This window comes from Trichlorobacter sp. (assembly GCF_034008105.1).
Taxonomy (GTDB): domain Bacteria; phylum Desulfobacterota; class Desulfuromonadia; order Geobacterales; family Pseudopelobacteraceae; genus Trichlorobacter.
The window spans coordinates 1-57,671 of record NZ_JAVEPN010000008.1 but is presented as its reverse complement, the minus strand read 5'-3'; the positions used below and the strand labels follow the sequence as shown (position 1 = coordinate 57,671).

52 protein-coding genes and 1 pseudogene (1 of these 53 running past the window's edge) are annotated in these 57,671 nt (G+C 54.0%); 24 read left to right on the top strand and 29 right to left on the bottom strand.

Going from position 1 to position 57,671, the window contains the following annotated elements; all coding sequences use genetic code 11:
* Positions 1–1,322, bottom strand: partial view of a diguanylate cyclase domain-containing protein gene (locus RBQ93_RS06360; RefSeq protein WP_320371240.1) — the 5' portion only. 502 nt of this gene lie to the left of the window's left edge; only the first 1,322 of its 1,824 coding nucleotides appear in the window; the start codon lies at positions 1,320–1,322; its stop codon lies beyond the left edge, outside the window.
* A 289-nt stretch (positions 1,323–1,611) separates the two neighbouring features.
* Between RBQ93_RS06360 and eno the strand changes: the two genes are divergently transcribed.
* Together eno and RBQ93_RS06350 are read left to right on the top strand one after the other, a co-directional pair.
* A complete protein-coding gene (gene eno, locus RBQ93_RS06355; protein ID WP_320371238.1) occupies positions 1,612–2,904 on the top strand; it encodes a phosphopyruvate hydratase in 1,293 nt (430 codons plus the stop codon).
* A 145-nt stretch (positions 2,905–3,049) separates the two neighbouring features.
* Positions 3,050–4,570 carry a glucose-6-phosphate isomerase gene (locus RBQ93_RS06350; protein ID WP_320371237.1) on the top strand — a complete coding sequence of 507 codons (1,521 nt, stop codon included), beginning with the start codon at positions 3,050–3,052 and terminating at the stop codon, positions 4,568–4,570.
* 71 nt (positions 4,571–4,641) lie between these two features.
* Here the strand turns inward: RBQ93_RS06350 and RBQ93_RS06345 are convergent, their stop codons facing one another.
* From RBQ93_RS06345 to cimA, 9 genes are all read right to left on the bottom strand, one after another.
* Positions 4,642–5,481 carry an HDOD domain-containing protein gene (locus RBQ93_RS06345; protein ID WP_320371236.1) on the bottom strand — a complete coding sequence of 280 codons (840 nt, stop codon included), beginning with the start codon at positions 5,479–5,481 and terminating at the stop codon, positions 4,642–4,644.
* A gap of 74 nt (positions 5,482–5,555) precedes the next feature.
* Positions 5,556–6,188: a class I SAM-dependent methyltransferase gene (locus tag RBQ93_RS06340; protein WP_320371235.1), complete on the bottom strand. Its 633-nt coding sequence runs from the start codon at positions 6,186–6,188 to the stop codon at positions 5,556–5,558.
* On the bottom strand, positions 6,185–6,691 hold the full coding sequence (locus RBQ93_RS06335) for a hypothetical protein (RefSeq protein ID WP_320371234.1): 507 nt from the start codon (positions 6,689–6,691) through the stop codon (positions 6,185–6,187). The genes RBQ93_RS06340 and RBQ93_RS06335 overlap by 4 nt, the downstream gene beginning before the upstream one ends.
* Positions 6,692–6,706: 15 nt before the next feature.
* Complete coding sequence (gene opp4C / locus RBQ93_RS06330; RefSeq protein ID WP_320371233.1) at positions 6,707–7,558, bottom strand: oligopeptide ABC transporter permease; 852 nt, start codon at positions 7,556–7,558, stop codon at positions 6,707–6,709.
* An 11-nt stretch (positions 7,559–7,569) separates the two neighbouring features.
* Complete coding sequence (locus RBQ93_RS06325; RefSeq protein WP_320371232.1) at positions 7,570–8,544, bottom strand: ABC transporter permease; 975 nt, start codon at positions 8,542–8,544, stop codon at positions 7,570–7,572.
* The gene (locus tag RBQ93_RS06320; RefSeq protein WP_320371231.1) at positions 8,541–9,140 is read right to left on the bottom strand and encodes an XTP/dITP diphosphatase; all 600 of its coding nucleotides are present in this window, start codon (positions 9,138–9,140) and stop codon (positions 8,541–8,543) included. Before RBQ93_RS06320 ends, RBQ93_RS06325 begins: the two co-directional genes overlap by 4 nt.
* Positions 9,137–9,850, bottom strand: coding sequence for a ribonuclease PH (rph, locus tag RBQ93_RS06315; RefSeq protein ID WP_320371229.1), 714 nt, complete (start codon positions 9,848–9,850; stop codon positions 9,137–9,139). Before rph ends, RBQ93_RS06320 begins: the two co-directional genes overlap by 4 nt.
* A 414-nt stretch (positions 9,851–10,264) precedes the next feature.
* Positions 10,265–10,828 carry a helix-hairpin-helix domain-containing protein gene (locus RBQ93_RS06310; protein ID WP_320371228.1) on the bottom strand — a complete coding sequence of 188 codons (564 nt, stop codon included), beginning with the start codon at positions 10,826–10,828 and terminating at the stop codon, positions 10,265–10,267.
* 3 nt (positions 10,829–10,831) lie between these two features.
* Positions 10,832–12,412, bottom strand: a complete 1,581-nt coding sequence (gene cimA / locus RBQ93_RS06305; RefSeq protein ID WP_320371227.1) for a citramalate synthase — start codon at positions 12,410–12,412, stop codon at positions 10,832–10,834.
* A gap of 978 nt (positions 12,413–13,390) precedes the next feature.
* Between cimA and RBQ93_RS06300 the strand changes: the two genes are divergently transcribed.
* From RBQ93_RS06300 to RBQ93_RS06255, 10 genes are all read left to right on the top strand, one after another.
* Positions 13,391–13,792: a rhodanese-like domain-containing protein gene (locus RBQ93_RS06300; protein WP_320371226.1), complete on the top strand. Its 402-nt coding sequence runs from the start codon at positions 13,391–13,393 to the stop codon at positions 13,790–13,792.
* Between the two features lie 123 nt (positions 13,793–13,915).
* A complete protein-coding gene (locus RBQ93_RS06295) occupies positions 13,916–14,548 on the top strand; it encodes a rhodanese-like domain-containing protein (protein ID WP_320371225.1) in 633 nt (210 codons plus the stop codon).
* 338 nt (positions 14,549–14,886) lie between these two features.
* Positions 14,887–15,204: a hypothetical protein gene (locus RBQ93_RS06290; RefSeq protein ID WP_320371224.1), complete on the top strand. Its 318-nt coding sequence runs from the start codon at positions 14,887–14,889 to the stop codon at positions 15,202–15,204.
* Positions 15,205–15,267: 63 nt separating this feature from the next.
* Entirely contained in the window at positions 15,268–15,420 is a 153-nt protein-coding gene (locus tag RBQ93_RS06285) for a hypothetical protein (RefSeq protein ID WP_320371222.1), read from the top strand.
* A 34-nt stretch (positions 15,421–15,454) separates the two neighbouring features.
* Positions 15,455–15,601 carry a hypothetical protein gene (locus RBQ93_RS06280; protein ID WP_320371221.1) on the top strand — a complete coding sequence of 49 codons (147 nt, stop codon included), beginning with the start codon at positions 15,455–15,457 and terminating at the stop codon, positions 15,599–15,601.
* A 111-nt stretch (positions 15,602–15,712) separates the two neighbouring features.
* Positions 15,713–16,456, top strand: a complete 744-nt coding sequence (locus RBQ93_RS06275; RefSeq protein ID WP_320371220.1) for a hypothetical protein — start codon at positions 15,713–15,715, stop codon at positions 16,454–16,456.
* Between the two features lie 3 nt (positions 16,457–16,459).
* Entirely contained in the window at positions 16,460–18,310 is a 1,851-nt protein-coding gene (locus RBQ93_RS06270) for a cytochrome c3 family protein (RefSeq protein ID WP_320371219.1), read from the top strand.
* Positions 18,311–18,378: 68 nt separating this feature from the next.
* Positions 18,379–18,606, top strand: coding sequence for a hypothetical protein (locus RBQ93_RS06265; RefSeq protein WP_320371218.1), 228 nt, complete (start codon positions 18,379–18,381; stop codon positions 18,604–18,606).
* Between the two features lie 35 nt (positions 18,607–18,641).
* The gene (locus RBQ93_RS06260) at positions 18,642–20,318 is read left to right on the top strand and encodes a sigma 54-interacting transcriptional regulator (protein WP_320371217.1); all 1,677 of its coding nucleotides are present in this window, start codon (positions 18,642–18,644) and stop codon (positions 20,316–20,318) included.
* 19 nt (positions 20,319–20,337) lie between these two features.
* Positions 20,338–21,111 carry a tetratricopeptide repeat protein gene (locus RBQ93_RS06255; protein WP_320371215.1) on the top strand — a complete coding sequence of 258 codons (774 nt, stop codon included), beginning with the start codon at positions 20,338–20,340 and terminating at the stop codon, positions 21,109–21,111.
* On the opposite strand, the gene RBQ93_RS06250 is transcribed toward RBQ93_RS06255, so the two are convergent.
* A complete protein-coding gene (locus RBQ93_RS06250; protein ID WP_320371214.1) occupies positions 21,104–21,385 on the bottom strand; it encodes a hypothetical protein in 282 nt (93 codons plus the stop codon). The two genes, RBQ93_RS06255 and RBQ93_RS06250, sit on opposite strands and share 8 nt — an antisense overlap.
* Positions 21,386–21,738: 353 nt before the next feature.
* Positions 21,739–24,012: a polyphosphate kinase 1 gene (gene ppk1 / locus RBQ93_RS06245; RefSeq protein ID WP_320371213.1), complete on the bottom strand. Its 2,274-nt coding sequence runs from the start codon at positions 24,010–24,012 to the stop codon at positions 21,739–21,741.
* A gap of 155 nt (positions 24,013–24,167) precedes the next feature.
* On the opposite strand from ppk1, the gene RBQ93_RS06240 reads away from it, so the two are divergent.
* On the top strand, positions 24,168–26,174 hold the full coding sequence (locus RBQ93_RS06240; RefSeq protein WP_320371212.1) for an ATP-dependent helicase: 2,007 nt from the start codon (positions 24,168–24,170) through the stop codon (positions 26,172–26,174).
* 80 nt (positions 26,175–26,254) lie between these two features.
* Complete coding sequence (locus tag RBQ93_RS06235) at positions 26,255–27,574, top strand: HDOD domain-containing protein (protein ID WP_320371210.1); 1,320 nt, start codon at positions 26,255–26,257, stop codon at positions 27,572–27,574.
* 33 nt (positions 27,575–27,607) lie between these two features.
* Here RBQ93_RS06235 and RBQ93_RS06230 read toward each other — a convergent pair whose 3' ends face one another.
* Positions 27,608–28,528: an HDOD domain-containing protein gene (locus RBQ93_RS06230; protein WP_320371209.1), complete on the bottom strand. Its 921-nt coding sequence runs from the start codon at positions 28,526–28,528 to the stop codon at positions 27,608–27,610.
* Positions 28,529–28,718: 190 nt separating this feature from the next.
* On the opposite strand from RBQ93_RS06230, the gene rsmD reads away from it, so the two are divergent.
* The 5 genes from rsmD (at position 28,719) to RBQ93_RS06205 (ending at position 32,437) form a co-directional block, all read left to right on the top strand.
* Positions 28,719–29,285 (top strand): 16S rRNA (guanine(966)-N(2))-methyltransferase RsmD, encoded by a 567-nt coding sequence (gene rsmD, locus RBQ93_RS06225; RefSeq protein ID WP_320371208.1) that lies wholly within the window; start codon positions 28,719–28,721, stop codon positions 29,283–29,285.
* On the top strand, positions 29,275–29,772 hold the full coding sequence (gene coaD, locus RBQ93_RS06220; RefSeq protein WP_320371206.1) for a pantetheine-phosphate adenylyltransferase: 498 nt from the start codon (positions 29,275–29,277) through the stop codon (positions 29,770–29,772). The genes rsmD and coaD overlap by 11 nt, the downstream gene beginning before the upstream one ends.
* Before the next feature lie 51 nt (positions 29,773–29,823).
* A complete protein-coding gene (locus tag RBQ93_RS06215) occupies positions 29,824–31,023 on the top strand; it encodes a pyridoxal phosphate-dependent aminotransferase (protein WP_320371205.1) in 1,200 nt (399 codons plus the stop codon).
* A 62-nt stretch (positions 31,024–31,085) separates the two neighbouring features.
* On the top strand, positions 31,086–31,280 hold the full coding sequence (locus tag RBQ93_RS06210) for a DUF1858 domain-containing protein (protein WP_320371203.1): 195 nt from the start codon (positions 31,086–31,088) through the stop codon (positions 31,278–31,280).
* Positions 31,281–31,291: 11 nt separating this feature from the next.
* Positions 31,292–32,437 (top strand): PilZ-like domain-containing protein, encoded by a 1,146-nt coding sequence (locus RBQ93_RS06205; protein ID WP_320371202.1) that lies wholly within the window; start codon positions 31,292–31,294, stop codon positions 32,435–32,437.
* A gap of 21 nt (positions 32,438–32,458) precedes the next feature.
* On the opposite strand, the gene RBQ93_RS06200 is transcribed toward RBQ93_RS06205, so the two are convergent.
* The 7 genes from RBQ93_RS06200 to RBQ93_RS06170 form a co-directional block, all read right to left on the bottom strand.
* Positions 32,459–32,869 (bottom strand): hypothetical protein, encoded by a 411-nt coding sequence (locus RBQ93_RS06200; RefSeq protein WP_320371201.1) that lies wholly within the window; start codon positions 32,867–32,869, stop codon positions 32,459–32,461.
* Positions 32,870–33,007: 138 nt separating this feature from the next.
* The gene (locus tag RBQ93_RS06195) at positions 33,008–34,453 is read right to left on the bottom strand and encodes a tetrathionate reductase family octaheme c-type cytochrome (protein ID WP_413818363.1); all 1,446 of its coding nucleotides are present in this window, start codon (positions 34,451–34,453) and stop codon (positions 33,008–33,010) included.
* Between the two features lie 153 nt (positions 34,454–34,606).
* A complete protein-coding gene (locus RBQ93_RS06190) occupies positions 34,607–35,683 on the bottom strand; it encodes a hypothetical protein (protein WP_320371199.1) in 1,077 nt (358 codons plus the stop codon).
* Positions 35,680–37,437: a c-type cytochrome gene (locus RBQ93_RS06185; protein WP_320371198.1), complete on the bottom strand. Its 1,758-nt coding sequence runs from the start codon at positions 37,435–37,437 to the stop codon at positions 35,680–35,682. The genes RBQ93_RS06190 and RBQ93_RS06185 overlap by 4 nt, the downstream gene beginning before the upstream one ends.
* Before the next feature lie 51 nt (positions 37,438–37,488).
* A complete protein-coding gene (gene hisS, locus RBQ93_RS06180; RefSeq protein WP_320371197.1) occupies positions 37,489–38,733 on the bottom strand; it encodes a histidine--tRNA ligase in 1,245 nt (414 codons plus the stop codon).
* A 13-nt stretch (positions 38,734–38,746) separates the two neighbouring features.
* On the bottom strand, positions 38,747–40,141 hold the full coding sequence (locus RBQ93_RS06175; RefSeq protein WP_320371195.1) for a diguanylate cyclase: 1,395 nt from the start codon (positions 40,139–40,141) through the stop codon (positions 38,747–38,749).
* Between the two features lie 111 nt (positions 40,142–40,252).
* Positions 40,253–42,565, bottom strand: coding sequence for a DNA internalization-related competence protein ComEC/Rec2 (locus tag RBQ93_RS06170; RefSeq protein WP_320371193.1), 2,313 nt, complete (start codon positions 42,563–42,565; stop codon positions 40,253–40,255).
* A 280-nt stretch (positions 42,566–42,845) separates the two neighbouring features.
* Here RBQ93_RS06170 and RBQ93_RS06165 point away from each other — a divergent pair, with 280 nt between their 5' ends.
* The gene (locus RBQ93_RS06165) at positions 42,846–43,793 is read left to right on the top strand and encodes a GTPase-activating protein (protein ID WP_320371192.1); all 948 of its coding nucleotides are present in this window, start codon (positions 42,846–42,848) and stop codon (positions 43,791–43,793) included.
* A 27-nt stretch (positions 43,794–43,820) separates the two neighbouring features.
* Positions 43,821–44,615, top strand: a complete 795-nt coding sequence (locus RBQ93_RS06160; protein WP_320371191.1) for a hypothetical protein — start codon at positions 43,821–43,823, stop codon at positions 44,613–44,615.
* Positions 44,616–44,991: 376 nt separating this feature from the next.
* Here RBQ93_RS06160 and RBQ93_RS06155 read toward each other — a convergent pair whose 3' ends face one another.
* From RBQ93_RS06155 to RBQ93_RS06115, 9 genes are all read right to left on the bottom strand, one after another.
* Complete coding sequence (locus RBQ93_RS06155) at positions 44,992–46,614, bottom strand: methyl-accepting chemotaxis protein (protein ID WP_320371190.1); 1,623 nt, start codon at positions 46,612–46,614, stop codon at positions 44,992–44,994.
* Between the two features lie 49 nt (positions 46,615–46,663).
* The gene (locus RBQ93_RS06150) at positions 46,664–46,984 is read right to left on the bottom strand and encodes a hypothetical protein (protein WP_320371189.1); all 321 of its coding nucleotides are present in this window, start codon (positions 46,982–46,984) and stop codon (positions 46,664–46,666) included.
* Entirely contained in the window at positions 46,981–47,928 is a 948-nt protein-coding gene (locus RBQ93_RS06145; protein WP_320371188.1) for a class 1 fructose-bisphosphatase, read from the bottom strand. Before RBQ93_RS06145 ends, RBQ93_RS06150 begins: the two co-directional genes overlap by 4 nt.
* Positions 47,929–48,012: 84 nt before the next feature.
* Entirely contained in the window at positions 48,013–48,765 is a 753-nt protein-coding gene (locus tag RBQ93_RS06140) for an ABC transporter permease (RefSeq protein ID WP_320371187.1), read from the bottom strand.
* Positions 48,766–48,814: 49 nt separating this feature from the next.
* Positions 48,815–49,603 carry a 3',5'-cyclic-nucleotide phosphodiesterase gene (locus RBQ93_RS06135; RefSeq protein WP_320371185.1) on the bottom strand — a complete coding sequence of 263 codons (789 nt, stop codon included), beginning with the start codon at positions 49,601–49,603 and terminating at the stop codon, positions 48,815–48,817.
* 48 nt (positions 49,604–49,651) lie between these two features.
* Positions 49,652–50,359, bottom strand: a complete 708-nt coding sequence (locus RBQ93_RS06130) for a PilZ domain-containing protein (RefSeq protein WP_320371183.1) — start codon at positions 50,357–50,359, stop codon at positions 49,652–49,654.
* The gene (mutM, locus tag RBQ93_RS06125; protein WP_320371182.1) at positions 50,356–51,207 is read right to left on the bottom strand and encodes a DNA-formamidopyrimidine glycosylase; all 852 of its coding nucleotides are present in this window, start codon (positions 51,205–51,207) and stop codon (positions 50,356–50,358) included. The genes RBQ93_RS06130 and mutM overlap by 4 nt, the downstream gene beginning before the upstream one ends.
* A 3-nt stretch (positions 51,208–51,210) precedes the next feature.
* The gene (locus RBQ93_RS06120; RefSeq protein WP_320371181.1) at positions 51,211–53,301 is read right to left on the bottom strand and encodes an adenylate/guanylate cyclase domain-containing protein; all 2,091 of its coding nucleotides are present in this window, start codon (positions 53,299–53,301) and stop codon (positions 51,211–51,213) included.
* Positions 53,302–53,310: 9 nt separating this feature from the next.
* Entirely contained in the window at positions 53,311–54,357 is a 1,047-nt protein-coding gene (locus RBQ93_RS06115; RefSeq protein ID WP_320371180.1) for a FecR family protein, read from the bottom strand.
* Positions 54,358–54,545: 188 nt separating this feature from the next.
* Here RBQ93_RS06115 and RBQ93_RS06110 point away from each other — a divergent pair, with 188 nt between their 5' ends.
* The 3 genes and pseudogenes from RBQ93_RS06110 to RBQ93_RS06100 form a co-directional block, all read left to right on the top strand.
* Positions 54,546–56,864 carry a GspE/PulE family protein gene (locus RBQ93_RS06110; RefSeq protein WP_320371178.1) on the top strand — a complete coding sequence of 773 codons (2,319 nt, stop codon included), beginning with the start codon at positions 54,546–54,548 and terminating at the stop codon, positions 56,862–56,864.
* 20 nt (positions 56,865–56,884) lie between these two features.
* Positions 56,885–56,989 carry an RCKP-type rubredoxin-like domain-containing protein gene (locus tag RBQ93_RS06105; RefSeq protein ID WP_320371176.1) on the top strand — a complete coding sequence of 35 codons (105 nt, stop codon included), beginning with the start codon at positions 56,885–56,887 and terminating at the stop codon, positions 56,987–56,989.
* A gap of 184 nt (positions 56,990–57,173) precedes the next feature.
* Positions 57,174–57,545: pseudogene (locus RBQ93_RS06100) on the top strand (transposase); the annotation flags it as partial.
* Between the last annotated feature and the right edge of the window lie 126 nt (positions 57,546–57,671).

The following is a 57,671-nucleotide window of genomic DNA, read 5'->3' as shown; positions in this document are numbered from 1 at the left end:
ACGTCGCGGGCGACGTGCACCGCGCCCACCAGATTACCATCCGTATCAAAGGTCGGATTGACCGTAATATGAAAATAACTGTCCATGTGGGGAATGAACACTTCGGCTTCGTGGGGCTGACGGTCCTTGAGTAGTGCCACATGGGGGCAACTGTCCGGCGGGTGGCTGGCGCCATGGAACTGCAGGTAACAGGGGGCTCGACCTGATAGTCCGGTACCATCGTTCCCTAACCGCTCACGGGCAGCCTTGTTGATATGCACAATCTGATGGGCAGTGTCGATCACCGTGACCATATCAGGGATTGTGTCAAAGGTTTCCCGCCACTGTACATTGGCCAGTTCCAGTGCCCGCCGGGCACTTATCCGCTCTTCTTCCAGTTTTACGCGCCCCATGAAGCTTCCAAGGCCTCGAGTGGCGGTCATTACCATTGAGGTTTCAGCATCGGACCATGCCCGTTCGCGATGCATGTCATACAGACTCGCAAAGCCCCACAAACAACCATCCTCAAAGATAGGGGTCATCAGCAGCGAACGGATCTTGAGCGCATCGAGTATGGTGCGCTCCTCAGGGGGGAAAGACGCTCGCGGACCGGACAGAGATTTGCCCTGTTCCAGCATGCGGTGCCAGCGCTCGACATAGGGCAATTCAGGCGCATCGGGATCGATCCCGTCCAGTACCCGCCTGACCATATCACCACTTGCGAAACCGCTCACCAGACGCACTTCACGCTGATTAAAAAGTGAATCCTGATAGCTGAACAGACAAACCTTGTCGGCCTGGGCAGCCTTGGCCATCTCTTGCAGGGCAAAGTCAACGGCATCCTGATTGGCATCGGCAGATAGGAGATACTGGATTGCCATATTCACGCCTGACAAGAGCCGGGATTGCTGGCTGGCCAGACGCTGGCTGCGCAGGGCAGCAGCCTCTTTTTGTAGGAGGTGAAGTAGCTGTTCAATGTCGATCGGTTTCAACAGGTAGCCATCGATCTTCAGACTGATTGCCTTCAGCAGATGTTCGGTATCGCTGCAGGCCGAAACGACAATCACCGGTACTTGGGGGCGTTCTTGTTTGATGTGACGAACCAGCTCCAACCCGGACATGGCAGGCATGGTGAGATCAGTCAAAACCAGGTCTGGCATCTGCCTGCGAAAACGTTCCAGCGCCACACGGCCATTTTCAGCCAGATACAGTTCGCCGCAGATCGGTGTCAGAATACGGGCAACATGCTTGCGGACCAGTTCATCGTCTTCGGCAAACAAAATGGAAAGCTCGCGCAGATCAAGCGGCGTGATTGTTGGTGAGGTAGTTTTGTGGGGGACCATGGCAAGACCTTTGTCTGCTTGTATCAGGCTTTATTAGCCTGTTACACCACACCTGTCAAGCCAAGCTAAACATTAGTTTAAACTCAGACTACTGATTGTCCCATTATGAACCCAAAAAAGATCCGAGTGGTCGAATACAAAAAACAGAGTCCACAAAACCATCGAGTGACCACATTTTAAGCATTGCAGGCTTCCCTTTTGACGTGCCAGTTGCTATACAAGACAGACGTTATCTCAGTGCGACCGCCTTGCTGCGGCCGGATACATTTATTCCTGAAGGAGAGAGAGCATGAGTGAAATCGTCGACATCTACGCACGGGAAATACTCGACTCCCGCGGCAACCCCACCCTTGAATGTGAAGTATTCCTTGAGTCCGGCGCCTTTGGCCGGGCTGCTGTTCCTTCCGGGGCTTCCACCGGTGAGCGAGAGGCGCTGGAACTGCGGGATGGCGACAAGTCCCGCTATCTGGGAAAAGGTGTACTTAAGGCGGTTGAGAACATAAACAATCGGATCGCTGATGAGTTGATCGGCATGGAGGCCGGCGACCAGGTGGGGATTGACCAACGGATGCTGGAGATGGACGGCACCGAGTTCAAGAGCACCCTGGGGGCCAACGCCATCCTGGGAGTTTCGCTGGCAGTAGCCAAGGCCGCTGCCGAAGAGGCCGGCCAACCGCTCTACAAATACATTGGCGGCGCCAACGCCCGCGAGCTGCCGCTGCCGATGATGAATATCATCAACGGTGGCGCCCATGCCGACAACAATGTCGACATTCAGGAATTCATGATCATGCCGGCTGGCGCCTGCTGTTTTGCCGAGGCCCTGCGGATGGGTGCCGAGATATTCCACGCCCTGAAGGGTGTATTAAAGGCTAAGGGCTACAACACCGCAGTGGGTGACGAGGGTGGTTTCGCGCCCAACCTGAAATCGAACGAAGAGGCCCTGGAAGTGATCATGGAGGCGATCGTCAAGGCCGGTTACAAACCGGGTGACGATGTACTGCTGGCACTTGATGTCGCCTCTTCAGAACTGTTCGACAAGGAGAAAGGCACCTATACCCTGGAGAACGAGGCCCAGAAGGTCAAGACCAGAGAAGAGATGGTGCAGTTTTACGAGAACCTGGTCAACAAGTATCCGATCATCTCCATCGAAGACGGCATGGCCGAAAACGACTGGGATGGTTGGAAACTGCTGACCGACCGTCTGGGTAAGCGGGTCCAGATTGTGGGTGACGACCTGTTTGTGACCAACCCTGCCATCCTGAAAGAGGGTATCCAGAAAGGGATCGCCAACTCGATCCTGATCAAGCTGAACCAGATCGGCACCTTGACCGAGACCCTGGAGGCGATCGAGATGGCCAAGCGGGCTGGTTACACCACGGTCATCTCCCACCGCTCCGGTGAAACGGAAGACACCACCCTGGCCGACCTAGCAGTGGCGGTCAATGCTGGCCAGATCAAGACCGGTTCCCTGTGCCGCACCGACCGGGTTGCCAAATACAACCAGCTGCTGCGGATTGAGGATGAGCTTGATACCACTGCCCAGTTCAAAGGCAAGGACGTGTTCTACAACCTGAAATAAAGAGTAGCTCTGTATATTTGAATAGATGATATCAAACGGGCGGGAGCAAGTTCCCCGCCCGTTTGGCGTATCAGCCTGCGCTGGCAATTCATCCAGCTTGTGGTATAGCACTAGGCACTACCACAACTTAAAGGAGCTACAATCCATGGATTCGGCCTCACTCTGGAAGCGTTATCAACAGTACCTCTGCCACTGTCCTGAACTTGGCCTCTGGCTTGATGTCAGCCGGATGGGTGCTGATGATGGCTTTTTGCAACAACTGGAACCGGCCATGCAGCAGGCTTTTATTGAGATGCAGGCTTTGGAGACAGGCGCGATCGCCAATCAGGATGAAAAGCGGATGGTGGGTCACTACTGGCTGCGGGATACCGCACTGGCCCCTTCGCGGGAACTGCGACAGGAAATCGAACAAACCGTTCAAACCATCGAGCGTTTTGCGGCCGACATCCATAACGGCACCATCTGTTCCCCAGCAGGGAACCCTTTTCACAAACTGCTACTGATCGGTATTGGCGGCTCAGCCTTGGGACCTCAGTTTGTGGCTGACGCGCTGGGCGGGCCAGGCGACAAAATGGCCGCCTACTTCCTTGACAACACCGACCCGGACGGCATGGACCGTGTATTTCAACAGATTGGTGAACTCGCTGAGTGTCTGGTGCTGGTCATTTCCAAAAGCGGTTCGACCAAAGAAACCCGCAACGGCATGCTGGAGGCCCAGGCTGCGTGGCATAAAGCCGGCCTGGATTTCAACCGTCAGGCCGTGGCCGTTACAGGAACTGACAGCGAGCTGGATCGGCTGGCAGTAGCAGAGGGCTGGCTGGCACGTTTCCCGATGTGGGACTGGGTAGGTGGTCGCACTTCGATCATGTCGGCTGTGGGGTTGTTGCCTGCCGCCTTGCAAGGTCTTGATATCCAGGGCCTGATGGAGGGGGCACGTCTGTGTGATCAGGCAACCCGCAGCACCACTACCCGTAGCAACCCGGCGGCCCTGATGGCCCTGATGTGGCACCACGCAACCAACGGCTGCGGTGCTAAAGATCTCGTCATGTTACCGTACAAGGATCGTCTGCTGCTGTTTTCACGCTACCTGCAACAGCTGATCATGGAATCGATCGGCAAGCAGTTTGACCGCAACGGCAGACAGGTGCATCAGGGGTTGACGGTCTATGGCAACAAAGGGTCCACCGATCAGCACGCTTATGTACAACAGTTGCGTGAGGGGGTGCACAACTTCTTTGTGACCTTCATCGAGGTGCTGCAGGATCGCCAAGGCGAGTCGTTGGAGGTTGAGCCCGGTATCACCAGCGGTGACTTTCTGTTTGGATTTCTGTACGGCACTCGACAGGCGTTGACTGAGCAGGGACGTGCATCCATGACCATCACTGTTGAGCGGCTTGATGCGCGCACGGTCGGCACCCTGATCGCCCTGTTTGAGCGGACGGTTGGGTTATATGCCTCGCTGATCAATATCAACGCCTATCATCAGCCCGGTGTTGAGGCAGGCAAGAAGGCTGCTGGGGCGATCATTGAACTGCAGCGGCAGCTACATGACTTGCTGAAGACCAGGCCTGATATGTCGTCGCCCGATGAGCTGGCTACTGCCCTCGGGGTTCCTGAAAAAGCAGAAACGATCAATGCCTTGTTACGCCGCATCACCCATCGCTAGGCAAAAAAAGCCCCGCTCAAACATGGTTGAACGGGGCTTTTCTGTATCGAATATGCTAATTAATCGTAACGTTAGAATTCAGCCTCACGCGATTCTTCCAACAGCGCCTGTAGTTCTGCAATCTGCATCTCACCAATATCCAGCACCTCGGCCTCCAGTGTTTGTTGCAAAGCCAGGCTGGGATCATGTTTGAGCCCCAAACCGAAACGATGGCAAGATTGGTTCACAAAGCGTACTATGGCCAGCATCTTGTTGGTAGGGTCCCACTCCTCAAGGTGGTGATCACGCACTACATCACAGTACATGGCCGGGAAGTTCCAGTGCTGCATCAGACGATGCCCCTGCTCGACGTGCATCGCCTCAAATATCTCCAGCACCAGTTCGTCATCAAACATGGAGTTGATCACCCCGGCCTGCACCAGTCGCTCAATGGACTTAAGCAGGTACAACTTGCCCACGTCGTGTAACAGGGCTGCCAGATAAATCTCATCCGCGATGCCGCGCATGCCGCAATTTTGGGCCAACCAGCGGGCTCCCAGGGCGCTGCCGTGGCTGTGCAGCCACATCGCCTTCATGTAGCGATCCAGAGCAGCGTTTTCTGATGCATGGGCCGATGCCTGTGAAGCGGCAATGGCAATATTGATTACCTGCTGGGCCCCCAGACGTATCACTGCCTCTTTGATGGTGGCCACCTTGGTGCGCCCCATGTACATGGGCGAGTTGGACATCTTCAGCATCTGGCTGGCCAGCGATTGGTCCTCATTGGCTACCTGAGCCACCTCGTCAACGGTGAAATCGTAATCCGACAGCATCCGTTGCAGCTTAAGCGCCACCGGATGAAAAATTGGAAGCTCGATCGGTTGTGAGGCCAGCAGTTTTCTGACCGTTTCTGGTATCACCACCTGGGACATGCACTCCTCCTGAAAGACGAACATCTGCACAAAAACTGGTACGTACTTATTCTATATTCAAATAGTTGTCAATCTTAACGACGACCGGTGGTCAGGTTTACCCGGTACTTCTGAATATCAGTTCCACGCTGTTTTTCAACATCCATGACCCGGACCGTACGGACATTGCTGAACCCGGCCTCACAAAACAGGTGTTCCATCTCCTGGTTGCTAAAACCATGATGTTCAATGCCGGTCGGGTCATCGTGAAAGCTGCCGTCCTCAGTAGCCAGGTCAGCGATACAGAGTTGGCCGCCAGGACTGAGTGTGGCCTGAAACGTCTTGATCAGGCCACCAACATCGGCAATATGGTGCATAGTCATGCTGCTGACCACCAGATCAAAAGTCGGTGGCAACTCGCCTAAGCCATCATGGGGAAGCAGAAAGGGAGTGACATTTGTAATGCCGGAATCCTTTATCTTGCAAGTCAGCTGCTCCAACATCCCCCGAGAACTGTCAGCCGCCACAATTTCACGCACCAACGGTGCCAGTAACAAGGTCACCAGGCCGGTACCGCATCCAAAATCAAGCACGCGCATAGAGCTATCAGGATGGGCCTCGCGAATAATGGCATCACTTACAGCGTGCGCCAGCTTCACCCGCCGCTCCTTCTGATCCCAGTTGGCTGCGGCACTATCAAAGTCGCGACGAACCTGCTGACCGGTCATACTGCCTCCAGCCGGATAGGACAACGTGGGCACTCTGCATCCCATACCTCATAACCATCACCGGCAAGGTTTAAAAAACGCTCCATCCGGTCTCTAAAATAATCCAACGGTGCTGCTTCCTGTTCGACATCGGCCAACTCATCCGCCGAAATCAGGTGCTGCTGGTGCAAAAAACGGTACCAAGCCAGCACCCCCTCCAGGTGGCGTTCCAGGACGGCCATTTCCGGTTCCAGGGTACGGGTGATATACCAATTGGCGGCAAAATACCGTACCAAGCCTGGCTGTGGACGCAAGATGTTCTGTTGCAAAAAATCAATTACATAATCACGCACAAAATAGTCAGCCGAATAGGCCAAACCTGAAGCCTGTTCGGGTGTTAATCCATTGTTTTGCAAGTTATTGTAGAACTTTTCCAACAGCTGGCGACACAACCCATCCACCCTTAACTCGTCCTCAAGACTCTCAAAGTCAAAATCGGCATGTTCAAATGTTATCTGCGGCACAGTCGTGTAACTCCTTTAACGGATCGTACGTGGGTCAAGGGCATCTCGAATCCCCTCCCCCAAAAGGTTATAGGACAAAACGGTGATCAGGATCGCCAAACCGGGAAACAGCGAAAGCCACCAGGCAAACTCGATATAATCCTTGCCCGAGGTGAGGATATTGCCCCAACTCGGCGTGGGCGGCTGAACCCCGATGCCCAGAAAGGAAAGCGCCGATTCGGTCAATATCGCTCCGGCTACCCCCAAGGTAGCTGCCACCAGCACCGGTGACAAGGCATTAGGCAAAATATGCCGTGTAATAATTCTCAGGTCAGAACAGCCGATACAACGGGCTGCCAGGATATATTCCATCTCGCGAATTGTCAGAACCTCGGCCCGCACCAGTCGAGCGACACCCATCCAGCCGGTGAGGCCGATCACCGCCATGATGATCCAGATCGAAGGTTGTAAAAAGGCGATCACCGCCAAAATCAGAAAAAAACTGGGGAAGCAGAGCATAATATCCACCAGCCGCATCAGCAGAGTATCAAGCCAGCCACCATAGTAGCCGGCCAATAAACCAACCGTCATACCCAACAGCACTGCGATACCCACTGCCACAAAGCCGACCTTAAGCGATATCCGGGCACCAAACAGAACCCGCGCCAGCACGTCCCGACCTAGTTCATCGGTGCCAAACCAATGCTGACAGGTGGGCGGTTGCAACACTTCCCAGGCATTGATGGTTGAGGGGTGATATGGAGAAAGCCAGGGCGCCAACAGTGATATGACAAACAACATCAACACCACCGTCCCGCCAAGCATGGCGAGGCGGTTGCGGCGCAGGCGTGGCCAGAAAACCGTATAGGCAAAGCTCTTCTTAAACATCAGGCTCCCTATTACTGCTGACGGATGCGGGGATCAGCCAGTGCATAACTGATATCGGCCAGCAGATTGCCCAGCAACGTTAAAAAGGCTCCGATTACCAGGATACCCATCACCACCGGATAATCTCGAGCCATCACCCCTTGGTAAAAAAGTTGTCCCATGCCTGGAATGGAAAAAATAGTCTCAAAGATGACGCTGCCGCCGATCAGGCCTGGCAACGAGAAACCCACCAGGGTGATCAGCGGCAACAGGGCATTGCGCAGGGCATGCTTCCAGATCACCACCCGCTCGGAAAGTCCCTTTGCCCGTGCGGTGGTGATGTAATCCTGCTCAATCACCTGCAACATGGCCGAACGCATGTAGCGGGAGACACCGGCCAACGAGCCGAAAGAAGCCACCAGAATCGGCATGACCAGATGTTTGGCCAGATCCAGCAGTTGGCCAAACCAGCCGTAGGCCTCATAGCCCAGGGTGTGCATACCTGAAATCGGCAGCCAGTTAAGTTTGACGCCAAACAGGTACATCAACAGCAAGGCCAGCCAGAAAGTGGGCACGGCAAACCCGAGAAAGACAAACACCGTGATTCCCTTATCAAGGAGAGTGTTGCGGTGAACCGCCGCCAGCACGCCGATCGGGATCGCTAGACCGAATTCGATCACCAACGCCACGATGTTTAGTGAAAGGGTCACCGGCAACCGTTCCTTGATCTTATCCAGCACCGGTCGGTTGTCGCTGGAAAATGAGCGGCCAAAATCAAACTGCGCAAGCTGCTTGACCCAGGTGACATACTGAACATGCAGCGGTTTGTCGAGACCGTAGAACTTCTGCAGCCGTTCGCGGGCCTCTTTGCCAACCTTGGGGTTCATGGCCATCTGCATCTCAACCGGCTCACCAGGTGCCATGTGGATCACCGTAAAGGTGATCAGCGTGATACCGAACATCAGCGGAATCAGCAGTAAGATGCGACGTAGCAGATAGGCGGTCATCGTTGTTCCCGTTGCCTCAAGTAGACCTGAAAAGCGCGCAGGGCCTGTCCCCGGTGACTGATATGATTTTTTTCTTCCAGCGACAATTCGGCCATGGTCTGGTGGAAGCCGTCCACCAGAAACAGGGGGTCGTAACCAAATCCCCCCTCTCCTCGCAAACCATCCAGGATGCGACCGCTAACTATTCCCTGAAAGGTTTGCTCAGTACCATCGGGATGCACAAAGGCCATCACACAGACAAAGGCAGCCTTACGACTGGCCATGGGAAGCAACGCCAGTTCAGCAAGCAGCTTGCGGTTGTTGGCGGCATCGTCTGCAACGGGGCCGGCGAAACGGGCTGAAAGCACACCTGGACGTCCGTCCAGACCATCCACCACCAGGCCTGAATCGTCTGCAAGCACCGGCAAGCCGCTAACCAGACAGGCTTCGCGGGCTTTTTTTAAGGCATTATCAACAAAGGTGGCACCATCTTCCACCGTTTCCTGCAGCTCAGGCAGATCAGCAGCACAAAGTAGCTCCTCCACCAGGTCATCCAGAATAGCCCGGATTTCCTTTAGCTTGCCCCGGTTGCGGGTGGCCACCAACAGCCGCTTCATCGCGCAAGCGCCTCACGTTGCAGATCAAACAGCTGGCGAATACCATCCATGGCAAGGCTGCGCATGGCATCCATCTGATCGATGGTAAACGGTTCGGCCTCAGCCGTACCCTGCACTTCTACAAAACGGCCCGACGAGGTCATTACAAAATTCATGTCAACCTCGGCTCCCGAATCTTCATGATAATCAAGGTCAAGCAATGGCTGACCATCGACCATGCCGACACTGACCGCTGCCACCGCCTCCTTGAGTGGGTTGACTACCAACAAACCTCGTTGCTGCAGTGAAGCAACCGCATCAGCCAGGGCAACGTAGGCGCCGGTGATGGAGGCGGTACGCGTTCCGCCATCGGCCTGGATCACATCACAATCAAGATAGACTGTCCGCTCACCCAGCAGTGTCATATCGGTCACAGCACGCAATGAGCGCCCAATCAGGCGCTGTATCTCCAAGGTGCGGCCCGATTGTTTGCCCTTGGCAGCCTCACGGGGTGACCGGGTATGGGTGGCCCGTGGCAGCATCGAGTACTCAGCCGTTACCCAGCCGGTTCCCTTGCCGCGCAGAAAGGGCGGCACCGTCTCCTCTATCGAGGCGGTACAAATCACCCGAGTGTCGCCAAATTCAACCAACACTGACCCTTCGGGATGCTTGATAAAATGCCTGGTAATTGTGACCGGACGAAGCTGCTGGTTGTTGCGTTCTGTGCGCACTTTAGAAACACCTCATTCTTTCGTTAGTGCCGGAAATGTACGGTTTCAAGCCTGCCCTGTCAACAAAAACGGGGGATTCGCACCGCGAATCCCCCGTGGGGTCATCCTAACCAAGATGGGGTCTATCAGCCCAAAAACGTATTCGAACAACGAGCCCGATTTGCAAGGATCGTCGAGTCAACCACCTCGCCGCAGCAGGTGCATCTCCAGGCGTCAAAGGAACGTACAAAATCATAAAATTTCTCTGCAAACATCCGCCCCTGGCAACGTGGACACTTCATAACGATCCCTCCTTCACGCGTATGATGTAAGCCGAATACAAATAAAACAGGTGAGATCGTTTTATACATCTAGCGTGCCAAGTTAATCCCTTCTGGAGCCATTTGTTGCAAACACTGCCATACTCTACGGATTTCATATAGTTAAGAACGCTTTCAGTAGTGCAAGTTTCTTTTCAGCAATACCCTCAATCTGTAAAAGATCTTCAAAACGTCTAAAATCGCCATTATTTTGACGGTGCCGCACTATGCGCTGAGCCATGACCGGACCTATACCAGGCACCAGGCACAGTTCGTCAACTGTTGAGCTATTTACCGAAAGAGTGCCCAACAGCACCAGCCTTTGGTGGCCCGACAAAGGCTCAATCGTTGTCAAGCCGCGGGTCCTACCTGCCGGACATGCTATATCCAGTCTCACCGCCCCCTGTTTTTTCAAAACAGTTTCCAGGCTCGCTTGATCGAGCTTGATCGCGCACAGAGGCACCGCCATTTGGATGACATCATTCGTCATTTTTATGTCGATCAGCGAATAAATTCCGTGATGCCGCACAGAACCTGTTATCTGTAACCAGCCAACCGGCGGCGATGTAACACGAAAGGCCGTCACCGAGGAACGCTCCCCCCAGTGACGGCCTGTAATAAAGATTACGAGCACCATTCCGGCAGCCACTAACATCAGTGCTACCCGCTGCCAGATCATCGGTTATGCCTGAACAACTTCCTCAGACTTATGCAGTTTATAATCAATGGCATCGATCAACGCCTGATAGGATGCATCAATTATGTTGTCTGAAACACCCACCGTGCCCCAGCGGGAAGCCTTGTCGCCTGACTCGATCAGCACCCTGATCGAAGAGGCCGTTCCCTGGCCTGCTGGCAACACCCGCACCTTATAATCGTGCAGCTTAACCTCTTTCAGTTTCGGGTAAAACTTCTCCAACGCCTTACGCAGCGCATTATCAAGGGCGTTCACCGGGCCGTGCCCCTCAGCAGCAGTATGCTCTATCTTGCCGCCCACCTTAATCCTGACGGTGGCCTCGGCAGTCGGTTTCTGCTCGTCAGTTCGTTTTTCGTCCAGCACCCTGAAACCCATAACCTGGAAGTAATTGCGGTGAGTTCCAAGAGCCTTCTTCATCATCAACTCAAAGGAAGCCTCAGCCCCCTCAAACTGGAAGCCACGGTTTTCCATGTCCTTGATCTCTTCCAGAATCTCCTGGGTAACCGGATCTTTGCTATCCAGATTGATATGGAACTCCTCAGCCTTGGCCAGAATATTTGATTTACCCGAGAGATCAGAGACCAGTACGCGGGTGCTGTTACCCACAAGTTCTGGACGGATATGCTCATAGGTTTCAGGGTGGCGCTGGATGGCGCTGACATGAACCCCACCTTTGTGGGCAAAGGCTGACTTACCTACATAGGCTTGATGTTTATGAGGAGAAAGATTGGCCAACTCATAGACGAAGTGCGAGGCCTCACGCAGGGTCTTCAGCTGTTGGTCGGTGATGCAGTCTTTTTTCAGCTTCAGCTTGATGGCTGGAATGATCGAGCAGAGGTTGGCATTGCCGCAGCGCTCACCAAAGCCGTTGATGGTACCCTGCACCTGCACAATGCCGCGCTCTACTGCCACAATGGAGTTGGCCACGGCACATTCACCATCATTATGGGTATGGATACCGAGTGGAATTTTGATCTGCTGCTGTACCTTGGTGATGATCTCTGCGACCTCATAGGGCATGGTGCCGCCGTTGGTGTCGCAGAGGATGATGCAGTCGACCTTGGCATCCTGGGCAGCCAGCAAGGTCTTGATGGCGTAGTCAGGATTGGCCTTATAGCCATCAAAAAAGTGCTCGGCATCGTAAAACACTTCGCCTACATTCTGCTTGAGAAACGCCAGCGAATCGTTGATCAGCTCCAGGTTTTCTTCCAGCGATATGCGCAACGCCTCACGCACATGAAAATCCCAGGTCTTGCCAAAAATAGTGATCACGTCCGGTTGGGCAGCGATCAGGGTCTTGATGTTGTGATCCTGATCGGGAGTGGTCTTGGCCCGCCGGGTGGAGCCGAAGGCAGCTATCTTGGCCTGTTGCAGCTTTTCTTTCTTAATATCCTTGAAAAAAGAGACGTCTTTAGGGTTGCTGCCGGGCCAGCCACCTTCAATGTAATGAACACCCAGCTCATCCAACTTATGGGCGATCCTGATCTTGTCTTCCACCAGGAAAGAAATATCTTCGGCCTGCGTACCATCCCGCAGGGTTGTATCATACAATTTTACCAGGCTCATTGCGAACGCCTCCTGTCTATGAATTGCAGTTTATAACGATGTTAGAAGGTTTTCAGTATAGCATCACCAAGCCACTGTCAAGCACCATCTGCGGCCTTGACGTGCTGTTCCTGCTCCGCATAGAGATCTGTAGATAAGCCGCAACGTTTTGCCAGTTGACGATTTCACTAGAAATATAAGATAGTACTGCAATGAACGCTCGCTCCGTAAAATACGTGGCTGTTCCGATGCTGTTTATGGCATTGACGATGCTGTTCCTATCGCCACTTTGCTGCCTGGCTGCGCATCAACAACATGAGCATTCATGCCCAACTTCAACGCTTCCCGCTGACCCTGTTTCTGAACAGTCATCCGATTCTAATGATTCAACCTACCTGAACGACGGCCCACAAGAGCTGTTGCTGGCTACTGTTAAATCCATCGAGCCCCCCTGCCCTGCCAACCAGATATTTAACACAGAACTTCAACTACGTTTTCCCGCCGTATTCTACTCCATCTGCAATCCGCCTCAAAACTTCGCCTAACACCTGACGCAACCCCTAGGTTAGTTTTTCAACGCCGTAACCACCCACGTTACTCATTACAGGGTTGAGGTATAGCTCCATGAGCATTGAACAGTGTGCAAATACCAACTGTAGCCATTTTTTTGAGCTCATCGAATTCGGTGGCGATAGACCAGCTCCGCTTGTAACCAGAGCTGTTTGTTGCCCCTATTGTGGTCACAGGACAGAACGCCCCACTCGGGGAGCGTTCATTACTGCCCCCAGCGATCAGCAGCTAGACGGTATAGTTATTGCCTCCAGCACAGGAACGACCGGCTTGTCTTCTTCTGGCTGATGCGTTCTTTTGCTTGACAGCATTGGATCAGCTGCGTATCTTGACTTGCAACCAATTGATATTATTGCATATTAATTAGAATATTCAAATATACAGTTTATCGATTCCCGTTCAGGGAATATCACCCCACAAGGAGGCATCATGAGTATCCGCACCAGACTCGTCGCCAGCTTGGCGACACTGATGGCCGTGGCCCTGCTGACAGGTTGCGAAACCGGACCAGAGGTAAGAAGCGAGGCCCCCGCTCAACAAACTGTTGCAGCAGTCAAACCCGCAAAGCCAGCTGGGCCTGTCATGCCAGCCGGTGTCAGCGTGATCAGCACCGATGCCCTGAAAGCGTTGGTAGACAAGGGACCAGAAGCCGGCAACTATCTGTTGTTTGACAGCCGCCCTGCTGGCCGCTTCCACGCTGCCACTATTCCGACTTCAGAAAACCTGACCGATACCGAAATGGCGAAACTGGACCAAGAAGGCAAGGTCGCCACGCGTCTCGGTGAAGACAAGAACAAGCTGTTGATCTTCTGGTGCGGAGGCCCCACCTGACCGTTCTCCATCAAAGCTGCCGGTCTGGCAGCCAAAAATGGCTACACCAACGTCAAGGTATATTCCGGTGGTGACCCCGCCTGGGCCAATGCAGATCATCCCTTCCATTCTTCTCCCAAGTTTGTGAAGGACGAGAATATCCTGCTGCTGGACCTGCGCGCTGCTGACAAGTTCGCTGCCGGGCACATCCCCCGTGCCCTGAACCTGCCTGCTGCAAAACTTGATCAGTACAAGGAGCAAAACTGGCCTTCCTTCAAGGGCGCTACAATCGTCTTTTACAGTGACAATCAGGCCGATATCGACAAGGCCCGTGAGTTGATGTACGACTACAACCTGTCAAAAGCCACTGTTTTCCCCGGCGGCTTTGAACGGTGGAAAAAGCTCGGCTATCAGGTAGAAACCGGCGCCAAGCCAGCCCCTGAAAAACTGACCTTTGTACGCGTGTTGAAGCCGCATGACGTCAGCATTACAGACTTCAAGAAAATGCTGGATGACCCCACCGTTGTTATTCTCGATGTACGGACTGACGCAGAACGGGCCACCGGCAGCTTCAAGGGCTCACTGCATATCCCCTTTGAGCAGGCTGCAACACGTTACAAAGAAATTCCTACGGATAAGACCGTAGTGCTTCACTGCGCCACCGGCATCCGCTCCAGCGCCGCTTATGAAACCCTGAAGGCAAAGGGGCTAAAAAACCTCAAGGTGCTAAACGCTAACGTCAAATTCAAAGACGGTGCCTACACCATTACCGAATAAGCGCAGCTATCAGTTACATCTAAAAGCAGTAGTTCGGGGCGGAGTAATCCGCCCCGTTTTTTGTGCCTGATCACCTGTTGCATCAACTGCAACACGTTGCACAAGCGTTGCGCCAGAAAATATCTCTTTGATTACAGCAAGATAAACAAAGCATATCAGGAACACGTTGCAAACGCAACATAGCCACCCAAATCTCCTGCCTACACACCCCTCTACTTGTAAAAATCATAACATATCAATATCATTGCGATATATTTTTTTAAAAGAAAAATAATCGCAGTTGGCACGTAATGTGGAATAGAAGAAAGCAAACGAAACAAACAAACCGAGAGGAAGCCATGACCACTGGAAAGATAGCGATACCCTACTACGGGAACCTGACCCACCCCACCAGTGGCTTTGAACGGATCTTTTTCATTATCGATCATGACGCACAGCGCCCCGTCCAACAGCAAGCAGTCAGCCTGGGGATTTGGGATGCAAAGCAGACACCCTTTCTGACCTCGTGGTTGCATGACATCGGTGTGGAGCAGGTGGTCTGCAGCAAAAAACCAGATGAAAAAACCCTCGTAACCATGATCAGCGCCGGCATCAGGGTTTTCAGCGAGGGAAGCGAAGCAGCAAAGAGGCTATTAAAACAACTTAACGTCATCTAGTGATCAACAGACAACAAAGCAAGCAGGTACAACTAACTACGCATCAACGAAAGGAGTAGGACCATGAAAGCAAAAAGCAATTTCTCGACCCTGGTAGCAGAAACCACCGCACGCGGTAGCTTGGCAGTATTTGCCGGCATCACCATCTTCCTGGCAGGTTTTGTAACCTGGTCAGCAGCCAGTGCAGTCGGTGCATTAGTCAGCCTCTTTAACTAACCATCAACGATAAAATCATGAAAGGAGCTTCACAATGAAGGCAAAAGTAAATTATTCTGATCTTGATGACCGTAAGTACATCGGTAAGGTTCTGGCAGTCGCAGGGGTGTTCGCCGCAGGTGCAGGTTTGGCAGTAGCTTGGCCCGCCCTTTCTCACATAGCAATCAAACTGGTGAGCTAACCAGATTTAAAGCTGCATCAAAAAGACAGGAAGGAACCCCTTCCTGTCTTTTTGTGCCTTGTCGACAACTACACCAGATTTTCGGACTACACCACCAAACCGGACGATATCATGAGCGTTTCAGCCACAACTGCACTTCATTGCCCCTTTTGCGGCAAAGGGAAAACCTACCGTCTTGAGGATGGTCGGATGAAGTGCGCCCAATGCGCCCATAAATTTACACCGATCCCCAGACATTCACATCTTCCCGAAGGGACCATCCGTGTTATCGCTCAGCGTTTTTGGGAAATGACACCCACTACAGCGGTGTCGGCTGAATTACAGCTGAATATCAAAACCGTCCAGCGCTACTTCCTGCGAGCACGTGAAGGGATGGCTCGCTGTTGCGAACATTCAGCAATTGCTCACTTTGGTAGCGATCGACTCCCCCTCAGCTGTTTTGAAAGTGGCCCGTCACGGGCAGAATGTGGTGTACAGGCACAACCGGTGTGCGCCGTAGCAGTTTCTGCCGATACACTATCGTTACTGTTTTGCGATGACAGAAACGATACGTCCTGCTTGCATACCACTGATGATGTTGCAGGATGGCTTTATGGACGCAATCAGGAAAGCATCGAACGGCACCTGTTGGACCAGATGCATCTTGTGTTGCATACTGATCATGCATCAGAACTCCCGCGCCAATTCTGGCAGTTTGCCAAGAAAGGTCTGGCACGCTACCAGGGAGGATTTCGCCACAACTTTCCTCTTTTTTTGCGGGAGATGGAATTCCGTTTCAAGGTGCGCCAGCGTCCGGACGCTGCAAACCTTTGCTCTCAATTGTTGATCTATCACACTATCCATCAGGAGAACTAAACCATGCGACATCTTGCTACCCCTATTTTGGTTCTGTTCGTGATCCTTGGTTTACTGGCTGCTCCGGCGTTCGTTTCTGCCGAAACCAGCAGTATGGCCTATGATCCCGAAAACTGCCTGGGCTGTCACGGTTCAAAGATCAGACTTGAACAATTCGGCGCCTCGCCGCACGGCAAAAACGGCTGTACCAGTTGCCACCTGCAGAGTGCCGACCTGAAACGCCACATGACGGGTGCCGTTAAACTCGACAAGGTTAACTGCTCCCGCTGCCATGGCAATGAGGCCAAGGAATTTGCTAAGAGCGTCCATGCCGAACAGGGCCTGACCTGCACTTCCTGTCACAGTGATATTCACAACATGACCGCAAAAAAAGGAGACAAAAAGGCGGTTATGGCCTCCTGTCTCAAGTGCCATCCCAACACCAAAAACTTTGAAGGGTCGGTGCATGGCAAGGCAGTACTGAAAGGAAGCAAGGACGCACCGGACTGTTCAAACTGCCACGGATTACACAGCGTCAAAAAAGTTCAGCCGGCCACTACGGTTGAAGGTCGGATGTTCCACGTTGATGCCTGCATCAAATGTCACGATGACAAAGAGATGATGGAGCGTAACCACGTTAATCACACCTCAGTGGAAACCTACCTGGAGAGCTACCACGGCAAGGGCTATCGCCTGGGCATGCTGGAGAAGGCGGCTGGTTGTTCCGACTGCCACACCGCCCACAACGTGCTGCCCAAAGAGGATGCCGCCTCATCGGTACACCCCGACAACCTGTACAAGTCTTGCCAGACCTGCCATGCCAAGGCTACTCCGCTGTTTGCCAAGTACTATTCTCACGGCAGCCATTCCGACCGCGAGAACTATCCGCTGCTCTATTGGACCTTTCTTGCCATGAGCGGACTGTTGGTAGGCACGTTTGCCGTGTTCTGGATCCATACCCTGCTCTGGCTGTTCCGCGGTTTCGTTGAAAACCGTGAAAAACAGCGTCTGCTTGCAGAAGGCCATGTGCATCACGTAACAGAACCGCACAAGCAATATCTGCGCTTCACCAAGCGCCATATCTTCCTGCACTTCACCGTGATCGTCAGCTTCCTGGGACTGGCCCTGACCGGTCTGCCGCTCAAGTTCGCCGATCAGAGCTGGGCCAAGACGCTGATGTCCTTCTACGGTGGTATTGAGTATGCCGGCCTGATCCACCGTGGCTGCGCCGTGTTGACCTTCTACTACTTCCTGGGCGCTCTCTGGATGAGCATTGACTTCCTGTTCCTGCGCAAGGATATCAAGGGCAACTTCCTGCAACGGATGTTCGGCCCCGACTCCTTGATGCCTAACTTCCGCGACGTAAAAGATGTTATCGGCATGGTTAAGTGGTTCCTGTTCAAGGGCCCCAAGCCCACCTTTGAACGCTGGACCTATTGGGAAAAATTCGACTTCATCGCCGTCTTCTGGGGTATGTTTGCCATCGGCGGCTCCGGCCTGATCCTCTGGTTCCCTGAATTCTTCGGCATGTTCCTGCCGGGCTGGATGATGAACATCGCGACCATTGTCCACTCTGACGAGGCGCTGCTGGCTACCGGCTTCATCTTTACGGTGCACTTCTTCAACACCCACGGGCGCCCTGAAAAGTTCCCGATGGATTTCGTGATCTTTAACGGTCAGATGTCCAAGGAAGAGTTCATCGAGGAGCGCGGCGATCAGTGGAAACGCTACGAAGAACAGGGTATCACTGAAAACTTCGTCTGCGAAAAGCCAAGCGGCGTGGTGTATGACTTCCTCTTCAAGACCTTCGGATTCCTGGCTGTCTTTACCGGCCTGGCACTGGTGGTGGGCATGCTGTTTGCCTTCTTGAAGTAAACCTTTAAGGCCAGGGGACGCAGCATCGGCTGCGTCCCCTGTTTACATCCTGCAGGAAGGAATGAATTATGAAGGCATCACAAACAGTTCCCATACTTGCTCTGGTGCTGTATATTTGCGGCGGCATCAGCACGTTTAGCGGCATTGGCCTGCTGGCCTTTGGCGCCAATGATCGGACGGTGACCGGTTTTAGCTTGCTGGTCGGCGGTGTCCTGCTTTCCATGACCGGCGTCATGCTGATGCGCATCTCGCGCAACCACACCGAACGCCAACTACGTTGTTCCGTTAAGTCCTGATAGTAAGCTCCCGACCTATCCCGGGTGGAGAGGCAATGACCAAGCAAAAAAACTGCGAACACCTCGAATATGCCAGCCATGTCATGGACTCAGTCGCAGACGGCGTTTTTACCGTCGACCGAGACATGAAGATCATGGCCTATAACCGGGCTGCAGAACTGATAACCGGCATACCGCGTGAAAAAGCTGTTGGCAGGCCATGCCATGAGGTTTTCCGCACTGCCGTCTGCTTCAGCAGGTGTCCGGTACGGGAGGCAATCGAAAAAGGCAAGCCGGTACTCAACCGTGAGGTAACCATACAAAATTGCCAGGATGAACCGGTGCCGGTATCAGTAAGCGCCTCTATACTGTATGACGGTGAAGGCAATCCGATCGGCGGCGTCGAGACCATCCGCAGCCTGCGGAGAATCTACGCCATTATGGACTCGGTTCCTGACGGCCTGTTCACCGTTGATGAGGGGATGCTGATTACCCACTTTAACCGGGCCTGTGAAGAGATAACCGGTGTCAGTCATGATGAGGCCATCGGCCGCCCCTGCTACGAAATCTTTAAGACCGAGGTGTGCACCGGCGCCTGTCCAATGGTCGAGGCGATAGCAACCGGACAATCGATTCAACGAGAAGTGGATATAACTGATCGTTCCGGCCGTAAAAAACTGATCTCGGTCAGCTGTTCAACCCTGTATGACTGCGCTGGCAAGGTAATGGGCGGCATTGAAACCGTGCGTGACCTGACCCCAATCAGCAGCATGCGGGAAGAACTGCGTGACAAATATACCTTCCGTAGCCTGGTAAGCCGCAATCCAGTCATGCGCCGACTGTTTGATGTGATGGAAGATATAGCTGCCAGCGATGCCACCGTCTTTCTGCATGGCGAATCAGGCACCGGCAAGGAGTTGTTTGCCAGGGCCATTCATGAGCTGTCCCCCCGTCGCAACGGCCCGCTGGTGATCGTCAACTGTGGTGCTCTGCCGGAAACACTGCTTGAGTCAGAGATTTTTGGCGTACGCAAAGGCGCCTTTACCGGGGCTACAGAAAACCGTCCTGGCCGCTTAGAGCTCTGTCAGGGGGGCACTTTTTTCCTTGATGAGGTCGGCGATCTTCCATTGCCGCTACAGGTCAAACTGCTGCGTGTGCTCGAAAATCATGAGTTCCAGCCATTGGGCGCACGCGCTCCGATCAAGGCGGACGTACGTTTTATCACCGCCACGCACCGCAACCTGGAAGAGATGGTTGCCAACGGGACCTTCCGTCAGGATCTCTACTTCAGAATCAATATTGTTACCCTCAACATACCGCCATTACGAGAACGCCTCGAGGATATCCCCCTGTTGGTGGATATGGCCTTGCAACGTTTTAACCTGTCCTATAACAAAAAAGTTCGTAATGTTGCCCCTGATGTCTTAAAGCTTTTACTACACCACAGTTTCCCGGGTAATGTGCGTGAGCTCTTGAACCTGCTTGAACAATCTGTCATTTTGTGCAAAGGAAATGAAATCCAGTTGGAGCACCTGCCACGCAGTTTTATTGAAAACACTGTTGGTGCAACGACAGCTGAACCACGCCGAAGCGGCCGCCTCCCAACAGCTGAAGAGATCAGCAAGGTCTTGGCAGCCCATAACGGCAATCGCGCAGACGCTGCGCGAGAACTCGGCGTGGAACGTACTACCCTGTGGCGATGGATGAAACGTTACGGATTATCAGACAACTAACTTGGGGAGCTCTCACAACGTGGAACGGTCAGCGCTGCAACAATTAGCCGCCCAGATTGATGATCTGTTTGACTTAGGACGAATAGATGAGGGGCAACAGGCTCTGACCACTGCGCTCGAAAAATCGCAGGGCACTCCTGCTTATGAGCGCTATTTTCAAGCCGAAGCGGCCTGGTATCTGAACCGCAGCACCAAAGAGCAGGGACGTCTACTCCACGAGGCAGCGGAGCTTGCCCCTGACGATGTTTTCCTGCTGCGCGGTGTCGGGATCTGGCAACTGATGAGCAATAAAACCTGGAGCGCAGTCCGAACCTTTGACAAGGTCCTGACGCTTGATCCTCACGATGCAGACACGTTGCGTTGCATGGGAATCGCCCATTCGCGGTTGGACAGGGATCGAAAAGCCATCACATTCTTTGAATCCGCTCTGGCTGTCAATCCCCATGATGCCGATGCCCTGCGTCAGGTGGGGGTTTCGTATTCCAAGTTGGGAGATGACCAGGAGGCGCTGGGGTGGTTCAAACGGGCCTTGCTGATTAACGACCAGGACTATGATGCCATGCGCCAGCTTGGCATCTCACTGGCCATGTTGAATGACCTGGACGGAGCAATGGAATGGTTGCGACTTGCCCAAGCCGTTAATCCTCAAGATTATGAAACACGCCTTAACACGGCGTTAGTATTAAAAAAACAGCGTGGCGAAGAAACCTGGCTGGAACGGATTTCGATACGGCTTGGCCGGTGGTTCAACAGAATATGGGGAAAATTGCTCGATCTGGCTGGGCTCAGGTAGGCACTTCGCCCCCCTTCCACAACACCTCATGCAGATCAGAAGTATCTTTCTTTGTATCCCGACCAGCACCATGCTTGGTATCCAGGCGACGCATGGCTATCTGTAAGGCCTCACGCACAGCAGCCCGAGCATCTTGTTCATTACCAGTCTGAAAGAGCTCATCCGCCCGTTGCACAAGTGATTCGCTGCCACTTATGGTAACGGTTTCCAGTAGACTGCTACCTGACAACGGAACAACGCCTACCAAACCACCGTAGTTATGTTTTGCTTTCATGGCTTCCTCCTGCCCTGCTTACAGACTCAATCCATTCTGCTATGCAAATTCAATAGCAAATTACGGGCCAACCCCCAAAAAACCCATAATTACAAGACCTTGCCACAAATGACACAAAAACCAAGTTGTTGCAGTCGCAACGCAACTGACTAATAAAATAAAATAACCAATAATATCAGTAAATTAATAAAGCAACACGCCATGCAACCTGAACGTTGCACTGCAACAAGATATGAACGGTCATGCACTGGTAACCAGCAGCACAAAAGGTATGTAGAGAAAGGCACGTGGGCGGCGGGAGTTTTTTTACACTCGTGCAGCAACACAAAACATCAGGTTACTGCCCAGTTGATCTAACGACCAAGCTTGACACGAGCCATCCGTTTTTTTAGACGACGGGCTTCTTTGGCGGCCTTCTCCGCTGCATCAATCAAAAACTGATGCAGGATGACCTGCTCACTACCTGTCTTGGTTCGGCGCTGTTGATAACTGCCGTCTGGTTGCATGTCCCAGGCAGAACGGCGGTCGACATCGTGGGCATCCAGGATTGAGCGCAACTGCTGTTGAAGCTCAGCCTGTTCAACCGGCACCAGTATCTCTACCCGGGATTCAAGATTGCGTTTCATGGCATCGGCCGACCCGATGAAATACTCTTCAGCTCCGCCGTTACGGAAGTAGTAAATCCGGCTGTGTTCCAGGAAACGCCCTACTATGCTGACCACCCGACCGGTTTCAGACAAGCCGGGAATACCAGGCCGGAAGCGGCAGGAATCTCGCACATACAGGTCAACCTTCACTCCTGCCTGCGTTGCCCGATACAGTGACGCCACAACATCAGCATCTTCAAGGGCATTCATCTTGAACTGCAGATGACCGCCACCTTTTTCACGGTGTTGTACTATTTCGCGCTCAATCTTTTCCTGCAGCGCACGCTTGAGATGTTTGGGGGCCGGAAGCAGCTTGTGATAGGTACGACGGGGCGTAAAACCGGTCGTCAGATAGTTGAACAGTTCCGTCACGTCGCGACCAATGACATCATCACTGGTAAACAAACCCAGATCACTATAAATACGGGCAGTATCCCCATGGTAATTACCGGTGCCAATATGCACATAGCGCCGGATGCCCGAATAGTCACGACGCACCACCAGCGTTACCTTGCAATGAGTCTTCAAGCCCACCACGCCATAGGTGACGTGAATGCCGGCCTCCTCCATCCGTTCAGCCAAAAGAAGATTGGCGGCCTCGTCAAAACGGGCCTTCAGCTCCACTGCCACTGCCACCTGCTTGCCATTTTCAGCAGCTCGCACCAGGGCATCCACCAGTCGGCTCTCTCGAGAGGTGCGGTAAAGCGTCATCTTGATGGCACAAACCTTTGGGTCGTCGGCAGCTTCGTTCAGAAAACGTTCCACCGAAGATGAAAACGACTCATAGGGGTGGTGTACCAGCACCGAACCGGCGTCCCTGATCAGATGGAAGATATTTCGATTGGTCGAAAACAGCGGTGGGTCAACCGGATGATGGGGCGAATCGTGCAGCTTGGCGATGTTAAGCCGGGCCAGCTCAAACAGGTCACGCATGGCCAGCATGCCCGGCACCTCAAAGACGTCACTTTCTTCGTCCAACTCAAGCTGGGCCGCCAGATGGCCTCTATGCAGCGGGTCAACACCGGTAGCCACCTCAAGTCGAACAATCGGAGCAAACCTGCGCTCCTGGAGTTCAGATTCAATCATCGAGACCAGGTCATCAGCAGTTTCTTCATCCTTTTCGGTGTTGGCATTACGGGTCACCCTGAAAAATTCGCAACCCACCACCCTCATGCCAGGAAACAGCATCCCCAGATTGGCAGCCATCACCTCTTCCAACCGAATAAACCGTTCTCCCTTGCCAATCCGCATAAAACGCGGCACACCTGGTCCCAAGGGCACCTTGACCCGGGCCAGCGAAACCTCCTTCTCCCTCAGATAACGAACGGTTACCAGGAGATTGAGCGAAAGATTGGAGATAAAGGGGAACGGGTGAGCCGGATCAATGGCCTGGGGCGTCAGCAGGGGATAAATATCGCGGGCATAGTGTTCTTTCAACTGCTTCTGCTCTTTGACGGACAGGCCTTTCCAGGTGACGATCTCGATACCTTTCTCATCGAGTAGTTTCATAACCTGGCGATACAATAGCTCACGTTTGGCATCCAACTCGCGAATCACCCGGTGACACTCAACCAGCTGTTGTCGTGGCGTACGGCCGTCAGGCGTCAACTCCTGCACATCGGCAGCCAATTGCTGCTTCAGACCACCGATCCGCTTCATAAAGAATTCATCCAGATTGGCACTGACAATGGCAAGAAACTTTACCCGCTCCAACAGCGGTGTCCGTGGATCAGCAGCCTCGTGCAATACCCGTTGATTGAAGGATAACCAGGTCAGTTCACGGTTCAGATACCATTGACTGTCACCCAGATCGATCGGTGACGAAGGAGGGGCCTGCGCCTTGATCGTTGTCTTGCTGGCTGGTGGTGTTGGCTTCTCAGATTTAACAGCCGCAGTGGTTTGATTCGAAGCAGCAGCGACAGATGCCTCGGATGCCACGGTACGCTTATGCACGGCTTGTTGTTCAGCAGGATGGTTCATATTCTTTTTACCCTTTAACATGCTCTTTGCAGCGGACACAGGCGCCTCCTGAGGTATAGCATGTGACCATTGTACCCTGCTGTTACGATCTTGCAACAAACCGGTTCGGTCACGGATTGCACTGGTCACCGCTTTTATGGTACACCCTACCCCCCATGGCTCGTCTCAACCCACAACAATACGAAGCGGTTCATCACACCGAAGGCCCCCTGCTGGTACTGGCAGGCGCCGGTTCCGGCAAGACCCAGGTCATTACCAGCCGTATCGTACACCTGCTCAAAAGAAAGGGTATCCCAGCTGAAGAGATCCTCGCGGTTACCTTTACCAACAAGGCTGCCAAAGAGATGCAACAGCGGGTAACGGCTGCGGCCGGTAAATCGGCACAGGGCATGGTCATCAGCACCTTTCACTCGCTGGGTGTGCGTATCTTACGGCGCGATATTCGACGCTTGGGCTACAAGCCGACCTTTTCGATCTACACCGAAAGCGATCAGTCCGGTGTGTTACGCCAAGCCATGCGGGATCTGAACCTGGACCCCAAGCAATATAACCCGGATAGTATTCGCTGGCGCATCTCGCTGGCCAAAAACGGACTGATTGGCCCCGACAGCTACCCCGCAAGCGGCACGGACCAACTGGATGCGGCCACAGCACTGGTCTACCCACGTTATCAACGACTGCTGAAGGCGTTCAACGCCATCGATTTTGACGACATCATCATGCTGGCGGTACAGATGCTGGAGACGCTGCCGGAGGTCAGGGATTACTGGCAGCAGCGTTTTCGCTACCTGATGGTGGATGAATATCAGGACACCAACGCCTGCCAGTTTCGCCTGATCGCCCTGCTGGCCGAGCGTCATGGCAATCTGTGTGTGGTGGGCGACGATGACCAGTCGATCTACGGCTGGCGCGGGGCAGAGGTACAAAACATCCTCTCCTTTGAACACCAGCGCAGCGGCTGCCGAGTGATCAAGCTGGAACAGAATTACCGTTCCACCGGCACTATCCTGTCTGCAGCCAACGCAGTCATCCGCAATAACCCGACCCGCTGCGACAAGGCCCTCTGGACCGACAGCGGTGATGGTGAACCGATAGCCCAGATCGTGGCCGAGGATGAGGAAAGCGAAGCCCGCCAAGTGGTGGAACAACTGCAACTGGCCCAGTATCAGCAACGCCGACCATGGCGGGACTTTGCCATCCTCTACCGCAGCAATGCACAGAGCCGAACCTTTGAAGAGGCGCTGAGAATGGAGGGGATTCCGTACATTCTGGTGGGCGGCCAGAAGTTCTTCGAGCGCAAAGAGGTCAAGGATACCCTGGCCTACCTGGCGGTGCTGGCCAACCCCCGCGATGAAGCGGCCCTGGTACGGATCATCAACTTCCCACGGCGTGGCATTGGCGATACCACCATGCTACGCCTGAATCAGTGGTCACTGGAACAGAGCACCACCCTGTTTGATGCCTTGGGGCGGGTTCACGAAATAGACGGCATCATCGAGGCAGCCCGGAAAGCGGTCAACGCCTTCCATAGTCTGCTACGCACAGAACTTGCCAACTTCAAACCGGTCAATATGGCAGCACAGGCAGCAGCACTGTTCAAACGGATCGGTATCAACGAAGAGCTGCACCGCACGCTGGGTGATCACAACCAAGCTCGCAAGCGAATAGAAAACATTGAGCAATTGGTGAACGCCCTGGCAGCCTTTGAGGAGCGCACACCCGGTGCCGGGCTGACCGATTTCCTGGAGCGGATTGCACTTACCGAAGACAACCGCCGTGAAACCGGCGAAGAGCATCAACCGCAGGACGCGGTGACCTTAATGTCGTTGCATGCCAGCAAAGGACTGGAGTTTCCTCACGTGTACCTGGTTGGCCTGGAGGAAGGGCTGCTGCCCCACCATCGCTCCGCAGAAGAAGACCCGGAAGTGGCTGAGGAACGGCGGCTTTGTTACGTGGGCATTACACGGGCTCGGGAACACCTCACCCTTTCCCGCTGTCTCACCCGTCGCAAGTACGGCACCAAGGAAGAACGTTGTCCGAGCCGCTTTCTTGCAGAACTGCCACCACACCTGATTGCCGACAACACAGCAGCTGCGTTAACGACTGAGCCGGCTGATCTGGGTATGGATTTTTTTGCGCGCATGCTGGCCGAAGAAAGTTGACATGCTGACTTGCAAAACTGAAAAGCGTCGCTATACTCCTGCCTACCAATAACACGACCTTAAAACGACGAGTTGCAGCCATGCTGATGAGCTTTCTTGAACAGAATGACGACAAGCTCTCCCGCTCCATCGAGGGCAGCTTAAGTCTGATGACGCTTTCAGACCTGCTGCAATGGATCGAGGTGTCGCGCCGTTCAGGTACGCTGATGGTTGCCAACGAAGAGATCACCAAACGGTTCTTCTTTCAGGACGGACGTCTGATATTCCTCTGGTCGGAAAAAGAGGATGAACAACTCTGTGAGGCCCTGCACCAAACCACCGGCCTGCCTCTGGAGGTGATCCACGAGACACTGCGCTCAGCCGAACAACTCGGTATTTCCTGTGTCGGCTACCTCTCCAGCGAGCAGGGCATCCCTCTGGAACGCTTGATCAGCCTGATCAATACCCTCTCTGAGCGGGCCATGGCCGATGTCATCACTTGGAAGGCCGGGCGCTTCCGTTTTAGCGATCACCTGCCACTCACCGTATTATCAAGCCCGGTCACCCTGCCAACCACCAAAGTGCTGATGGAATCGGCGGTATTGATCGACGAAACCAACCTGGCCGGCAAGGCCAGCACCGATTCAGTGCTGGATGAGATGTTTGACCTGATACGCAAGGGCGCCATCAACCTTCCGCCCTTGCCTACAGAGATGCAACAGCTGATGAGCCGGATCAACAATCCCAATCTGATGGTTGACGAGATCATCGACTGCGTCGACGACCCGATCCTGGTTTCAAAGGTGTTGCGTGTCTGCAATTCCAGTTTTTATGGTCGCCGCAGCAATATCAGCACCCTGCGCGAGGCCGTGGTCTATATGGGCCTCAAATCCCTGCTCAGTATCGTGACCGTACACGCCTTGAGCGGTTTTTCACCCCGCAATGCCCAGCAGGTTCAGGCTCTGCTGCGGCACAGCATGGCCACGGGCATGATTGCCAAACAACTGGCCAGGGACATGGGCTGCAACCATGACCAGGCATTTGTCTGCGGATTGCTGCATGATCTGGGCTGGATTGTGATGCTGGAACTGTTGGCGGAATACGACCTGCCTGCAGAAAAACGGGATCAGATGATCATGGACCATCACAGTGTGGTGGGAGGGTTGGTGGCTAAAAAATGGAACCTGAGTGAAGACATTCAAGAAGTAATCAGGCATCACCACAACCCGCTAAACGCGGTACACTACCCCAAACTGGTTGAGGTGGTCCATATATCGGACCTGCTGACCAAGACCGACACACCAGCACCTGAGACGGCACACTCACCACTTTACGGTGCCATGGGCGACGTTACGGCCCCCTTTGCCGACCGGCTTGAAGAGCTGGACCAAGAGATTGACGCCATTTTGTCCCCTATGTAGGAAATGACAACAGCAAGGATACAGCGCACTATTCTACGTGTAGATGGCCTGCACAGCTGCTTTAATATGATCGACCATTTGGGTCAATGCCTTACGGAAGGCATCCATATCCGTCACCCCCAACTGGGCAAGCTGTTTTTCAAGTTCAGGCAGATGCGCTCCGTAAACCCCCGCCCCGACACCTGGCACCTCAACATCCATGGAGCATTTCAGGCGGACATCACTGCAAATCTGGTCTGCCAGATGAACCACCTGTATCAAGGGAGTCTTCAGTTCCATCTGATCTGCATGGTGATGCATGATCACCTGTGTAAGCAGCTCGGGAAAATGCCACTGTGCAGCCAATAGGGCCCCGATCTCACAATGGGTCGTGCCAAAAATCTCACGTTCGGCATCATGCAGATCAAGCTCACGCTCTACGGAACGTTGAACGGCCTCCCTGAACTGATCCTGCCGATAATGCATCAGAATCACCTCGCCGACATCGTGCAAAATCCCTGAAACGTAGGCCATTTCAGGTTTTACCACACCACTTAGCTCAGCCAGATTACGGGCAACCAGCGCCACACCAAAGGAGTGCTCCCAACAACTCTGTGGACGGATACCGGCCAAGGTACGGCTGTCGGTAAGCTCAAGAAAGCAGGAGGTGAGAATAATCTCAAACACCTTTTGCGGCCCCAGATAAATCAGGGCCTGTTTGACTGATTCCACTTCATGCAGCAGCTTGTACAACGGCGAATTGATGATCCGTATCACCCGTGCCGCAATCACCTGATCGGCAAGTATGATATCCGCCACTTCCGACAGATCGGGATCTGGCCCGTTCAACAACTGAATCGCACGGGTTGCTGCGGCTGGAATGGTCGGCAGTGTTTGAAACGAAGCGATAATTGATTCGGCAACGGCTACTGGATTTTGGGAAGTGGTTGGCATAAAGCTCTCCGTCAGATTCATTACAGAACAGCACTACATTGGTTTTCTATAACATACCTGAGCTCATATGTGAAACCGACAAATCAGGCAGCCCTGCACAGGCTGATTTGGACCATCAAACGCCGTCTTTGTTGTCACTTGACAGCCAGCAGCCCCTCCGGTAGGGTTGCCCCTGTTCAGTCTGATTACCGTAAATATTTGGAGGAAACCGTTGCGGGTAATTGCCGGGACTGCAGGGGGCTTAAAGCTGACCACGCCTGCAGGCATAACCACCCGGCCAACCACCGACCGGGTCAAAGAAGCGCTCTTCAGCATCCTGGATAGCGCCGATGCTGTTTGCGGCGTACAGGTGCTCGATCTGTTTGCCGGTAGCGGCGCCCTGGGTATCGAGGCCCTCTCCCGCGGCGCTGACCACGTCACACTGGTAGACAAATCCCGGCCGGCACTTGAGGCGTTACGCAAAAATCTGCTACACACCAAGTTGGCAAACCGGGCAACGATCATCGGACTTGATGCATGGCATGCGCTTGACCAACTGATTCGCCAACAGGCCCACTTTGACCTAATCCTGATCGACCCACCTTACAATCAGGGGTTGCAGGTGAAGGCACTGGAGCGCCTTACGCCGCTGTTAACGCCAACCGGGTTGGCGGTTGCAGAGGCCGCAACCCGTGAAAACCTGCCGGAACGGGTCGGAAGCTGCCGGCTTACTGATCGTCGGGTCTACGGTGATACCGCCCTTGCATTTTACGTCTTGGAGGGGAACGATGCCCCATAGCCGCATTGCCATCTATCCAGGCTCCTTCGACCCGGTCACCTACGGTCACCTGGACATCATCCAGCGCAGTCTACGCATCTTTGACCGGGTAATCGTGGCAGTTGCCCGCAACTCCCAGAAAAACGCCCTATTCAGCATTGACGAGCGCGTTGAACTGATCCGCACCGTCTTGAAGGATGAAGAACGGGTCTCCGTTGACACCTTCACCGGGCTTCTGATAGATTATGTGGCCGCACAAAAGGCCCATGTGGTTATACGTGGTCTACGTGCCATCTCGGATTTTGAGTATGAATTCCAGATCGCCCAGATGAACAGCACCATTGGCCATGAAGTAGAGACCCTGTTCATGATGACCTCAGTTCAGTACGGCTACCTCTCCTCTTCCATCGTTCGGGAGGTTTGCTCGCTGGGTGCCAATGTCGACAGCTTTGTGCCGCCAGAGGTTAAGGCTGCCATGGTAACGAAATACAAGCTGAACAAACGGTAACGTACCTACATCAGTTTTTGTTGTGACTACCTGAAACGAAGGAGAACTTCCATGAAACTCGCAGATCGCGTCAACAAGATTCAACCCTCTCCTACCCTGGCCATCGACGCCAAGGCTAAAGCGCTTAAGGCACAAGGGGTGGATGTGGTCGGCTTCGGTGCCGGCGAGCCCGATTTTGATACCCCTGCCAACATTCGTGAGGCTGGCAAAAAGGCGATTGATGCCGGTTTTACCCGCTACATGCCGGTGGGCGGCGCTGACGACCTGAAGGACGCCATCATCGCCAAGATGAAGCGTGATCATGGCCTGGAGTACACCCGCGACGAGATCTCGGTGGCCTGTGGCGCCAAGCACACCCTGTACAACATCTCACAGGCCCTGATCCAGGAAGGAGATGAAGTCATCATCCCTGGTCCTTACTGGGTTTCCTACCCCGACCAGGTGGTTCTGGCTGGCGGCACTCCGGTCTTTATCATGACCGATGAGTCCACCGGCTTCAAGATCACTCCGGACCAGCTGGACAAGACAATCACCCCCAAGACCAAGTACCTGATCCTCAACTCGCCCTGCAACCCGACCGGCTCAACCTACAGCAAGGAAGAGCTGGCCGCACTGGGCCAGGTGCTGCTCAAGCACGACCACGTTCTGGTGGTGGCTGACGACATCTACGAGCGTCTGATTTACGATGGTCTGAAATTTTACAACATCGCCCAAGTGGTACCGGAACTGAAAAGCCGCACCATCGTGGTGAACGGTGTTTCCAAGACCTACGCCATGACCGGCTGGCGGATCGGCTATGCCTGTGGCCCTAAAGAGCTGATGGCTGCCATGACCAAGATGCAGTCTCAATCGACCTCCAATGCCACCTCCATCGCACAGAAGGCCTCTGTTGAAGCGATGAACGGTTCACAGGACGCTGTTGCCGCCATGTGCGTTGAATTCGAAAAGCGTCGCACTTATATTGTCGATCGTCTGAACGCCATGCCGGGGGTCTCCTGCTTCAAGTCCAACGGCGCCTTCTACGTCTTTCCCAATTTTTCCGGTTGTTATGGCAAGACCACCCCGGCCGGCAAGAAGATTGAAAACTCCACCGACTTTGCCGCCTACCTGCTGGAAGACGCCAAGGTTGCGCTGGTGCCTGGCATTGCCTTCGGCGATGACCGTTATGCGCGGCTCTCCTACGCCATCAGCATGGAAAACATAACAAAGGGAATGGATCGTATCGAAGAAGCGATCAAGAACCTCAAGTAACTATCAGGGGGACGCTCCGGCGTCCCCCTTTTTTACGTCTGCCTGTATCGAAAGGTCTGCTCATGATCACCAAAGAGATGATTATCGGCGACATCATCCGGCAGTACCCCGCCACCGTCGATGTCTTTGCCCGCTATAAACTGGAATGCTTCGAATGCCAGATCGCCGATCTGGAAACCCTGGAGCATGGCGCCAAGTTCCACAAACTCTCCATTGAACAACTGCTGCAGGAGTTGAATGCAGCGGCAAAGGTCTAACCCTCCCAGCCATGGGTGCCTACGACCACTACACCGAACACTTTTCAATAGGGATGAAGGTCAATGTGGGCATTCCGGTCCCTGGCGGATCGGTGTTCCACGATTGGGCCATCATCAATGACATCGATGAAGACCTGCTGGAGTTGCAGCTGTCACGTGACGTGCTACCTGATGGTGTGCTGCTTTCAATGGGAATTATCCTTGATATCCGTGGCGGCAAGGACAACAACGGCTACTCCTGCCGTGCCATCATCGTAACAGAAGGAAGGCAACGCGAACTCCTGCTACGCCTGATCGGCGAGATTGTCTCTGACGAACTGCGCGAGTTTTACCGCATTGATGCCTTCCTGCCGATCAAATACTTTATTTCGACGCACACCAGCGAGCGCCGGCTCCGTGAGGACTGGATCGCCAAGCGCGAGGCACGAGCAGCAGCAGAGCTTGAGCGCAAACAGCACGAAAAAAAGCCCTGGCAGCGCTTGATGCTGCCCCAGCACGAGGAGCAGTTCCCCCAGGAAGAGCTGGAGCCGTCGACAGCGGCCCTTGATGAAACTGATCTTGAAACCGAGGAAGAAGTTGAAGATACGACGGCTGATAACAGCTGGGACGATGTAATCCCCTTGGCTGCCAACATCAGCGGTGGTGGTCTGCGAATCCTGCTTCATCACCAGTTCAGGGTTGATGATCTGATGGTACTCGAGATTTACGTCCCTACCGAACCGCAACCCCGCATTATTGACGCAGTGGGACGTGTGGTGCTGTGTACCCAAAACTATGCTGCCAGCAAACAGCTGCAACGTGAAAGTTTCAATACCAGCATAGAATTTCTGTTCATTGATGAACGCGACCGAGACTGTATCGTCAAACATATCTCAAACGTACAGTTAAAACGTATTCGGCAATTGCGGGAACAGTACCTGGGGCGGAACATCAAGAGCGACAAACGCGAACTGAGCAATGCGGAGCTACTGCAGGCAAAAATCTTTCGCGCCCTGCTGACGCTGGTTGTGATCATCCTGTTGAGCAGTATTGTCGTCTACTTCAAAAAACATGCTGAAAACAAGCCCAAAGGTGAAATTGAGCTGATCTTTGAAAAGGGGTTTTTCGAATACCTTAAAAAAACCGGACGCCAACCACCCACGCCAGCAGAACCCTGACACAAATCACCATTTAGCATCTTAGCGCCATCCCAGCACCTGGTATCCTTTTTCAAACAGACACTGTTCCACGAAACGCATCACTAACGGGTCGGGCTCACTGACGTCGAACAGACCGCTCACCAAGGCGACGGTTCCGCCGGTTGCCGCACCAATCAGGCTTCCCTGACCAACAGAACCACTGATTGCCCCGGCAACTGCACCAGCTGCGCCACCAACAACTGCTGTCTTACCGGTACGCAGCGCCAGTTCAGTAGCCAGGTTGCCTCGAGCCCCTGCCTCCTCAGCACGCCGAAAGCAGTCCTCAATATCCTGTTGCGCCACCTCGTCCCCCACCGATGTCAAATACTGGTTCGGATAGAGTACCGGCTGTTTGGTGCCGCATCCCAGTACAAGCGTCAGCAATAGACCACCAATAAAAAATCGTAGCATGACAGCCCCCGTTCTAGATTCTATGTCGGCCTGTTTCCTTTTGCATTCTAAACCAGTTACACAGCTTGTCCAGATAAAGAAAAACGCCGTCCGGCAGACAGGCCGGACGGCGTTTAATACTACGTCAGCAACTGACTACTACTTCTTGCCAGCCTTGATCACCCGGCCACCCACTTGCATCGGGTCGCCCTTATAGCCGAGGGCCTTCCAGTCCATCCGCTTGGCGCCCATGTGGCACTCGCCACACTGCAGGGCTTGCTCCTTGGGAGCAACTTCGTGCCCAGCGCTCAGATAGGATTCGGTCTTGACAAACTGGTACTTGCCACTATAGGGCAGGCCTTCCGAGCTCTTGGCGCCATTCACCAGAGCCTTCTCCCAGTCAAAGTTCACCCACAGCTCCTTGTACTGCTGGAAGGTACTCAGGTACTTGAACTTGCTGTCCATCGGCTGGTCACCGGTGTAGTACTTGTAGGGATAGATCTTGGCGGACTTATCCTTGATACTGCCCACCGGCTTGTACATCGTTACCGGCTTGGAGGGGTCCTTGATCTTGTCGCCCACCATGTAGCGCTCGATCTGACCATTGTACCAGGCGTAGGTCGGTACGTAGTTCATGTTATAGGTAAAGGTCCCCTTGTGCTTGGCAAAGGTCTCTTTGTCGAACTGCTCTTCGGCTTCGATCTTTTTGCCTACATCGGACCACTTCCAGGAAGTCTTGGTGGCCTGGCCACGGGAGATGGTGGGGATATGGCAGGTCTGGCAGGCCACGGAAGCGGTGTGCTTCTCGATGATGGCCTTGTTCTTGGACTTCTGGTGCGGCGCCTTGGCACCACTGTGGCAATCGGTGCAGTTCACATGGCCTTCATGGTGAGCCATCTGGCTGGAAGCGCCAGCGATCTGGTGATCCTTGGTCTTGTGGCAGGCCTGGCAGGAAAGACCTGCGCCGCCCTTGGCCTTGCTGGCCATATGCACATCCTGATCCTTGGTTGCATACTCAAGGGTGGAATCCAGGCCAGGCACCTTAACGGCATCGCCGCCGCCACCAAAGAAGTGACAGTAACCGCAGTTCTTGAGGGTCGGGGCGCCCACGCTCTGGGCAGCCTCTTCCAGGTTCATGGAACCCTTCTCCATGGCCTTCTTGTCGACGTCAGCGCCAACAGCGGAGCGGGCATAGTTGCCCTTCTGGGCGTGGCAGACCAGACAGTCAACCCGGGTCTTGTCAGTCAGGTCGAACTTGGTGCGGGTCCAGCCGTAGCCGGCGTGGCACTTGTGACAGGATTCACGCACCATACCATCGGGGCCGTTGAAGACGGTGGTGCAGAAGTTGTTGATCATATTGGTCTTGCCATACTTCTTGGTGCTCTTCTCCATACCTTTGACATGGTTGGGAGTACCAGACCAGGTCCAGTGGGAGGTCTTCATTACATCTTCAGCCTGCTTCTCGTGACACTCCAAGCACTGCTTGGTTACATCCTGTCCCTTGGTGAACGGACCTTTGACAAAATCCTTGTGGTCAGGCCCGGCAAATGCCTGGAACGCCACCAGGACCAGGGCGGCAGTCAGCACTGCCATCACAGCCTTCATCCCTTTCATACGCTTCCCCTTTCTCGTGCAGCAGATAAATAAGCCCGGCAGGGTTGTCGGGCACTACAGACCAATTAATCGGTGTATAAAAACATATTCATATCTTTATGTCAATCTCTCACCACCAGTTAACCAATCAATAACAGGACTTTTTCAGTCTTGTCTGGCTGATTTTTTTAACGATGGCAACTGCATAAGCATCCAGACCACCAGAGCAAGTCCCACGACAAGACTGATTAAAAACAGGAGCAAGGGTGACCACTGCACCGACACCGGCACCGTGGCAGGATCAAAATAGGGAGCCAGATACCCGCTACGAACGCTGTCCCGCATGAAGGACATCAGGTAAACCAACGGCACGGTCAGCCAGACCGTTGCCAGCACCTGTCGCCGGAAACCGGTCACCAGAGTAGCCAGAGCCAAAAGCAAACCAGCCCCGAAGTATGCGGTGGCAAGGGTATCTCCTCCCATGAAACCTTTCAGCACCTCCGGTGTCAGGGTCAACAGGAACCAGGTACCGACCACCAGCTGCAACAAGGTCAACCAGCTGAAGCATTGCATCCCGATCCGCACCCCGGCCTCCGCCACGAGCGGCTGTCGTTTGAGCACCACCTGTGCATACAAAGCCACACACAACCCACCAACCGCCAGGGCTCCGGTGATCATGTGCAGGTAACGGGCCAGCAGGGTCGGATCGGCCAGATTGAGCAGGCTACCGTTCGATACAGAAAACCAGCGTTCCCAGCTGGTCGGCGCGATCATCATGGTCATATTGTTGCTGAAAAAGAAGCCGACCAGCAGCAGCAACGCCAGCACCAGCAGTACGATGAACATGCCGGCATTACCCAGCCGCTTGAAGCTGAAATCATAGATGTAGGCCAGATAGTAAGCGATGATCAGGATCGGGATTACCGATAACCAGAACAGGCCCATCAGCACCGTACTCGTGTAGAGCAGGTGCCCATACAGCACATTAACGAACAAGAGCGGCGCCACCCCCAGGTTAACGGTAAAGGCCACCAGAAAAGGCAAGGCCTTGGCCAGTTCATGGGAGAGATCACGATACTGCTGACCGGGAAACAGGTGGGCGACAAAGGCGATCAGGGCAGAACCAAGCATGGCATTCATGGCCAGCAGGTGTAGCGGAAAGGTCAACATCAACAGGAACTGGAACCAGCCCCAATGGGCGGTCAAGCTATCGGCGACAGGAATCAGGCTGCTCGGGTTCATTGGGCACCTCCTGCTTGTTGCACCATATAGTCGGTCAGGGCTTCTTTTTCGGCAGCAGTTCCCGTGTAGTCAGGCATGGCAGGATTGATGGCCGACAGGTTATCAAGCGAACTGCGTACCTTCTGCCGCGACCAGGTCTTCAGGTTCGGGGCGATCTGATCAATGCCATGACAGACGGCGCAGTTCTCGTCGTAGAGGGTGCCCCCCTGAATCTTGGCCGGAGCAGCTGCCTCCGGGTTGTTCAGGCCGAACAGGTAACCGGCCATGGCGTCCTTATCAGCAGGCGGCGCATCATAATCAGGCATGGCCGGATTCAAGGCAGCCAGTTTATCCAGGGCTGTCCGTATCTTTTCTTGGGACCAGCCGACCATCTTCGGTTGCAGTTGATCGGCAGCATGACAGGCGGCACAATTTTCTTCATATAACATCTGGCCGCGATCATCCGCTGCGGAGGCAGCTTCGACGAGCGGCTTCTGGTGCAGACCGGCTGTCAGATAGGCTGCCAGCGCCTTGAGCTCTGTCTCGTTACCGACAAAGGGGGGCATGAAGTACCGCTTCTCATGAATGGTAGCCAGATACTTGCGCATGGCGCCAAAACTCATGTTTTTGGTGCGGCTGACGATATCGTTGTTAAAACCTCCAACGGTGTGACAGGCAAAACACTGATGCAGAAACAGCTCACGGCCGGCCTCAAGCTGGTTGGCCTCCGTGACCTCCTTGTGCTTGACCCATTTGGCATTTTTCAGAAACCCTTCCAGGTTAATCCGCTCCACCTCTTTGGCGAGGATTCCATTGGAATACATGACCTGATTGATCACGTAGGGACGGCGGGCAGCCTCACGGGTCCACTCAAAGGCCCCCATGTAACCCATGGCAGCGATCATTACCACCACAATCAGGCCGCGGGTGCGGGCCTTGGGATTGAGCAGGATCAGGGTGATCAACAGGCCCGCCAGGGCAGCCATAGAGAAGGCGGCAACCGTTGCGGCACGGGCGATGGTGGGAGAAGCGCCCGTAACCAGTTTGCCGGCCTGCTCAGGCAGTGCCGAGATGTACCACCAGCCGGACGGCAGCGACAGGATCAGTGACACCAGGGCCCAGATCCCGGAATAACGGATCATCCGGTGCCGTGTCTGCTCGTCTTCCAGAAAGGTGGCGGTCAGAAAACCATAGCAACCGGCCAGCATGAAACTGATGAAGCTGCGGAAGAACAGTGAGGGCCAGAAGGTGGGATTAAAAAAACCGTCCCAGAAATTGCTGGTGGCAAGCCAGCTACCGGGCGTCAACATGAAGTCTATGATGCCGTTGATCAGGAACAGGCTCATCCAGGCGGCGCCAAAGTAGATCCAGCCGATGGCCTGGTGGGTGCGGTCATCCATCTTGCCAAAGGTGTAGAAGTAGACAAACAGCGCCACTATCTCCACCAAAAAGAAGACCCACTCGGTGGCCCAGCCAAAGACAAAGGTATGGATCAGCAACGAGGTGGCAGCCGGGTGGATCAGGGAGATGATAAACCAGATCGCCACCCCGGTAAGGCCGCCAAAGACCATGGTCAGCAGCATGAAAAATTTGGTATGTTTCCTGACAAACGCCATAATTGCCTGGTTCTTTTCGCGCAACGCCTTGCGCTCCGCCAGCACCAGATAGAGCCCCCCACCCACGGCAAAGTGGGAGACAAAGACATGGACGATCGCCACCAGGGCGATCAGCAGGCCGCCACCAAATGTCGGGACATACCAGACCGGATAATTCATGCCTGTTTCCTCCTGTAGTCAGTTCCGTCCAGATGCACTGCGCTGTTGTCCTTACACACAGTGTGCTGCAAGAGCCTTTGCGTCGAGGGCTACCTCCTGGCTACTGCCGTCCTCCATCCGCTTCAGGGAGATACGACCGCTTGCCAGCTCATTGTCACCCAACACCATGCTGTAGCGGGCATGTAATTTGTCGGCGCGCCGCAGTTGGCTCTTGATGCTCTTGCCCTCACAATCGGTCTCCACCCACAGGCCGAGGTCCTGCAATTCGGCCGTCAGTCGAAAACCATGCAATCGGGCTGACTCACCCGCCACCGCCACGAACAGCTCGGGCCTACGAGCCGGACAACGGTCACCAAGCAACAGAGCCACCCGCTCGACCCCCAGGGCGAAGCCGATACCCGGCACCGCCGGTCCACCCAGTTGGGCCACCAGACCGTCATACCTGCCCCCGGCGGCCACGGCTGACTGGGATCCCAGCAGACCGGTCACCAGTTCAAAGGTGGTGCGGGTGTAATAATCCAGTCCGCGCACCATGCGGGGGTTGATGCTGAACGGGACCTGCGCTGCGCCGAGATAACCCTGCACACGCTCAAAATGGTCGCTGCACTCGCCGCAGAGATGCTCAAGCATGGCCGGCGCACCGGCAGTGGCCTCGACACAGCCCGGGACCTTGCAATCCAGTGCACGCAGGGGATTCGTGGTCTGACGGCGCCTGCAATCCTCACACAACGCATCCTGACGCTGGGCAAGAAAGGCCACCAGCGCGTTGCGGTAGCCTGGTCGGCAAGCCGGACAGCCCAATGAGTTTACCTGCAGTGTGGGTTCGTCAAGTCCCAATTCAAGAAACAGGCGGCTGACCATCAGCAAGACCTGGGCATCAACGATCGGATCGCTGGCGCCGGTCACCTCGGCGCCGATCTGGTGAAACTGGCGATATCGGCCTTTCTGGGGACGTTCATGACGGAACATCGGTCCCAGGTAGTACAATTTGCTGATGCTGTCCAGGGCATACAGCTTATGCTCAATCAGCGCACGCATAACACCGGCGGTGCCTTCTGGTCGCAATGTCAGGCTGGTGCCGCCTTTATCGCAAAAGGTATACATCTCCTTTTCAACGATATCGGTGGCATCACCAATCGAACGACAAAACAGTTCGGTTTTTTCCACCACCGGCACCCGGATCTCGCTGAAACCAAAACGGGTAAATACCCGGCGCGCAGTCTCCTCAATAAACTGCCAGACCGGTGTTTCCGATGGCAGCATGTCGTTGAATCCCTTGACAGCGGTAATACTCATCCTTGCTTGCTCCTTAGTTGAGACGTCCAGCTCCGGCCAGTGGGCTAGCCACTCGAAAAACGCAATTTTTACCAGATGCCTTGCCAACATACATGGCCTGATCAGCCATAGTGAGCAGCTCCTGCATGCCGGTGGTGTCGTCAGGGTAGCTGGCAAAACCGATGCTGGCAGTCAGCCTGATATCGTATCCTTCAGATGTCATAAATACATTGGTCTCGACCTGCTTCCTGATACGCTCGCCAATCCGCTGCCCCTGTTCAGGACCAGACTCAACCAGCAGAATCGTATACTCATCGCCGCCGTACCTGATCAGCACATCCACTTCCCGCACCGCTTTTTTAAGCAGTGCGCCCAATTCACGCAACACACCACTGCCCACCATGTGACCGTAGGTGTCATTAACCCCTTTAAAGTTATCAAGATCGAGAAACATGACTGTCAGTTGGGTAGCATAGCGGTCAGCCCGCTTAATTTCACGTTCCAGGGCCGTTTTCAGATAACGGTAATTAAAGAGACCGGTGAGTTCATCTACAAACAGTAAATCCCTGGTGGCGGTAAATCTGAAGGCATTTTCCAGGGCCCGTGCGCCCTGTTCCTGAAGAAAGACAATGGGGCGATCATTTTGAATGGGCGGCAACAGCTGTCCCGCATCATTGAAAAGAACGACGCAGCCGAGAACGGCACCATGACTCAGCAGGGGAATAACCAGTGCCTCCCGTAGATCAAGCGCTGTGGAACCATGTAACTCGGGGGGCAGCACCAGTCGTACCACGCGGGACGAATGGAGGATGTGCTGCTGCAACAACAGACCGATCTGTTCCGTCAACAGAGGAGTAACGTAGCTATCACCACACTGGTCGGCCAGGGCGGAAAACTGCTCGCCATCTTTTACAAATCCGATGGCGCGCGCCGCACCGATTTCACGGATCAATGCGTGGGCAATCAGCTGAAAAACCTCAGCTGGGTCAAGGCAGCGTGACAGATCCTGGCTGGTCTGCAGCAGAGTGTTCATGGCATGCAGCTCGCTATTTTCATGTTTCAGCTGCTGATACTCAAAACTGAGCCGCACCTCACGCAGCAGCAGTGCGGGATGTGCTGTCCTGGGCAGGCAACGACTGGCACTGCCCTTGATCAGTTCACAAGCAGCTTCATCGTCATCAGGACCAACCAAAACAAGCAGGCTGCTATCAAGCTGAGCCTGGTGCCGACATACCTGCAGCATCTCGTCGAGTCCCGTCTCGCTCAAAGAAAAATCCACCATCACCACCGGGTAGACCTGCTCAGTCAACGCATGACGTAAATCCCGCAATGAGCGGACCACGTCAATCACAAAACCAGACTCTCTGGCCAGATTACACAGCGTAGCCTGGAAAACGGTATCATCTATGACGAGCAGTGCCCTGTTCATCTGGTGTCCCATTCAAAATTTTTCATCAGGAGCAGACCAAGCCATCATTAAACCGCAAAAATGTAGCCCAGCAGGACAACTGCTGTCAAACAAAAGCGCCGTGTATCAGTCTCATAGTCCGGTGGTGACTGTGTAATTCTTCCCATCGCTCTCAACAAGCACCGTACCATGCTGATCAGTGCGATAAATCTCTACTCCCGCGCGCTGCAACCGTGCCAATGTTTCTGGGGCAGGAAGACCAAAGCGGTTGCCTGCCCCGACCGATATCAGCGCCAGATGAGGACGAACCGTGCGCACAAAAGCCTCTCCCGTAGCAGTGCGGCTGCCGTGGTGGCCAACCTTCAGCAGGGTGACCGGTTGTACAACCTTCTGCTCAAGCATGCGCTGTTCTGATGCAATACCTGCATCAGCCATAAAGAGTGCGGTAAACTGGTCATGGGTTACCTGCAATACCAGCGATGCCTCGTTGTCATCATCGTTATCCCGCCCCGTGGCTGCATCGTCCAGCTCAGGCACCATCATCACCAGCTGACACCCTCCAAAAGATTCGCGCCAGATACCAGGATTCAGTTGTCGTATAGGGACACCACGTCGCAACAGTGTTGACTGAAGGCGGTCAGCATCACCACCGACCTCCACCTTCCACGTTCCTTGCCAGAATTCAGCTATCTGAAACTGTTCAGCAACGGCTGGCAAGCCTCCCAGATGATCGGGGTGGGGATGGGTGAGAATCAGGCGGTCGATACGCTTGACACCAAGTGTATGGAGCGCGGGAACCAGGTAGCGATCACCGAAATCAAGCCCAGTCTCCCGCAGATAGCCACCGCCATCAATCAGCATGGTAGTGCGATCAGGAAACTGCAACAGGGTAGCCTCAGCCTGCCCCACACTCAGAAAGGTAAGTCGCAAATGGCCATCCGATGTCTTTTCAGGCCAGATATGTACCGCCATTATCAACGCGCATACACTGCCAAGCAGTATCCCCCGCCACCGTACCGAGGACACAAAACTCAGCACTGACAAAACCAGCACCAGCGCCACCAGATCGGGCCATCCTGCTTCGTATGAACGGACCAGTGGCAGATCGGCAACCCAGACGACAAATCGATTGCTGATCGCCACCAGCCAGCCGGCCAGGCCAAACAGAGCACTGGCCAGTGATGGCGCGACAACGGCAGACATGGCAGCACCAGCGCCAATAATAACGGCGCCGTAGCCCAACAGGGGCACCACCACCAGATTTGCCAGCAGACCCGTGAAGGAGGCTTGGTGAAAGGTCACCAAGGTCGGAACTGCTGTTGCAAGTATGGCTGCCAGGGATGCTGCAAAAAACAGAGCTAGCTGTCGCCTCCACCCGCTCAGACGATCTTTGAACGGATACACCAACAAAGGGGTCAGCACGACAATTCCCCACAACGACAGAAAGGACAACTGGAAGGAAATATCAAACAAAACCACTGGATCATACACCAACAGCAAGAATGCAGCCAACAGCAGGGCATCCAGCACCTGACTTTCCCGTTCTGCCCACAAGGCAAGCAAGACGGCCGCCAGCATGATTACCGAACGGGTCGTTGCCGGTGCAGCACCCGTAAACACGAGGTAGCCGATCATTGCCGGCAAGGTAGCCAGCAATGCCACCTGTCTTACATTAAAACGCAGTGCCAGCCACTGCCAACGCAGCCCCACCCATTGCAGCAGCTGTGCCAGCGTTGCGGCAATCACCGCCACATGAAAACCACTTATCGAAAGAATATGTGAAACTCCGGCCCTTGCGTAGGCTGCCTTCAGTTCTGGAGAAAGTGCTGACTGGCTACCGGTGACCAGCGCCATTACCACGGCAGCTGTGTCAGGATCCGGTACGGCATTCCGGATAAGCTGATCACACCGATAGGCAGCGCCATCAAGCAGCCGCTGCCATGAGGAAACGGCTGCAGCACGCATCAGCAGCACCTGCCTGGCATCAGCTACCCAAAAAGTCGCATCGATACGATGCAATCTGAGATAACGCGGGTAGTCGAACTCACCTGGCAGGCCTAGGCGTCGGGGCTTGCGCAGTGAACCGCGCAACCTGATACGGTCACCACTCAGCCAGCTCCCTTCACCCTTGGCGATGGTGACCAACAAACGTCCGTCAACCGCGATCTCACCGCCGGCCATAACAATCCGTTCCAGGTGCAGTTCAAAACGCTGTCCCTGTGGCAAGGTCACCGGTCGCCTGACAACGGTTCCTTCCACCACCTGCATCCCATCCAGTGGCGCTACGCCAAGCGTTTGTGCCACAGAACGGCTTGCGTGAAACGGTTCAACTGCAAACACTGCCCAGGTTACGCAAAAAAACCAGAGCACAACCGCAAAAACTGCTTTTGTTCGCACACCAACAGCCACGATCAGCAAGACAAGCAGTCCCCAAAGCGACCACATGGGTGCCTGTATCTGCAAATTAATGCCAATAAGACAGCCTGTAATAAGACCGCTTACCAGTGTCAGGAGTGGGTGTTCGTCACACAATTGTCCCATCAAACTGGCTCCCTGCGAACGCAAGATACATAAAAAAAGACCTTAACCGGTACAAATACTTGACAGTGGGCAGGCATGCGCTAGAATAGCGACCGTTGCAGCAGTACTACTCAATCGAACAGCTTCAGTTTACCACAGCGCTGGTGCGGGTCCACCCGCCATTTCACCGAGAGGGAAACCTATTATGTTTCTTCTTCCCAAAGGAAATCCGCTGGCCGAAAATGTCCCGGTCGCAAAATTGCAGCTTCCAGAGGCGTTGGAAAAACTGAAAAACGGTGCCTTAACTGGCTGCGCCGTTTTCGACTTTCCCGGCGCCGATTGCGCCCTGATCTATGACGCCGGTAAAATGGTTGGCGCATTAGTGCATCGGGAAAACAAAGAACTGCGTGATCAGGCTGCCTTGCAAGCGCTGGTTGACCTGCTGGTTTTGGCCAACAGCGGCAGTTTTAGCGTTTATGGCTTTTCTCGGGAGATGACGCTTGCACTTCTGGGCATGATCAACGGAACTGCCGTCATTGATGGCCAGGAAATTAAGCAGATTGATTTCAAGGCCCTGCTCGACCGTATCAAAAATGAGCAGATGACCGGCACCCTGAAGATCTTCACTGCCGACCGCAGCGGCCTTATTTTTTACAAAGGCGGGGCCACGATCGGCTTCTTCCACAATGCCGCCACTGCTGTAGAAACCTCAGCCGGCGAAGTACAACAGATCGCCGGCCTGCCCGGCGCTAAAGCCTCCCTGAGTGCACTCCAAAACGAACAGGCGCTTTCTGATCTGTCAACCATGGTTGACATTCGCAAACTGTGGGAGGCAGCATCAGGCAACATCTTCGCCGCCCCTCCAGCCGCTGCCCCCAAGGCCGCGACACCCCCTCCAACACCAACCCCGGCAGCCAGTGCCAGTGATGTCGAAACTGCCATCATTGAATTCGCCAACCAGTTTTTAGGCAAACTTGGCAAGGCACTGGCCGAAAAAGAACTCTCAAATATCGGCGGTGCCAAGGCCCTGTCCGATGCAGGCACACTGAGCGAATTTCTGGCAGCGATGGAACGAGGCTCAAAAATGCTGGCCAGTGTCAACAAGATTAAGGAAATGAACGCTGCCATTTCGAATGAAGTAGCTAAACTCTAATTCGCCCACCACCACAGGAGGCGTTGTATGGACTTGACGGGATTTTTTCAAAACTTGACCACCTGGTTGCCATTTCTGCCCAAGATTTACAACCCGGTCGTGATCGACTTTACCAGCCTGTTCACGGTGTTGTGCTGGTTGGTGGCAGCTTCAATCGCCTTGTATTTCAGTGTTAACAACTCTCGGATCTGGACCAGTATCGGCATCGGTTTTTTCTTGCTGTTCTGGAGCCAGTCGTACCAGCTGAACCCGTGGCATGAGACCTTCACCGTCATGATTGCCGTTCACTACATGATCGGCACCATATCTATCCTGCTGGTCAGCCACGGTATCCAGGAATACTACCTGTTCACCCGTACCCTTGAGATCACTGGTTCTAAAAAGACCATTTATATCGGCACGTTTTTGATTATCGCAATAGCCATCCTTGTTATCAGCCTGAACCCAAAACCATCGTTGTATGTTCTGCGCAACTACCGGATGATGAACAATACCATCTGGTTCTTCCTGTGCATCCTCAACATCTATTACATCGTTAAGATTTACAGCGAGATGAAAGACTCACCGATCGTCAACGGCATCATCGCCTTTGGTGTGGTGTTTGTCTGTGCGCTGATCTGGAAGGGTTCCGGGCTTTATATGATGATCTACCAGTGGGACAAGCCCTGGCTTGACATCATAGAGTTCACTGGCGAAAGTACCGATATACAACTCCATATGGCCAAGGTTCAGCTGGCACGCTGGTTATTCAAAACCTTCAACGTACTTACCAGTCTTTCGGTGGCAGGCACCTTTGCCTATCTGTTTAAACTGCTGCGCTAGCTTCTAACAGCCCGCCTACCTACAACCCAATAAGCGGGGGAGTGCGTTAAATGCGCACTCCCCCGCTTTCTTAGCATCTGCCATCTACCGATTATGGGCTATTCACAGCAACAACACGTCCAACCATCCATCAAGCCAGTGCCAGTTTTCAAGCTGTAGCTTGCCTTTTAATCCGCAGGTAAGTACCGCCTACAAATCTGGAGAAGCATACCGGTCTGCATATCTTGCTGACATGCCTAGTGACCGCCATCATAACAACTGGCCAGACATCTGATCTGTACAATCCGGCAACAACGTACAAATATAACGGCAAAGAGGCAGGAGCATTTGTGCTCCTGCCTCTTTAGCTGGATACAGCAAATATAGAGCTAGCCAGTTACAGCTTAAAGCGATGAACCAAGGCCTCCAGATCAGCGGCCAACTTGCTGAGTTCTGCAGCTGCTGCCTCAGACTGCTTTGCGCCTTGTGCCGTCTGCTGCACCACATCGGTTATCTGCAGCATGTTTTGGCTGATCTCGTTGGTGGTGGCTGTTTGTTCTTCTGCTGCGGTAGCCACCTGACTGATCTGCATTGAAACATTGTTAACCAGCTCCATAATGGTCTGCAAAGCCACACCTGATTTGGCAGCCTCATCAGTCCCCTGCGCGACCTCATGTACCCCCTCTTCCATCACCGTGACAGCCGATCTGGTTTCGGCCTGAATGGAGCGGATCATGTCACTGATCTCTTTCGTGGCACGGGTGGTACGCTCAGCCAATGCACGCACTTCATCAGCCACAACGGCAAACCCCCTGCCCTGTTCACCGGCACGTGCGGCTTCAATGGCAGCATTCAAGGCCAGCAAGTTGGTTTGATCAGCGATATCCTCGATGGTGCCAACGATCTGCCCAATCTGATCAGATCGTTGACCAAGGCGGGCAACCGTGTCTGCAGTCTCTTTCACACGACGGGCGATCTGTCCCATGGCCTGCACTGTTTTGTCAACCACCACCGATCCGTCACTGGCACTGGTGGAGGCATCCAACGCACCAGCTGCAGCTGACTGGCAATTGTTAGCAATATCATTGGAGGTAGCCGCCATCTCTTCACCAGCGGTGGCTACCGTCTGTGCCTGACTGGCAACAGAATCAGCCCCGCTGGAGATCGATTCTGAGGTGGCGAGCAGTTCATTGGCAGCAGAGGTAAGCAAGGAAGAGGTATCAGATACTTGTCGAATGGCACCACGCAAGCTGTCGGCCATCGAATTGAAAGAAGTAGCCAACACTCCGATCTCGTCCTTGGATCTGCTTTGTATCTGCACGGTCAGGTCGCCTGAAGCGATCTGCTGCGCATCATCGGCCAATGCAGCCAACGGGCGGGTAATCATGCGTGACAGAAACATGCCCAGCAGAAATGCCAATACCGAACCGCCAAGCGCCAGGGCTACCATGAATATGCTGGCGTTTCTGGCCAACGTATTATTATTGCCAGACACCTGTTTACCCTGCGCCATCTTGGTCTCGACCAGCTTCTCAATGGCCACCTGCAACTCACGGGCGGCATAATCGTACTCATCAACGATGAGCTCATTGGCTGCAGCCTTGTTACTCTCCATGATCAATTTGTTGAACGTCGTGAGCTGTGTCTTATACTCGTTCAACGCCTTGTTAAAGTTGGCAAAGAGTTTTTTATCCTCTGCATTAATCAGGGTTTTTTCATAAGCCAGAGAGCGTTTTGTGATGATGTCGATCAACTCATTGGAGCGATCGACCATCAAATCATGTTCGTCAATATCGTCTATTGACAGCATCTTGTGCGAGTTGACGCGCACCCGCTGAAATTCTGCAGAAAGCAGCGTTAAATCTCCCAGAGGCTGGGCGACCTGCGTGTAAATTCTCACACTTCCGCTATCAATACGGTGAAGATTGACATAGCCACCCAATCCAATGACAAGGGCCACCAAAGCGACAAACAAAAAACCAGCCGTCAACTTGGTACCTATCTTCATGTTTTGCAGCATGTAACAACCTCCCCAGAATAGTGGTTAAATCAGCTAATACTACCGTCTGTTACCATTCATCCTCAGGCCGTTCCAGGCCATCTTCATCATCGAAGACGCTGTAGCCATCATCATCTTCCTCCTGTTCTTCGGGGTACTGTTCGTCTTCATCATCGTCGTCATCGTCATCATAACGCTGTGCAGGTCGATCATCAGGTTCTGCCAACGCCTCAAAACGGGCCAACAGGTCGGCATGGGTGCAAAAACGCCCCTCCTTGAAACTGCACCGTGTTAAATCGCAGAGGTCAAACAATTGAATCTCGCTGCACAGACGTCGAGGCGGCTCCTCGACATCCGGTTTAGTAGCGGTCTGCTCTTCAAGCTTTATCACGCACAGGCCCCGTTGAGAAAATCTGTGACCTTGGCCACATCTTCAGTGCAACCGATATAGACCGGGGCACGCTGATCAAGACCTTCAGGTTGCAGATCCAGGATCGGCACACAGCCGTTCGTGGCTGCCCCTCCGGCTTGTTCTATCAGATAGGCCATTGGATTCAACTCAAACAGCAGACGAAGCTTGCCATTAGGGGCATCATTCAGGGCAGGATACATAAATATGCCTTTGCCCTTCATCAGCACCTGATTAATATCGGGCACAAAACCGCCTGAGTAACGTAATTTAGCCCCTTTATCCTCCAGATAACGAATGTAGGCTTCATTCTCCGGCGTATACTTTTTCCGCAGCCCCCCTGGCGAATAAATGTCGCCAAACGGCTTCATCTGCACGTTTTCACGGGTGAGCGTATACTCCATCAAGTGGTTCATGGTGAACTCATAGACACCCTTGCCAACCGAATAGACCATGGAAACACGCGGTCCGTACAGGATATACATCGCACCGACCATGGTACGCCCCGGTTGCAGCAGGTTATCCCCCTGATAAATACCGACGATAGTACCAACCGCCAAGTTTACATCAACCAGCGAAGAGCCATCCAGCGGATCGTAGGCCACTGAGAACATTCCCTGAGGGTTGCTGGTGACCTGAAAAATCTCATCCATCTCCTCCGAGGCTATGTTACAAACCACACCAGAGTGCATTAAACGCTTACGGAGGATTCGGTCAGAAAGCACATCAAGTGCCAGCTGTTCCTCACCATACAGGTTTGAAGTACCGGCCACTCCAAGGTCACCGGTCCGCACAGCGTTAATGACATATTTGCTGGCTTCGGCTATCTCACACAAAAGATGCACCAGATTATCACTGATGTTTTGCTGGCGCAGGTGACGACGAAAATCAACCTGAAACTTGGTGCTACCTGGCTCCTTACCCATATAAAGACGCTCCTTCATAAACTGATCTGCCACAGCATGAATTTTACAAAAAATACCCCAGCATAGACATCAAGGCAAGGAGAATCAGGCTTGAACCAGCATAGTTGCAATACTGGTGATCAGGCCATCCAACAACACAATGCCAAACAGACTGGTGATAACCGCCCTGGTGGCAGCCTGGGGAATCTCTGTTGCACTTGTCCCGACCGATAGTCCTGCATGACAGCAAACGACCGGAATAGTCAGACCAAAGCATACCGTTTTGATAGCCAAAACAACTATTTCCCAAGGGCCAAGCGAAGACACAACACCTTGCACAAACTGGTCATAGGGAATGTGGTGTGCAACTGAAGCGATCAGGAAGCCACCGACAAATGCGGTCAGCACGAAATACGCCGTGAGCACGGCAACTGCGGCAGTCACGCCGACAATCCGCGGCAGGATCAGGTATCGCTCGTAAGGGATGCCCATCAATTCCAAAGCATCAAGCTCGCCGTTGATCTTCATAGTGCCGAGTTCAGCGGCGATGGCCGTGCCGCTCCGCGCAATAACAATCAAGGCGGTCAGTAACGGTCCCAGCTCACGAAATACCACCCAGACCAGCACCTTGCCGGTTAATGAACCACTGCCGCCTCCCACCAGCCCAACCACCTGGCTGACAATCACCGTCCCCAGGATCAGTGCCACCAGCATGATGATTTTCCATGCCTCATAGCCGGTGAAATAGACCTGCTTCAGCAGCACAGAACGGATAGCGCTATTCTCCAGTGACGGCGAACTGGTGATGTCCCGCGCTGCCTGCCCCACCAGGCCGCTTGCTTCAGCAAGAAAACGCAAGCGTAGCAAGACCCAGCCACCCAAGCGTCGGGCGGGGTCTGAACACCAGCTACAATTCATAGACTGCGCCGTCACGCAACAACTCCATCTGCCTGATACCGATAGCCCCGATCTCATGCTTGATCTGTTCGTAATACTGAGGCTTGGGATGGGTGATCAGGATTCTTTTAGGCAACACCGCCATCTTGGCCAACTCTCGCTCAAGCTGGGAGCAGCAGAGATGTTTGGTTATAGTGGCCAATGATTCCATGGCATTAGGGAACGATACTTCAACAATAACTGCATCTGCACCGTTGGCATACTGCCAGATGGCATCAGTGGGCCCTGTATCGCCGGTATACACCAGGCGCACACCATTTTTTTCAACGCAATACCCTACAGCCGGCACGGTGTGATCAACCTCGACAGCAGTGATCGTATAGCCGTCGCTCGATCGCCGAGAAAGATCAGGGCCGCCAAGTGTCAATGGACGACCCGGGGTAACAACATCATACTGCAGCACCGGATCGTGCTGAGAGGGTAGCATCGTAAAGTCTGGCCAGATCGTGCCGTTCAGCAGGTGTGTGCGCATTGCCGCAACTACCGGCTCAGTGGCATAGACCGTCACCAGATGACGCAGGCTCCTGATCAGGATATTGTCTGCCAGGGCGGGAATGCCTCTGATATGATCAAGGTGGGCATGGGTAATAAAAATTGCCCGTATCTGCCACTGCTCTTCTTCTGTCAGCACCGCACCAATGGTGCCTGCATCGAGCAGCAGGCCATCATCAACCAAAAAGGCGGGTGGCCTGAAGTCTGGGAACTCGGCACCGGCACAACCCAACACGCGCAGTCTCATCCGTCCTCCTCACCATTACTATCATGGTGGTTGCGAAACTACCTGCAGTTAGTCGATATGTTCCTTCAACTCACGGATAATCTCAACCTGGCGACTGTAGATAAACTGTGAAACCACTTCCTCCATCTTGGCATCCAGTTCAATCCTGAAGGTGTGGAGATGACCGCCCTCAACAGCGACAGAACGCACCATGGCGGCCTTCACCGTCATGGCATGCCCCATCAAGTTAAGCTTCAGCGTCCCCTCTTCTGACAGTCCACTGGGCCGCTCTGAGGAACTGATCACCGCCATACCAGTGACCGAAATATCCTTTAACTCACCAGCTACACATTGTCCTTCTGCCTGAAAATGCGTTGCAATCGATGGCGCCCCGGCGTACACCCGGACTGCATTGCGACGATCCGCCTTGATAGTGGCATAGGCAAAACGCCCCAATACTGCCAGCCGGTTTCGCACGTTGATGTACTCAACAAAACAGTGTACTCCCAAACCGTTAGAAAAATGGGAGCTCTTCATCAAGGTCTGCTTCTGCAACCCCAGCACTGCAGCCTGTGCCTGGTGTACCGTAAACTCAACCGCATCTCCCTCAATGTTGTCAATGGTAACGCCATAGCTGACCGGCACCTCATGGTAATAGTTCAAAAGCCTCAGGTCGTTTTTAAGAATCCCGTCCTTGATCTTTTGCAACATGGAAAGGATATCGGCAGTATCTTCCTTGCCGTTAACCTGTGTAACCAGTTGATACGTATCCTTCACACCTGTCCCCCTGCCAAAGATTTCACCTTTTCAATGGGTTGACACTGCGGACAAAGATGTGTCCCCCGTTGGGCAACCCGCAACTTTACAAGAGCGGTGCTGCAGGTCCTGCAGGGCAATCCGGCACGCCCATAAACGGCTACAGGAAAGCAGCCTGCCTCAAAAACACCATCTATATTTGCGCCTTTGCATGCCACAGCTTCATGCATGACATCATGTACCGCCCGGTAGAGCACTTTCCGTTGCGATACTGTGAGGTCAGCCACCGTCTTAAGCGGATGGATGCCGGCGCGAAACAGGCTTTCATCCGCATAGATATTACCGATACCAGCCACAAAAGACTGATCCAGTAACAGCGGTTTCAGCTGCCGCCGATGGTGATCCAGCCGCCGCAAAAACGTATCCTCATCAACCGTCAGTGCGTCAGGCCCCAAGCCTGCTATTACCTCAGCCGGATCTTCCACCAGCCAGACCCTGCCAAAGGCGCGGGGATCGTCAAAGCGTAGAGCCAATCCTTGCTGCAGATGCACTACAAGCCGGGTATACATTGTCTTTGAGGCACGATCAGACACCAGAAACAATCGGCCGGTCATCCGCAGATGCACCGTCATCCAGAGGTTGTTTGTAGCACGTGCACTGTGCAACCGGAAGAAAAGATACTTGCCATGCCGAATAATCTCATGAAAAACCGAGTCTTGTACATCTTGACAAAATTGCTCTGCCAAAAGATGGCCGCCGATGACGTTGTCTCTCAGCACCTCGACCCGGTCGACGGTTGTCCCTATCAACGACGGCCTACCCTCAGTGAGCAGTCGCCGAACACTTTCCACTTCAGGTAATTCAGGCATACGTTATTTACTCTTGGCCGTATAGATACCATCCCACCCATCTGGCGGGGGTGTTTGCAAGTATTCGCTGCACCGGCTGCTGTACAGCCGTGAGGGACCGTCGTCATACTGTTGCGCGAGTTCATCAAACGCACGCTGTGCTGCCTCAAACGCTTGGGCACGATACTGCTCAAGGGCCTGCTCAAAACGGGGCAGCAGTTCGTGTTTGGTTACCATCAACTCAAACAGTACGACCGGTTTGTGTTTGCCCTTGACCCGCACCCGATCGACCTCACGAAAGGTAAACACATCGGACGGCACCTGCTGCCTGGTATCTTCACTGACCAGAATGTGGGAGCCGTACAACTTGTTGAGCCCCTCCAGGCGGGAGGCCAGATTGACCGAATCGCCAATGGCGGTGTAGTCGAACCGGATATCGGCCCCCATATTGCCCACCACCGCCGGTCCGGTATTGATGCCGATACCGATATCGAGGGTATGCATCCCCCGACTGACAAAACCTTCATTCAGGCGTTGCAGCTCTTCCAACATGCGCACCGCAGCACGACAGGCGTGCAGCGCATGCTGGGGGACATCCAGTGGGGCATTGAAAATGGCCATGACCGCATCGCCAATAAACTTGTCCAGAGTTCCCCGTTCCTCCAACACAATACGGGTCATGGGAGAGAGATACTCATTAAGCAGCGCCACCAATTCAGGCGGCGTAAGATCTTCAGAGACCGTTGTAAAGCCGCGAATATCGGAAAACAGAATCGACAGCTCGCGTTGCTCGCCCCCCAGCACCAGTTTATCAGGGTTCTTTTCAATCTGCTTGACCAGGTCGGGAGAAACGTAATTGGAAAAAGCCTTTTTTAGCTGACGCCCCTTCCGTTCCACCACCAGATTACGCCAGGCCTCGCTTCCCAGGTACGTCAGACCAAGCCCCAGCAGGGGATACAAGAGGGTCATGTCCCGCAGGCCCTGTGCGAAGGAGAGGTAATTGACGATCCAAAAAAGCAGGGCCATACCGCCAAAGACGAGCAATCCAGCCAGAGTGCCCGGCACAAACGCCAACCCGACGCCCAGTAACAACGGAAGAGCCAGCAGGCTGATCAACTCCAGCGTCTGTGTGCTGCCATCGTGACGTAAAAAACGACCGTCCAGGGCGTTGGCCGCTACTGTGGCATGCAGCTCCACCCCTGGCTGGGTCGCGTCGAAAGGGGTCGGCCTAATATCGAAGATGCCGATCTCGGTTGCCCCCACAAAGACGATGGCACCTTTCAGCGCATCTGGCGGCAGGCGTTTTTTAATAACATCGCTGGCTGAAATGGTTTGGAATGAACCGGACGGTCCATAATAGTTGAGCGCCATGGTACCATCTTCACGACTTGGCACACGCAGTTCGCCCAACTGGATGGCATCCACCCCCCAGGGCTGAATATCCAGCATAATCTCCTGGCTCAGGTAGTGCTGTAAGGCCTTCATGGCCAATGAGGGGTAGATATCACCGTTATACAACAGCAGCAGTAACGAACGTCGATACAGGCCATCACCGTCAGGTCGGGCATTAAAAAAACCGAAGTCGCGCCCCCCCTTGCCGATCAGCGCGAGATTGGTATCCACCGAACGGTATTCGTTCAAGGGTATCGATGTCACGCCATCAGCCACCCGTACCAGCTTGACCTTGGCTGATTCAAGCTGCAGCAGGGAGATCGGTTCGATCGGCTGCTCTTCATCCCTGAAGAAATAGCCCAGCACCACATTGCCGGCAGTGGCCACCGCAGCAGACAGTGCAGCATCGCGGGCACGATCCTGCTGTTCGGAAAAGACGATATCCAGAGCCGTGACCTTGGCGCCGTACTGGGCCAACTGCTCAATCAAGTGGGCCGTGACCTCGCGTGACCAGGGCCAGCGGCCGATCTCCTTGATGCTCTTGTGGTCAATAGCCACCACCACCACCTGCTTGTTGGGGGTGATTGGTCCACGCACCCTGAAACGGGCGTCCTTCAGCCGGTAATCCAACTGCTGCAGTGCTGGTGGGGCGTAACGGTAGGCGCCAAAGGCAACCGCCGCCGCAATCAGGCCAAAGAGAATGAAAATCAGGCGTTTTTTCACAAACAGCCTTTAGTTCGTCAGGCTCTGCAGTAAGGTTTCAGCATTGCTGCGATGTTTTCCCTGCGGATACTGCTGCAGGTACTGGTTGAAACGCAGTTTGGCTTGATCAGCAAACCCCAGTTCCACCAAGGTCTGAGCGGCACTGAACAGGGCCGTTTCTGCCTGGGGCAGCGTGGAGTACTCTTCCAGCACCAGCAGATAGGCTGCCAACGCCAGTTCAGGGTTTGACAGGAAACGGGCATAGACCGCTCCCCGCTCAAGATGGGCGTCAGCCCTTACCTCTGCTACTCTGGTCAGGTCCAGCGCAATCTGAAAGACGTGCAGCGCCTCCTGATACTTGCCGCTGTCGGCCAGATAATGACCGTAGTTGATGTTCCAGCGGGCGATGATGTCGGCAATCTTGCCCGAATCGGTCCACGCAGCCGGCGGCACCGCTGCGGTGACCTGCTCAAAGACATCTTTGGCCTCAGCCAGTGGCGTGCCGGGTTCCACCTTGAGTGGCTCCAGAGGAGTAATACCACGGGTGTTCTGGGTCATGGTGCCAGGGATCAACAGTTGCTGCTGCCTCTGAGGTTCACCTGCCACCCCCACCTTGCCTTCATTGCCGAAAAAGACGTTGGCCTGCCCCTGGGAGAGCATCAGAAATTCGGTTCCCTTGATGCCAGCCACGGCAGTGCCACTCTTGACGGTCATACCGCTCTGACGACCGCTAAACTTGACCACCGAGGCCCGCAGCTTACCCTGAGCCAGGTTGAACACACCTTCACGCTTCTGCTTGCCCAGCAGAAAGCTCGTCACCTGAAATTCGGTATTATTGGACAGGGTAAAGGTGCTTTTATCGGCAAGGGTCAGCTCCACCCAGCCCTTGTCGCCGGTTTTGATCCAGGCTCCTTCGCTGATCGCCGCACCCTTGGCAAGCGTTACATACGCTAGCCCCTCTTTGGCGCGCACCTGTGCTTGACCAGACAGTCCGGTAACGCTTCCCACCTGGGCGGCGTGCAACCAGGCCGGAATCAGGAACAAACCGGCCAGCAGGCAACAAAATAGTTTCTTCATGGGCATACCTCCTGGTGGAAGCTGAATCTGCAGGACCTTTTCAGTTGTTGAATTGTACCAGCATTCATGATTGAGTCAAACAAAGAGAGCCGAAATGAAACAGATTTAATCCCTTGTAGATTGGCCGTTATCTGCTATCGTTTACCCTATTCCGGCAACGCATCCTGACCAGACAGGGACAAAAGACTATGGAAACACCGTTAAGTGCAGCCGATGCAAAACTCCTGAGACAACAGCTTGAGTATCGCAAGCGGCTGATGGAAAAGATTAACGAGATCCACTCCGCCGACAACCTCAACACCATCCTGCTGCACATCAAGGACAGCATCGCGGCCCTGTTCAACGCCCAGCGGATCACTATCTACCTGGCCGACGCAAAACGCAACCTGCTGATCTCGAAAGTACTCTCCGGCACCGAGATCACCCAGATCGTGGTGCCGATCGCCGACACCAGCCTGGCCGGTTTCTGCGCCCTGAGCGGCACCATCCTGAACATAAAGGACGCCTATAGCGATCATGAACTGCTGATGATCAGCTCAAACCTCAAGTTCGATAAATCATGGGACCAGAAATCCGGCTTTACCACCAAGCAGGTACTGTGTGTGCCGATGAAGTTCCAGCGCACCCTGATCGGCGTGATTCAGATCATCAACAAAGGTGACAATACCCCCTTCGATGAGACCGCCATCAGTTATGCCATGGAACTGGCCACCTCGCTCTCCATCGCCATTCACAACATCTATCGCCTGCAGGTCACCACCAAGATCATTCGCCAGCGTAGCCGCTATCACTATCTGCTGGATAAAAACCTGTTGGACGACAAGGTGATTGAAAAGGCATCCAGCCATCCCGATGTAGCCAAATTTGGGCTGGATAGTGTCCTGATGCGCGAATGCGGCGTACCTCGTGAAGAGATGGCCAAGGCTCTGTCGTTGTTCTTCGGCACCGAATTCATCCAGTACGAACCTGCCATCCCCCCCATGAGCGAAGACCTGCTGAAGCGGGTCAGACCGGATCGCTTGATGAAGGAATGGTGGGTACCCTACAAGGTGGAAAACGGCGTGCTGTCGATCATCATGGACGACCCCACTGACCTCAACCGCCAGGACATGATCAAGTTTATCTACCCTGAATACAAGCGGATCAGCTATGTCGGGGCCTTCCGAGACGACATCCAGAGCTTCATCGGTCTCTTTTACAACAAGGGTGCAGCCCTGGCAGCCGGCGGCAGCATTGATGAGCTGATCAACAAGCTGGATACCAACGATGAGCCGGAGATCGAACTGGAATCATCCAAGGTTTCGGAACAGGACAGTGTGATCGTACAGCTGGTCAACAAGATCATCATCGAAGCGGTCCAAAACAAGGTCTCCGACATCCATATCGAGCCCTACCCCGGCAAGGAGGATGTCATCGTCCGCACCCGTGTGGACGGCCGCTGCAAGGTCTACCAGCGCATCCCCTACAAGTACAAATACGCCATTCCCTCGCGCATCAAGATCATGTGCGGACTGGACATCTCCGAACGCCGCAAACCCCAGGACGGCAAGATAGACTTCAAGAAATTCGGACCGCTGGATGTGGAACTGCGGGTAGCCACCGTGCCCACCGCCGGCCAGCTGGAGGATGTGGTCATGCGGGTGCTGGCCTCCGGCGAAGCGGCTCTGCCCTACGATAAGCTGGGGCTGACCGAACGTAACAGCACGGTACTGCGGCACTGCATCAACCAGCCCTACGGCCTGGTGCTGGTGGTGGGCCCCACCGGATCCGGCAAGACCACCACCCTGCATTCGGCCATATCGGTGATTAACACCCCGGAGACCAAGATCTGGACCGCCGAGGACCCGGTGGAGATCACCCAGCGCGGTCTGCGCCAGGTACAGGTCCATCCCAAAATCGGCTTTACCTTTGCCGCTGCGTTGCGTTCCTTCCTGCGGGCCGACCCGGATGTGATCATGGTTGGCGAGATGCGCGACCAGGAAACCGCCGAGATCGGTGTCGAATCATCCCTCACCGGCCACCTGGTCTTTTCCACCCTGCATACCAACTCGGCCCCTGAGACGGTAACCCGTCTGCTGGATATGGAGCTGGACCCCTTCTCCTTCTCCGACGCCATCCTCTGCATTCTGGCCCAACGGCTCTGCCGCCGGCTGTGCGAATGCAAGCAACAGTACCAACCGGAACGCCCAGAATTGGAAGAGATCATCCTGGAATATGGCGTAGAGGCCTTCAAAAAAACCGGCATCAACCCTGCCGAAATAAAGCTCTGGAAAGCGGTGGGCTGTCCCAAATGCGGTGATTCTGGCTACAAGGGTCGTTTGGGTATCCACGAACTGCTGCAGGGCACCGACGAAATGAAGACCCTGATCAAGCGTAAATCCGAGATTGAACAGATCCGCAAACAGGCCATCGCCGACGGCATGACCACCCTCAAACAGGACGGCATCCTGAAATGCTTCCAGGGATTGACGGACCTGAAGGAAGTTCGTAAAGTCTGTATCAAATAACCACACAGGAGGATCAGTTCATGGCAACCTGGAAATGCGCCTGTGGTTTCAGCAAGGAAGGCCGTTGCAAACCGCAAAAGTGTGAAAAATGTGGCGAAAAGGGGAAATTCACCAAGGTTGAATAACTTAAAAAAGGTCCCAAACGGGACCTTTTTTATTTTCGTAAAGCCGTAATATCGGGCGTATACTTAAAATATGTAAATAAGAATAACTATCAGCTCAAACGGCCACAGCCAAGGATGGGAGCCTGTAAAATAGATTGTGTAAGTGGCAAAAATCGGTTGAAATCTGACCTCACAGGAGGAACCGATGGCCACTACCGACGAACTGCTCGATGCCTTGATGAAAGACTACAAGAAGCCCGAAGACCTGATTGGTGAAAATGGGCTTCTGAAACAACTGACCAAACGGCTTCTGGAGCGAGCCATGCAAGCCGAGCTGACAGACCATCTCGGTTATGAGAAGCATGAGCCTGCCGGCAATAACAGTGGCAACTCCAGGAACGGCAATTACAAGAAACGGGTCAAGGGCGAGTTCGGCAACCTCGATGTTGCCGTCCCCCGCGATCGTAACGCCAGCTTTGAGCCGGTCATTCTGCCCAAGGGTGAAAGCCGCTTCACCGGCTTTGATGACAAAATCATCTCCATGTATGCCCGTGGCATGACCACACGTGACATTCAGTGTCAATCGGCATTGAAAATTGACCCACCATCGGCGTCCAAAATTGACCCACCCCAGCGGTTAGTTTTTGTGTGAATTTCTGGTTTTGATTCTCCAGCTTTCATTCCCTGTTTCTACAATCTCGCA

Bases quoted from the DNA above. Each gene is read 5' to 3' on its own strand.
- eno (WP_320371238.1), top strand. From the start codon at position 1,612: ATGAGTGAAATCGTCGACATCTACGCACGGGAAATACTCGACTCCCGC.
- RBQ93_RS06350 (WP_320371237.1), top strand. From the start codon at position 3,050: ATGGATTCGGCCTCACTCTGGAAGCGTTATCAACAGTACCTCTGCCAC.
- RBQ93_RS06345 (WP_320371236.1), bottom strand. From the start codon at position 5,481: ATGTCCCAGGTGGTGATACCAGAAACGGTCAGAAAACTGCTGGCCTCA.
- RBQ93_RS06340 (WP_320371235.1), bottom strand. From the start codon at position 6,188: ATGACCGGTCAGCAGGTTCGTCGCGACTTTGATAGTGCCGCAGCCAAC.
- opp4C (WP_320371233.1), bottom strand. From the start codon at position 7,558: ATGTTTAAGAAGAGCTTTGCCTATACGGTTTTCTGGCCACGCCTGCGC.
- RBQ93_RS06325 (WP_320371232.1), bottom strand. From the start codon at position 8,544: ATGACCGCCTATCTGCTACGTCGCATCTTACTGCTGATTCCGCTGATG.
- RBQ93_RS06320 (WP_320371231.1), bottom strand. From the start codon at position 9,140: ATGAAGCGGCTGTTGGTGGCCACCCGCAACCGGGGCAAGCTAAAGGAA.
- RBQ93_RS06310 (WP_320371228.1), bottom strand. From the start codon at position 10,828: ATGATCTGGCAGCGGGTAGCACTGATGTTAGTGGCTGCCGGAATGGTG.
- cimA (WP_320371227.1), bottom strand. From the start codon at position 12,412: ATGAGCCTGGTAAAATTGTATGATACAACCCTGCGGGATGGTACGCAG.
- RBQ93_RS06300 (WP_320371226.1), top strand. From the start codon at position 13,391: ATGAGTATCCGCACCAGACTCGTCGCCAGCTTGGCGACACTGATGGCC.
- RBQ93_RS06290 (WP_320371224.1), top strand. From the start codon at position 14,887: ATGACCACTGGAAAGATAGCGATACCCTACTACGGGAACCTGACCCAC.
- RBQ93_RS06285 (WP_320371222.1), top strand. From the start codon at position 15,268: ATGAAAGCAAAAAGCAATTTCTCGACCCTGGTAGCAGAAACCACCGCA.
- RBQ93_RS06280 (WP_320371221.1), top strand. From the start codon at position 15,455: ATGAAGGCAAAAGTAAATTATTCTGATCTTGATGACCGTAAGTACATC.
- RBQ93_RS06275 (WP_320371220.1), top strand. From the start codon at position 15,713: ATGAGCGTTTCAGCCACAACTGCACTTCATTGCCCCTTTTGCGGCAAA.
- RBQ93_RS06270 (WP_320371219.1), top strand. From the start codon at position 16,460: ATGCGACATCTTGCTACCCCTATTTTGGTTCTGTTCGTGATCCTTGGT.
- RBQ93_RS06265 (WP_320371218.1), top strand. From the start codon at position 18,379: ATGAAGGCATCACAAACAGTTCCCATACTTGCTCTGGTGCTGTATATT.
- RBQ93_RS06260 (WP_320371217.1), top strand. From the start codon at position 18,642: ATGACCAAGCAAAAAAACTGCGAACACCTCGAATATGCCAGCCATGTC.
- RBQ93_RS06250 (WP_320371214.1), bottom strand. From the start codon at position 21,385: ATGAAAGCAAAACATAACTACGGTGGTTTGGTAGGCGTTGTTCCGTTG.
- ppk1 (WP_320371213.1), bottom strand. From the start codon at position 24,012: ATGAACCATCCTGCTGAACAACAAGCCGTGCATAAGCGTACCGTGGCA.
- RBQ93_RS06240 (WP_320371212.1), top strand. From the start codon at position 24,168: ATGGCTCGTCTCAACCCACAACAATACGAAGCGGTTCATCACACCGAA.
- RBQ93_RS06235 (WP_320371210.1), top strand. From the start codon at position 26,255: ATGCTGATGAGCTTTCTTGAACAGAATGACGACAAGCTCTCCCGCTCC.
- RBQ93_RS06230 (WP_320371209.1), bottom strand. From the start codon at position 28,528: ATGAATCTGACGGAGAGCTTTATGCCAACCACTTCCCAAAATCCAGTA.
- coaD (WP_320371206.1), top strand. From the start codon at position 29,275: ATGCCCCATAGCCGCATTGCCATCTATCCAGGCTCCTTCGACCCGGTC.
- RBQ93_RS06215 (WP_320371205.1), top strand. From the start codon at position 29,824: ATGAAACTCGCAGATCGCGTCAACAAGATTCAACCCTCTCCTACCCTG.
- RBQ93_RS06210 (WP_320371203.1), top strand. From the start codon at position 31,086: ATGATCACCAAAGAGATGATTATCGGCGACATCATCCGGCAGTACCCC.
- RBQ93_RS06205 (WP_320371202.1), top strand. From the start codon at position 31,292: ATGGGTGCCTACGACCACTACACCGAACACTTTTCAATAGGGATGAAG.
- RBQ93_RS06200 (WP_320371201.1), bottom strand. From the start codon at position 32,869: ATGCTACGATTTTTTATTGGTGGTCTATTGCTGACGCTTGTACTGGGA.
- RBQ93_RS06195 (WP_413818363.1), bottom strand. From the start codon at position 34,453: ATGAAGGCTGTGATGGCAGTGCTGACTGCCGCCCTGGTCCTGGTGGCG.
- RBQ93_RS06190 (WP_320371199.1), bottom strand. From the start codon at position 35,683: ATGAACCCGAGCAGCCTGATTCCTGTCGCCGATAGCTTGACCGCCCAT.
- RBQ93_RS06185 (WP_320371198.1), bottom strand. From the start codon at position 37,437: ATGAATTATCCGGTCTGGTATGTCCCGACATTTGGTGGCGGCCTGCTG.
- hisS (WP_320371197.1), bottom strand. From the start codon at position 38,733: ATGAGTATTACCGCTGTCAAGGGATTCAACGACATGCTGCCATCGGAA.
- RBQ93_RS06175 (WP_320371195.1), bottom strand. From the start codon at position 40,141: ATGAACAGGGCACTGCTCGTCATAGATGATACCGTTTTCCAGGCTACG.
- RBQ93_RS06170 (WP_320371193.1), bottom strand. From the start codon at position 42,565: ATGTGGTCGCTTTGGGGACTGCTTGTCTTGCTGATCGTGGCTGTTGGT.
- RBQ93_RS06165 (WP_320371192.1), top strand. From the start codon at position 42,846: ATGTTTCTTCTTCCCAAAGGAAATCCGCTGGCCGAAAATGTCCCGGTC.
- RBQ93_RS06160 (WP_320371191.1), top strand. From the start codon at position 43,821: ATGGACTTGACGGGATTTTTTCAAAACTTGACCACCTGGTTGCCATTT.
- RBQ93_RS06155 (WP_320371190.1), bottom strand. From the start codon at position 46,614: ATGCTGCAAAACATGAAGATAGGTACCAAGTTGACGGCTGGTTTTTTG.
- RBQ93_RS06145 (WP_320371188.1), bottom strand. From the start codon at position 47,928: ATGGGTAAGGAGCCAGGTAGCACCAAGTTTCAGGTTGATTTTCGTCGT.
- RBQ93_RS06135 (WP_320371185.1), bottom strand. From the start codon at position 49,603: ATGAGACTGCGCGTGTTGGGTTGTGCCGGTGCCGAGTTCCCAGACTTC.
- mutM (WP_320371182.1), bottom strand. From the start codon at position 51,207: ATGCCTGAATTACCTGAAGTGGAAAGTGTTCGGCGACTGCTCACTGAG.
- RBQ93_RS06115 (WP_320371180.1), bottom strand. From the start codon at position 54,357: ATGAAGAAACTATTTTGTTGCCTGCTGGCCGGTTTGTTCCTGATTCCG.
- RBQ93_RS06110 (WP_320371178.1), top strand. From the start codon at position 54,546: ATGGAAACACCGTTAAGTGCAGCCGATGCAAAACTCCTGAGACAACAG.
- RBQ93_RS06105 (WP_320371176.1), top strand. From the start codon at position 56,885: ATGGCAACCTGGAAATGCGCCTGTGGTTTCAGCAAGGAAGGCCGTTGC.